This window comes from Sphingomonas echinoides (assembly GCF_029623395.1).
GTDB lineage: Bacteria > Pseudomonadota > Alphaproteobacteria > Sphingomonadales > Sphingomonadaceae > Sphingomonas > Sphingomonas echinoides_A.
Genome location: NZ_JAPYKK010000022.1, coordinates 1 through 57671, shown reverse-complemented (window position 1 = coordinate 57671; position 57671 = coordinate 1). Strand labels below are relative to the sequence as shown.

Sequence of the window (57671 nt, the reverse complement as noted above, 5' to 3'; positions counted from 1 at the left end):
CCGGTCAGCGCGAGATACTGCCCGATCCGCCCGGGCAGCCGCGACAGATACCAGCCGCCGCCAACATCGGGGAACAGACCGATCCCGGTCTCGGGCATCGCGAACTTGGTGTTCTCGGTCGCCACGCGGAAATCGCACGGGCAGGCGATGCCCACGCCGCCGCCCATCGTGATCCCGTCCATGAACGCGACGGTCGGCTTGGCGTAGGTAAACAGCCGGTGGTTAAGGCGATATTCGGTATGGAAGAACGCGCGCGCCGCAACGCCATCCGCCGCACCGCTTTCCGCGAGCATCCGGATGTCGCCACCCGCGCAGAAGCCCCGGCCCTCGGCGTGGTCGAGCAGCACCGCCTCGATCGCGGGGTCGGCACGCCACGCGTCGAGCGCATCGAGCATCGCAGTGCACATGTCGGTGGTCAGCGCATGAAGCGCCTTCGGGCGGTTGAGCCGGATCCGGCCGACAGGCCCTTCAATCGAGGTCAGGACGTCGCTGGTCATGCACGGTCTCTCATCACTGTCTTCGTGTCTTTGTGGCTTCGTGCGCGAAGACTCTTTCTCGCACAAAGCCACAAAGCCACGAAGAGGAAGGGGGCTTCGCTTCGCGGGATCTACTGGCGCGTCAATTCGCGCCCGATGATCATCCGCATCACCTGATTGGTCCCTTCGAGGATCGAATGCACGCGAAGGTCGCGCCAGAAGCGTTCGATCGGGTAATCCATCAGATAGCCGTAGCCGCCATGCAATTGCAGCGCGCGATCCGCCACCAGCGAGCCGATGTCGGTCGACAGCCGCTTCGCCATCGCCGCGAACTTGGTCTTGTCTGGCGCGTTCGCCGTCACCTTCGCTGCCGCCATGTAGAGCAATGCGCGCGCCGCCTCGAGGTCGGTCGCCATGTCCGCGAGCATGAACTGGGTGTTCTGGAAATCCCCGATCGCCTTGCCGAACTGCTTGCGATCCTTGGTGTACCCGATCGATTCATCGAGGCACCGCTGCGCCCCGCCGAGCGAACACGCCCCGATGTTCAAGCGCCCGCCATCGAGCCCCATCATCGCGATGCGGAACCCCTCGCCCTCGCCGCCCACAAGGTTATCCACAGGGACATGCACATCCTCGAACACCACTTGCGCGGTCGGTTGCGAGTGCCAGCCCAGCTTGCGCTCGTTCGCGCCGAAGCTGACGCCGGGCATGTCTTTCTCGATCACCAGGCACGAAATGCCCTTGGGGCCTTCCTCACCCGTGCGGACCATCGTGACATAGACTTCGTTCTCGCCGCCGCCCGAGATGAACTGCTTGGTGCCGTTGACGACATAATGATTGCCATCCCGGACCGCGCGGGTCTTGAGCGCGGCGGCGTCCGAGCCCGAGCCCGGCTCGGTCAGACAGTAACTGGCAATCCGGTCCATCGTGACGAGCGACGGGAGGTACTTGTTCTTCACCCCCTGCCCGCCGAACCGGTCGATCATCCAGCTCGCCATATTGTGGATCGAGATGAACGCCGAGGTCGACGGGCAGCCATAGGCCATCGCCTCCATGATCAACGCCGCTTCGAGCCGCCCGAGATTGATCCCGCCCGATTCCTCGGAAACGTAGATCGCCGCGAAGCCCAGCTCCGCCGCCGCCTTGATCGTGTCGCGCGGGAAGATGTGCTTCTCGTCCCACTCCGCCGCGAACGGGCTGATCCGGTCGGCGGTAAAGCGGCGCGCGAGCTCCTGGATCTCGCGCTGATCGTCGGTGAGGTCGAACTGGTCGGTCATGAGAGGCTTTCTTATGCTGTCATCAGGGAGGCGAAGCGCCTCAGCCCATCGTCGGAATCACGAACGCATTGGCGCCGTCGCCCACCCCGCCGTCGGGCCAGCGCTGCGTCACGGTCTTGACCTTGGTCCAGAACTTGACGCCTTCCATGCCGTGCTGGTTGGTATCGCCGAATGCGCTGCGCTTCCACCCGCCGAACGTGTGATAGGCGACCGGCACCGGGATCGGCACGTTGATCCCGACCATCCCGACATTGACCCGCGCCGCAAATTCGCGCGCCGCATGGCCGTTGCGCGTGAAGATCGCCACGCCGTTGCCATACTGATGCTCGCTCGGAAGCCGGACGGCATGATCGAAATCGTCCGCGCGGACGATCTGGAGGACCGGCCCGAAGATTTCCTCCTTGTACGATTCCATCGACGGGGTGACATGGTCGAACAGCGACGGGCCGATGAAGAACCCCTTCTCATGCCCCTGAAGCGCGAACCCGCGCCCATCGACGACCAGCTCCGCGCCCTCGTCGACGCCGGTCTGGATCCACTGCTCGATGCGCGCGCGGTGCGCGGCATTCACGACCGGGCCGTAATGCGCGTCCTTGTCGGTCGAGACCCCGACCCGCAGCGCGGCAATCGCCGGGATCAGCTTTTCGCGCAGCGCGATCGCGGTCTTCTCGCCGACCGGCACCACGACCGGCAACGCCATGCACCGCTCGCCCGCCGAGCCGAACGCCGCGCCCGACAGATCCGCGACGACCTGATCGAGATCCGCATCGGGCATGACGATCCCATGGTTCTTCGCCCCGCCCATCGCCTGGACGCGTTTCCCCGCCGCGACGCCGCGCTTGTAGACGTAATGCGCGATGTCCGACGAACCGACGAAGCTCACCGCGCTGATCGCGGGATGATCGAGAATCGCGTCGACCATTTCCTTGTCGCCGTGGACGACCTGGAGGATGCCCTCGGGCAACCCCGCCTCGCGGAACAGCTCGGCGAGCCGGACCGGGACCGAAGGGTCACGCTCGGAGGGCTTGAGGATGAACGCGTTGCCCGTCGCGATCGCGACGCCCGACATCCACAGCGGGATCATCGCGGGGAAGTTGAACGGGGTGATCCCCGCACCGATCCCGAGCGGCTGGCGCATCGAATAGACGTCGATCCCCGGCCCCGCACCCTGGGTGTACTCGCCCTTGAGCACATGCGGGATACCGCAGCAGAATTCGATCACCTCGAGCCCGCGCTGGATATCGCCCTTCGAATCCGCGATCACCTTGCCGTGCTCGGACGACAGCAGCTCAGCAAGCTCGTCCATGTGCAGCTCGACCAGCCGCTTGAACTCGAACATCACGCGCGCGCGGCGTTGCGGATTGGTCGCGGCCCAGCCCGGCTGCGCCTTTTGCGCGGCGGCAATCGCCGTATCGAGGTCGGCCTGCGTGCCAAGCCTCACCGTCGCCTGGACCTGCCCGGTGTTGGGGTCGAACACGTCACCGGTCCGGGTCGCGCCACCAGCTGCCCCGCCATTCGCGAGCCCGGCGATATGATGATCGATAATCCGCATGGCATCCTCTTCGCTTGTTTCGCTGGCCTGTCGCCGATTCCGTAACGCACGCCAAGGCCCAATGACGTCAGGAATGGTTGCAGAAGAAACTTTTTGCGGCGGATTGCCGCCGGAGACCGCTGGCCCGTTCGTACGTCCGCTGTCCATCGTGGCTGGCCATCAACCAGCCAGAACGTTGCCGTCCCGATTTGAGCCACACGCCGGGCAAGATAGGATTAACGAAGCGTTAACGCCCGTTGCGAATCTTGCGTCGGTCCATACACTCTTGAACATCGGATGGGCGATCCCCGCGATCCCCCGCCAAGAGCGTAATAGTCGCGGCTCATATCTCCCGTCGGACACCGGCGGAGAGAAAACGCTTGCCGGACGAGTAGGAGATGATCGCTTGGATATGCTGAAACGCGCCGTGGGTACGCTTGAACCAGTCGCGGTGGTGCTGGTCGTTATCCTGCTCTTCCTGGTCGCGTTTGCGGGCTATTGGATCGACAATTCCGAAGCGAACGCCTGAGCGGATCGGCGCATACTAGTCTGGCCCAGCCTCTCCGAATCCGTCTCCAGGTGACGGAAGGAATGTCGCGGAAACGTCGGCGGGATATTGACCGCCAGTGCGCGATCATGCGAATGGCCATCCCATCGACGGACGGTAGGCCACTCATGGTAGCCTGCGCCGCCGACATGACGGTGTGACGCCAACGCGTTGCGGGTATAGTACAATGGTAGTACAGCAGCCTTCCAAGCTGAATACACGGGTTCGATTCCCGTTACCCGCTCCACCGCCGACCCCGATAATCCGGCAGCTGCGTTCCCGGTCCGGCTTCAGCTTTTCGAGATCGCCACGTTCGCCTGCACTGCGTGTATCGACGGCGCTGCTCCCCGCACCGCTTCGCCAGATACTGGCCATTCCGCATGGGACGCCAACCGCGCCATGACACGGGCGTAGAGCACGTCGCCCGTCACCAGCTCATGGTAGAACGGGTTGTTCTTGTCCCCCGCGACGCCGTCGCCGGGGAAATACCCGATCCGATCGGTCACCACATTGGCCCCTTCGCCACGATAAAAGGCGACGAGCTGTTCGATTATCAGCTTTGCGCGGCCGTAAGCGGTATCGGTCCCGATATGCATCGACGACGGAATGAAGATCCCGCCCAGACGTCGCCAATCCTCGAGGTGTTTCGCCGCGCGCTGGACGTGCCCGACCGGATCCTCATGCTGGTAAGCGCAGTCGAACAGATAGGCGCGTGCGTCGATCATCGGCCACTCGATCCGCGAGATCGCCTCCCCGGTGATCACCTCGAACCCGTCCCGCGCAAGACGCGACGCGAACGCGCTTCCGACGCGGCCCTGATGGCCGTGAACTATGGCGACGCGGCGCATGGCGAATCCTTGACGGTTGGTCGATCGACCGGGAAGGGTAAGGCCCTGGCACGACGCCATTGCCCTGCAGGAAAGGGTATTCGAAGACTGCGCGACGATGTGCGCCAGCCGCGGTTCTGTAAAGATCCCGCCGAGCCACAAACCTGGCAGTCACGCCGGATCGGTTCGTACGCGGCACCAGGCGCACATGACGCCCGCGCACCGATCGATCATGTCCCCCCAAGGGGCGACATCGACCTGCTCTCTGACGCTGAAATCTTCCGGAACCGCCGGAAGAAGATGGTGGACAGGGCTGGATTCGAACCAGCGTACGCTTGCACGGGCAGATTTACAGTCTGCTGCCTTTAACCACTCGGCCACCTGTCCCCAGGCTCGCATCCCCGGGGGGATGGTCGCTCCGAAAAGCGAGGGCGTCCAATGCCGACCGGTTGGCGTGCTGTCAACGCCCCAGCAGCGGGAATTTGTACAATCGGGTCGGGCTTGCACCGGTCGCGCTGCCCGCATACCGGTCAGACCGTCGCCGGTCGGGCGGCGTTCAACGACCGGGGGGTTATCATGCGTCGATTCCTGCTTCTTGCCAGCACCGTCGCGCTCGTCGCCACGATGCCCGCGTTTGCGCAGAGCGGCGATCGCGCGCAACTCGCCCGGATCCTCGACGAAGGCACCGCGCACAGCGACGTCATGCCGATCGCCGCGCATCTGTCCGACGTGATCGGCCCACGCATGACCAACTCCCCCGCGATGCGGCAGGCCGAAGCCTGGACGCAGGCGAAATTCACCGAATGGGGCCTGCGCAACGTCCACAAGGAGGGGTTCGATTTCGGCCGCGGCTGGTCGATCGTCAGCTCCAGCGTGCGGATGTTGACCCCGCGCCCGATCCCGCTGACCGCGATCCCGATCGCTTGGACGCCCGCGACCAACGGCCCACTGCGCGCGCCGATCATCGTCGCCCCGATGAAGCACGAGCGCGACTTCGCCAAATGGCACGGTCAGCTTTCCGGCAAGATCGTCCTCGTCACCCTCCCCGACACCGGATCGGAGCCGAAGGAAGCCGCGTTCGAGCGCTACAGCGCGGAGGAATTGCGCAAGCTCGATCAGTACCAGCAGCCGAACTACGACCCCGACGCGGTCGACCGCCGCGTCAAGCGGCTCGACTATGCCAAGAAACTCGATGCGTTCCTCAAGGCGGAAGGCGCGGTCGCGATGGCGACCATGGCGTATCGCGACGGGAAGCTCGTCAGCGGCGAAGGCTATACGTTCGGGGTCGGGGACACGCCGTCGCTCCCCGCAGTGCAGATCGCGGCGGAAGATTACCGCCGCCTCGCGCGCCTTGCCAAGGTCGGCCCCGCCCCAACGCTCGAGATCACCAGCGACGTGCGGTTCGATGACAGCGATACGCAAGCGTACAACGTCCTCGCCGAAATTCCCGGAACCGACCCCAAGGCTGGTTATGTCATGGCGGGTGCGCATCTCGATTCGTGGGTCGCGGCCGATGGCGCCGCCGACAATGGCGCCGGCTCCGCGATGGTGATGGAGGCCGCGCGGATCATCGCCAAGACCGGCATCCGCCCCAAGCGGACGATCCGCTTCGCTTTGTGGGCGGGCGAGGAACAGGGGCTGCTCGGCTCGCTCGCCTATGTCGAGAAGCATCTCGCCACGCGCGGCACCCCCGGCGACCCGAAGCTGACTGGGCTGAAACTCTACACCGGCTGGGCCAACCGCTGGCCGATCACGCCACGCCCGGGCTGGGGCGATCTTGCGGCCTATTTCAACCTCGACAATGGCTCGGGCAAGATCCGCGGCATCTATGTCGAGAACAATCCGGCGGTGGTGCCGATCTTCCGCGACTGGCTCGCGCCGTTCGCACCGATGGGCGCGACCGACGTGGTGATCCGCAAGACCGGCGGGACCGATCACGTCTTCCTGCAGTCGGTCGGCGTGCCGGGATTCCAGTTCATCCAGGATCCGCTCGACTATGACAGCCGGGTGCACCATTCGAGCATCGACACGTTCGATCACCTGAAGGGCGACGACATGCGGCAGGGCGCGACGATCCTCGCATCGTTCCTGGTCAATGCAGCAAATGCGGACAAGGCCTTGCCTCGCCCGCCATTGCCGACCAAGCCGGTCGCGACCGACCCCTTCGCTTATTCCGACGAGGAAGAATAATCGTGACTAACTTGCGTTTCGTAAAGCTGGAGCAGCGTTGATGGCAGCACGTCGTGGACATCGTCCGTCCCAGGCCCCGGCGGGCCGCCCGCGGTTCTGGGGGCGGCACGCCGTCGCCGCTGCGTTCGAGAACCCCGAACGCGTCGTCCGCAAGATCTGGGCGACGCGCGAAGCGAGCGCGGCGCTCGACATCCCCGCGGATGTGCCGATCGTATTTGCCGAAGTGACCGACCTCGCGCGGCTTGTGCCGGGCGACGCGCCGCACCAGGGCATCGTGATCGAAGTCGATCCGCTTGAGGACATGTGGCTCGCCGACCTGTTGCAGCAGGGGCAGGACGACAAGCGTCCGCTGATCGTGCTCGACCAGGTCACGGACCCGCACAATGTCGGCGCGATCATGCGTTCGGCGGCGGCGTTCGATGCGCTTGGCATCGTCACGCCAGACCGGCACGCTCCTCCCGAATCGGGGACGATCGCACGCGCGGCGTCTGGCGCGCTCGAGATCGTGCCGTGGGTTCGCGTAGTCAATTTGGCGCGCGCGCTCGACGAGATCGCGGAAGCGGGGTTCTGGCGGGTCGGGCTGACCGGCGAGGCGACGCAGACGCTCACCCAGGCAATGGGCACCCAGCGGGTCGCGCTGGTGCTGGGGGCCGAGGGCGAAGGCATGCGGCAGAACACTGCATCGCATTGCGACGAGCTCGCGCGGTTGCCGATTTCGCCGAAGATGGAGAGCCTCAACGTCTCCAACGCCGCTGCAATCGCGCTCTACGCGGCAGCGAGCCGGTAGCATTTTTTTCCTAAGCCTCTCCCCGGCAATGGCCGGGAAGAGGCTTAAGGGGATACCGTTCAATCCTCGGCGGCGATCGTCACCTTGAGGCCATCGAGCGCGTCGGTGAAGGCGACCTGGCACGACAGACGCGACGTTTCGTTACGATCGGCGGAGGAATCGAGCAAATCGTCTTCGTCCGCGCTCATCTTGGGAAGTTTGGCGACAAAGTCCGGGTCGACATGGACATGGCACGTCGCGCAAGAGCAGCAACCACCACACAGAGCGAGCAGCTCGTCGATCCCGGCGTCGCGAATGACTTCCATCACCGAAAGGCCGGCCTCTCCCATGATCTCGCGTTCTTCCCCTTCACGAGTCACGACGATAAGCTTGGGCATAGGTGAATCCTTGTATCACTGCGTCGCGCTTGCCATGCCCAGCCGAGCGCCGCGACGCAAGCGGCAAGCACGGGGTTCGACATGGGCTTGACCACAGAACAGTTGACCGAAGCAATGGACGCGCTCGCCGCGCGCGAACCCGCGTTCGCGGTGGCGCTGGAGCGGATCGGCTATCCCCCGCCGCGGATCAGCGAGCGCGGCTTCGGCACGCTGTTGCGCACGATCATTGGGCAGCAGGTCAGCGTGACCTCGGCGCAGGCAACGTACCGGAAGCTTGAGGGGATCGTCGGCAGCCTCGATGATCCCGCGAACATCATCGCCGCGACCGACGAACAACTCCGCGCCGCGGGCCTGTCGCGCCAAAAGGCGAGCTATGCGCGGAGCCTTTCCACGCTCGTCACCAGCGGAGAACTCGATCTCGCCAATCTGCCCGAGGACGATGAGGAAGCGATAGCCAAGCTGGTCGCAGTCAAGGGCATTGGGCGCTGGTCAGCTGAAATCTATTTGCTGTTCGCGGAAGGCCGCACCGACATATGGCCCGCGGGCGATCTGGCGGTGCAGATCGAGATCGGGCGCCTGCTCGGCCATGAAGCGCGCCCGAGCGAGAAGCTGGTGCGCGAACTGGCCGAAGCGTGGCGACCGCATCGCGGCGCGGCCGCGATCTTCGCCTGGTATCACTATCAAAGCGATATGAAGGTCATCTGATGGCACGCGCCGACCGCCTCGCCCGGATCGATGCCGACCGGATCGAGCATGAAACCGACTACCGCACCGCGCTGATCGCGGCGTTGCAAACCACCGCCAAGGGGCGCTGGGGCCTGTTCGGGCATCAGGGCAAGAAGGGCGAGACTCCGGCGTCGGTCGCGACCGTCACAGCGTTGATCGAATTGGGCGAGACGATCGACGAGCTGCGCGACACGTTGGGGATGGAGCCGTTTGCGCTCCACGCGGACTTCGTCGCGGCGCGCGGACCGGTGCGATCGGACGCGGTCGGGGAACCCAAGCAAGCGCAAGCATGGCTCGCGCGTCTGGAACAGGAATTGGGAACGGCATGAGCGCAACTTGGAAAATCGGGATCATCGGCGGTTCCGGGCTGTACGCGATCGATCAGCTGGAAAATCCGGAATGGCGGCGGATCGATACGCAGTGGGGTGCGCCCTCGGATGAGTTGCTGTTCGGCAATATCGGTGCGGTCGAGCTGGTGTTCCTGCCACGCCACGGACGCGGGCATCGCATCAGCCCGTCCGAATTGAACGCACGCGCCAATATCGATGCGCTGAAGCGCGCCGGCTGCACCGATATCCTCGCGATTTCCTCGATCGGATCGCTCCGTGAGGAGCTCGAACCCGGCCGGTTCGTCGTCGTCGACCAGTTCATCGACCGCACCACCCAGCGGCCCCCCAGCTTCTTTGGCACCGGCATGGTCGCGCATGTCTCGATGGCAGAGCCGGTCTGCCCCCGCCTGTCCGCCTTCGCCGCGGAAGCCGTCGCCAGCGCGGGCGGAAACGTCACCAAGGGCGCGACCTACCTCGCGATGGAAGGCCCGCAATTCTCGACGCGGGCGGAAAGCCTGATGTATCGCCAATGGGGCGCCGACGTCATCGGCATGACCGCGATGCCAGAGGCCAAGCTCGCGCGCGAAGCGGAGCTGCCGTACGCGCTGATCGGCATGGTGACCGACTATGATTGCTGGCGGGAGGAAGCGGCGTTCGTGGAGGTGAGCGAAGTCATCAAGCAAATGGGCGCGAACGGCGCGATTGCGCGTCAAACGGTTGCGGCTTTAGTCGCCGCACTTCCGCCCGAACGGACGCCCTCCCCGCTCGATACGGTGCTCGACCACGCGCTGATCACGTCACCCGATGCGCGCGACCCGGCGGTGCTGGCGAAGCTGGATGCGGTGGCAGGACGCGTGCTGCGCTAAGAGCGGCGCCGCAGGCTGTCACTCCTGCCCTCTACCTTTGTGGCTTTGTGTCTTCGTGCGAGAAAAAGACTTTCTCACGCAAAGGCGCGAAGATTGAAGAGCAAGAAGATGCCCCGCGAGAAACAGGAATCCTTCTCTCTTCGCGGCTTTGCGCCTTTGCGTGATCAAATTTTCTCGCACAAAGACACAAAGCCACAAAGGTAGAAGAAGGACTGCTGGCTTCGCCGGTTTGGGTTAGGCGCTAGCCACGATTTGCTCGGCTTGCGCCAGATGCAACCGCTCGATCATCTCGCCGTTCACGCGGATAGCGCCCAGCCGCACATTCTCCGGCAAGGCGAACGCCGCGATCACCGCCTCTGCCCAGCGCACCTGCTCCGCCGATGGCGCGAAAGCGCGGTTGGCCGGGGCGATCTGTGCCGGGTGAACCAGCGTCTTTCCGTCGAACCCGAACGCCGCACCCTGCGCACATTCCGCCGCCAGCTCTGGCGTATCCGCCAGCACGTTGGAAACACCGTCCAAAGCCATCAACCCATGCGCGCGCGCAGCCGTGACGATTCCCACCAGATGTGGCAGCAACGGCATCCGGTCAGCCCCCGGCGTGCAGCGCATCTCCTTCGCCAGATCATTGGTCCCCGCGATCAGGCACCCAAGCCCCGGCGCCGCTGCAATCGCGGGCAAGGCAAGCATCGCCGCGCTCGTCTCGATCATCGCCCACACACGCACATCGCCCAGCGTCGCGCGTGCCAGCGCGAGATCGTCGGGATGCGACACCTTCGGCAGCAGCACCGCATCGAACCCGGCTCCACGCGCCGCCTCCAGATCCGCCTCGCCCCAGTCAGTGTCCAGCGCGTTGACGCGCAGCACCAGCAACCGTTCGCCAAACCCGCCGGCGCGCGCCGCCGCCAGCGCCTGCGCGCGCGCCGCGTGCTTGCTGTCGGGCGCGACCGCGTCCTCCAGATCGAGGATCACCGCGTCGCAGTCGAGCTCGCGCGCCTTCTCGATCGCGCGTGCGTTTGACGCGGGCATGAACAACGCGCTGCGGATCCGCTTCACGGCTGGACGACCGGCTCGCGGCGGACCGCCGCGGGGGCGTCTTCCCACCCGCCGCCAAGCGCCTTGAACAGGCTGATCTGCGCATCCGCCACCGCCGCATCCGACTGCGCGAGCGCGGCGCGCGCGTCGGCACGGTCGCGTTCGGCCTGGATCAGCAGCAGGAAACTGTCCGCGCCGTAATCGAAGCGCAGTTGCGACAGTTTCGCCGCCGCGCTGCTCGATGCTTCGGCACGGCGCAACGCGGCGTTGCGATCGAGCGCCCCAGAATAGCGGGCGAGCGCCTGCTCGACTTCCTGCAACGCGGTCAGCACGCGCCCGTCGAAGGTCGCAAGGCTAGCATCCGCGCCGGCCCGCGCCTGGCGGATCCGCGCACGCGCGATCGTCTGGTTGGGAAAACTCCACGAGATCAGCGGGCCGGCCGAATAGGTCACGGCGCTGCTCTTGAACAGCTGGCTCCCGCGCTGCGCATTGAGCCCGATCGAGCCGAGCAGCGAGATTTTCGGGTACAGTTCGGCGGTCGCGATCCCGATCCGCGCGGTGTCCGCCGCAAGCGTCCGCTCCGCCGCGCGCACGTCGGGGCGACGGCGGATCAGCGCGACACCATCGCCGATGGGCACGATATCGCGCACTCTTGGCGGGGCCTTGCAGGCATTGGCGGCCGCGTCGATCTGTTCGGGCGGCAGGCCGGTCAGCACCGCCAGCGCATACAGCGACGCCCGCCGCTCCGCCTCGAAGCCGGGAATCGTCGCCTGCGTCTGCGCGAGCAGCACGTCCGCACGATCGACGTCGCGCCGCGTGCCGCGCCCGGCGGTGAACAGCGTGTTGGTCAGGCCCAGCGTGCGCTGCTGCAACGCGACCGTCTCTGTGGCCACCGCCCGCTGCTGCGCGTTGCTGCACGCGCTGGCGTAGGCGCGCGCGGTTTCCGCGGCGACCGATACGCGCGAGGCGTCGAGTTGCGCCTGCGCCGCCTGCACGTCGCCGCGCGCCGCCTCGATCGCGCGAGTGATGCCGCCGAATAGGTCGACCTCATAAGAGGCGTCGAAGCCGAGCTTGAAACTGTTGAACACGAACGACTGCGGCGTCACGGCACCGCCGGTTCCGGTTCCGGTTCCGGTTCCGGTTCCCGTTCCCGTCCCGGTTCCGGTCCCAGTTCCTGTGCCAGTCCCGACACCCGTCCCCGCGCCCCCAAAACCAAGGCTCGCGGTATTGATCTGCGCGCGCGTGAAGCTCGCGGTCGGGCTGGTGGTCGGCAACCGCGCGCCACGCTGTTCGGACAGGACGGCACGCGCGCGTTCGAGATTCCCCGCCGCAACGCGGATGTCGGTGTTGTGCGCCAGCGCGTCCGCCACCAGCCGGTCGACGACGGGATCGTTGTACAGCCGCCACCAATGGTCGGGCAGCGGCGTGGGGGTAACTCCCTTGCCGATCCCGGCCTCGGCAAACGCGCCACCCTTTGGCGGCACCGGGGTCGTCGGGGTCTTGTAGTTCGGCCCGACGACGCACGCCGACAGCGCAAACGCAGGAAGGACGCTCAGGATACGCTTCATGCCGGTTTTCCTTCCGGAGCGGGCAGCGCGGGCGGATGGTCCTCCGTCGCGGCGCCACGCTTCCGGCGCATTTTCGAGGCGACCCAATCGCCCCCCTTGCGGCTGATGACATAGAAGCTCGGCGTGAACAGCAGGCCGAACGTCGTCACGCCGATCATCCCGAAGAACACCGCCACACCCAACGCCTTGCGCATTTCGGCGCCTGGACCCGACCCGAGCACCAGCGGCAACACGCCGAGGATGAACGCGATCGACGTCATCAGGATCGGGCGGAGACGCTGTTCGGCGGCATGTTCGGCGGCGGCATGGAGCTCCATCCCGACATCCTCATTGGCGCGCGCGAACTCGACGATCAGGATCGCGTTCTTCGCGGCAAGCCCGATCAGCACGACCAGCCCGATCTGGGTCAGGATGTTGTTGTCCATCCCCATCAGGTTCACGCCGACGATCGCCGCCAGCAAACACATCGGCACGATCAGGATGACCGCGAACGGCAGCACCAGGCTTTCGTAATTCGCCGCGAGCAGCAGGAACACGAACAGCACCGCGAGGCCGAACACCAGCGAGCCGGTATTGCCCGCCTGCTGCTGCTCGAACGCGATCTCGGTCCATTCGTAGCTCATGCCCTTGGGCAACGTCTCGCTCGCGATCTTCGCCATCGCCTGCAGGCTCTGCCCGGAGGAATAGCCGCGCGACGTGTCGCCCTGCAATTCCGCCGACGGATACAGGTTGTACCGCACCACGCGATACGGGCCAGTATCGTTGCGCAGCGTCATCACTGCATCCAGCGGCACCATGTTGCCCGCCGCCGACCGAGTCCGCAGATGTCCGACGTCGGACACCTGATCGCGATACGGCGCATCCGCCTGCGCGGTGACGCGGTAGGTCCGCCCCAGATAGTTGAAGTCATTGATGTACGACGACCCCAGATAGCTGCCGAGCGTCGAGAACACACTCGACACGGGCACGCCCAACTGCTCGGCGCGCTCGCGGTCGATGTCCGCGAACAGGCGTGGCGTGCGGTTGTTGAAGCTGGTGAACGCGGCGGTGATCCCCGGTGTCTGGTTCGCCTTCATCATCATCCCGAACGCTGCACCCTCAAGTGCCTTGAACCCGAGATTGCCGCGATCCTCGATCAGCATCTTCCAGCCGCCGCCGGTCCCGATCCCGCGCACCGGCGGTGGCGGAATGACGAGCAGCAACCCGGCACTGAGCGGCGCGAACGCCTTGCGCATCTCGTTGGCGATCGCATCCGCTGCGCCACGATCAGCGTGCGACTTGAGCGTGATGAACATCGCGCCGCCGTTGGACGCGGTCGAGAAGGTCGCGCCGTCGAGCCCCGCGAACGCGACCGTATCCTGCGTCGCCGGGTTCTTGTGCGCGATCTCGGCCGCGCGCTTGATCAGCTCGTTGGTCCGCTGGAGCGAAGCCCCCGGCGGCAACTGCGCCGCGACGATCAGATAGCCCTGATCCTGCGCCGGGATGAACCCGGTCGGGGTCGCGGCAAAGCGCCATCCGGCAAGCCCGATCAGGATGACATAGGCGATCCCGATGATCGCAAGACTGCGGATCGCGCGCGCGGTGAATTTGCCGAAGCGGTTGCCAAGCCAGTCGAACCCACGGTTGAACCCGCGGGCAAACCGCGTGCCGACTCCACGGATACCGGGCTTGGGCTCGGCATCATGCTTGGGCTTGAGGATCAAAGCGGCGAGCGCGGGCGACAAAGTCAGCGACACAAAGGCGGAAATCGCGGTTGCGGAGACGATTGTGAGCGCAAACTGCTGGTAAAACTGCCCCGAAATGCCCGGAATGAAGCTCGTCGGGATGAACACGCCGCACAGGACGAGCGCAATCGCGATCAACGCACCCGACACTTCGTCCATCGTCTTGTGCGCTGCATCGCGCGGGGAAAGCCCCTCCTCTTCCATCAGGCGTTCGATGTTCTCGACCACGACGATCGCATCGTCGACCACGATCCCGATCGCGAGCACCATGCCGAACAGTGACAGGTTGTTCAGCGAGAAACCGAACCCCGCGAGCACCGCGAGGCTGCCGAGCAGCGACACCGGGATCGCGATGATCGGGATGATCGCCGCACGCCAGCTCTGCAGGAACAGCAGCACGACCAGCGCAACGAGGACCAGCGCCTCGACCAGCGTATGCTCGACCGCTTCGATCGACGCCTGGATGTACTCGGTCGGGTTGTACGGGATCGAATAGGTCAGGCCGGGCGGGAAGCTCTTGGCGACGTTGGCGACTTCCGCCTTCACCGCATCCGCCGTGCTGAGCGCGTTCGAGCCCGGCAACTGCGTGATACCGATCGCAGTCATCGACTTGTTGTTGAGCATCGCGTTGATCGTGTAATCCTGCGCGCCGAGCTCGATCCGCGCGACGTCGCGCAGACGCGTCAGCCGCCCCTGGTCGTCCCGCTTGACGATGATCGCGCCGAATTCCTCGGGCTTGGTCAACCGTCCGGTCGCCTGGATCCCGAGCTGGAACGCGGTCCCGCCCTCGTTGAACGGCGGCTGCCCGACCGAACCCGCGGCGACCTGTGCGTTCTGCGCGCGGACCGCGGCGACGATCTCGTCGACGGTCAGGTTGCGCGACGCCGCACGATCGGGATCGACCCAGACGCGCATGTTATAGTCGCGCCCACCGAACACGCGCACGCCACCCACGCCGGGGATACGCGACAAGCGATCGATCAGCTGCGTCGTGGCGTAATTGGAAACATAGGACGAACTGAGCGAGCCATCCGGCGACGTCAGCGCGACAACCATCAGAATGTCGGGGGAATTCTTGCGGACCGTCACGCCGATCTGGCGGACTTCCTCGGGCAGACGCGGCTCGGCGGTCGAGACGCGGTTCTGCACCAGCACCTGCGCCTGATCGACATTGGTGCCCTGCTTGAACGTGACGGTGATCGCGAGCGCGCCGTCACCGGTCGCGGACGAGGACATGTAGATCATGTTCTCGACGCCGTTGATCGATTCCTCGAGCGGCGCGGCGACGGTGGCGGCGAGCGTCTCGGCGTTCGCCCCCGGGAAGGTCGCGTTGACGACCACGGTCGGCGGCGCGATCTCGGGATATTGCGCGACTGGCAACCCCGGATACGCCACGACCCCGAACACGATGATCAGGATCGACAGGACCGCCGCGAAGATCGGGCGATCGATGAAGAAATGGGGAAATCTCACTGGCTGCGCCTCAGTTCGCGGTCGCGTCGGAGGCGGGTGGCGCGCTTTCCTGGGTCGATTGCGGCGCGGTGTCCGCCGCCTTGGGCTTCATCTTGACCAGGTTTTCCTTGACCGTCGCGCCGGGTTGCAGCGTCGTGATCCCGTCGATGACGACATGCTCGGTCGGCGCGAGCCCCGACTTGACGACACGCAGCCCCTCCACTTGCGGACCGGTCTCGACCGGGCGCGCGATGACCTTGCCTTCCTTCCCGACGACATAGACGAGCTTGCGCGTCTGGTCGGTGATGACCGCTTCGTCCGGCACCAGCATCGCGCGGTAATGGCCGGAGCCCAGCAACCGTGCGCGACCGAACAGGCCCGGCGTCAGGAAGCCATCGGGATTGGCGATGACGGCGTGCGCGCGGATCGTCCCCGAATTGGGATCGATCGCATTGTCGACGAATTCCATCTTCCCGTGCCAACGAAAGCCCTTCTCGTCGGCGAGCTGGACTTCGACCGGATTGGCGGTGTTGCGCGACGAGCCGCGCTCACCCGACTTCGCCTGGCGCAAATATTTGAGATAGAAGCTCTCGGCCCCTTCGAACGAGAACCAGATCGGATCGGTCGAGACGACTCGCGTCAGGACGGTGGTGGCCTCGGTCGCATAATTGCCCATGCTGACGCGCCGGTCGGACACGATCCCTGTGATCGGCGACCGGACGGTCGTGAAGCCCAGGTTGAGTTGCGCGGTCGTCACATTGGCACGCGCGGCGCCCAGGTCTGCCTGCGCGGTGCGGACCGCGGCAAGCTTGGTCTCATATTCCTCGCGCGCAATCGCTTCGGCCTTGAGCAACACGTTGGCGCGCGTGAGTTCGGATTGCGCGTTGGTCACCGACGCCTGCGCCTTGGCGACTTGCGCACGCGCTTGCGCCAGCGCGGCCTGATAGGGGCGCGGATCGATCGTGAAGAGAGCTTCGCCCTTCTTCACGCGCTGGCCGTTGTTGAAGAAGATTCGCTCGATCGTTCCCGAAACGCGCGGACGCAGTTCGACGTCCTGGATCGCCTCGAACCGGCCTACGTATTCATCCCAATCGGTGACGTCGCGCTGCAACGGTATAGCGACACTGACTTGCGGCACCGGCGGCGGCGGCGGTGCCTTTTGCGCACAGGCAGCAAGCAGCCCCAACGCGGTCGCGCCGAATACCGGGCGCAAGATGCCCACATATGAAGTCGTCACTCTATGATCCCCATGTCGCGCATCGCTTTGGCTGGCCGGCCAGCGCGGCCTTGCTCTTTCGGCATGCCGCCGCAATGCGGACACAAAGGTGTCGCCGCGAATGCTGCATTGCAAGAAGAATATACCGTCCGATCGGTACATATTTATTAACATGCTGTTTTCACAGCAGAATTATAACTCTCTTCAACAGCATGAATCGGCGGTCAGCGCGGTACGACGACTCCGCCTTTCATCACCCAGTCGACCCGGCGGACCGCGTCGAGCGCGTGCAACGGGTCCCCGCGGACCGCGATCAGGTCGGCCAGCAGACCCGGCTTGATGCTGCCGCGATCGGTCAGGTGGAAGGCGCGGGCGTTCCCGGAGGTCGCCGCGATCAGCACGTCGGCGATCGGCATTCCGGCCTCCGCCAGCAACACCATTTCGCGCGCATTCTCGCCATGCGCGAACACGCCGACGTCGCCCCCCATGCAGATCGGTACCCCGACCGATCGCGCCAGCGCAAGCGCAGTACGGTTCTCCGCCACCGCCTGCGGTACCGGGTCCGCGCCGGTCCATCCCCGATAGCGCGACACCGCATCGGACGCCGCGAGCGTCGGGCACAAGGCGATCTTGCGCACCGCCATCGCCCGGAAAATCTCGGCCGTCCCCCCATAGCCATGCTCAATCGTATCCGCTCCCGCAGCAATCGCGCGGCGCATGCCTTCGGGCGTCGACGTATGAACCGCGACGGTCCGGCCCGCATCATGCGCAGCGGCGACCGCGGCGGTCATCTCGGCCTGCGAGAAGGTCGCGCGGCTCGGCTCGCCCGGACCCCAGCGATAGTCGCCGTACAGTTTCACCACGTCCGCCCCGGCCGCGATCTGGCTGCGGACGACGCGCACCACGTCATCGACGCCGCTCGCTTCCTCAGCCCCTTGGGGAACGTCGACGCCCGGTTCGTACCCCTTGGGGCCATACGCCCCCTTTGCGACGATCGCGCGTGTCGCGACGAGCATCCGCGGCCCCGGCACGATCCCCTGCGCGATCGCCTGCTTGAGCCCGACGTCGGCATAGCCCGCCCCCTCGGTCCCAAGATCGCGTTCGGTCGTGAAGCCCGCGAGCAACGTCGCCCGCGCGCTCACCGTGGCGCGCGCGGTGCGCAGCGCGAGCGGTTCGTGGAGCACCTGTTCGTCCCACGACGTCTCGTTATACGGGTGGAGGAACAGATGCCCGTGCCCCTCGATCATCCCGGGCATCAGCGTTTCGCCCGGCAAGTCGATCGTCTCCGCGCCCGCCGGCACTGCGAGCGCAGGGCCGACCGCAACGATCCGTTCGCCCGTCACCAACACCTGCCATCCGGTATGTACGACCGGATCGACCCCGTCGAACACTGCAGCAGGCCGCAGCAGGATCGTACGCGTCGGTGCAGGTGCTGCGCCCATCGCCAGCACGGCCATCCCGATCAGCCACGTCTTTGCGATCCGCCGCATCATCCACCCCAAGAGTTGTCGCGAGGCACGATGCCCGATAGCGTCCTGCGCCATGGATACCCCCGCCCCCGCCATGCGCAAGCGCGCTGCTCTCCTTCTGGCGGCGACGCTGCTGTCGACGGCGGCCGCGCCCGCCCCGTCAGAACGCGCCCGCTGGAAGGCGGAGGCCGCCCGCGTCACGATTACGCGCGACACCTGGGGGATCGCGCATGTCCGCGGGACGACCGACGCGGACGCGGTGTTCGGCGCGATCTACGCACAGGCGGAGGATGATTTCGCACGGATCGAGGCCAATTACCTGACCGCACTCGGCCGCACTGCCGAAGCCGAGGGCGAGACCGCCTTGTGGGCGGACCTCCGCCAACGCCTGTTCGCCGACCCGACCGATCTGCAGGCGCGCTACGCCGAGAGCCCCGCCTATCTGCAGGCGCTGATGCGCGCATGGGCGGACGGGCTCAACTATTACCTCGCGACGCATCCCGGGACTCGCCCCAAGGTGATCACGCGGTTCGAACCGTGGATGGCGCTGTCGTTCACCGAAGGCAGCATCGGCGGCGATATCGAACGCATTTCGCTGACCGATCTCGCCGCCTTCTACGGAGGCCAACGCATCGCGGTGGCAGAGGAAGACGCCGGCCCCGTCCCCCGCGAACCCCGCGGATCGAACGGCATCGCGATCGCGCCGCGCAACACGGTCGACGGGCACGCGCTATTGCTGATCAACCCGCACACCAGCTTCTACTTCCGCGCCGAATTGCAAATGACCAGTCGCGAGGGGCTCAACGCCTACGGCGCGTCGACCTGGGGGCAGTTCTTCATCTACCAGGGCTTCAACGAGAAAGCCGGGTGGATGCACACCTCCTCGGGCGTCGACAATGTCGATTCATTCGCGGAGCACATCACGCGCGCCGGCAACGCGATCACCTACCGCTACGGCAGCGACCAGCGGCCTGTCACCACCCGAGCCATCACCCTTGCCTACCGCAAGGCCGACGGCACGCTCGCACGTCGCAGCTTCACCACCTATGCCACACACCACGGCCCGATCGTCGCGGCGCAGGGTGGCAAGTGGATCGCGCAAGGGTTGATGTGGAAGCCCGTCCCCGCACTCGAGCAGAGTTGGCTCAGGACCAAGGCGCAAGATCTCGCCAGCTATATGAAGGTCGCCGAGCGCCAGGCCAATTCGTCGAACGACACGCTGTTCGCCGACGCCAAGGGGGCGATCGCCTATCTCCACCCGCAGTTCGTGCCCGTTCGCAACGACGGTTTCGATTATGGCAAGCCGGTCGACGGCGCGGACCCGGCGACCGACTGGAAGGGCCTGCACACCGTCGCCTCGCTGCCCAATGCGATCGACCCCGGCGTCGGCTGGGTACGCAACACCAACGACTGGCCGTGGAGCGCCGCCGGACCCGACAGTCCCAAGGCCAAGGATTACCCCCGCTATATGGACACATTCGGCGAGAACCCGCGCGGGGTCCATGCCGATCTGCTGCTGACGGGCAAGCACGACTTCACGCCCGAACGGCTGATGGCCGCCGCCTATGACAGCTACCTTCCCGCCTTCGTGCGGCTGATCCCGCCGCTGGTGAAGGCGTATGACGCGCTGCCCGACAAGGACGCGCGCCGCGCGAAACTAGCGGGGCCGATCGGCGTGCTGCGCGGCTGGAACTATCGCTGGGGGGCGGACTCGGTTGCGACCACGCTCGGGGTGGTGTGGGGCGGCAAGATGTGGCGCGAAGCGGGTACCTTCATTCAGGCCGAGCAGATCAACGTTCCCGACCATATCGCCACGCGTGTGTCCGACAACCGCAAGCTGGACGCGCTGGGCGAAGCCGCCGACCAGCTCACCCGCGACTTTGGGACGTGGCAAGTCGGCTGGGGCCAGATCAATCGTTTCCAGCGTCTCGACGATTCGATCCAGCCGCATTTCGACGACGCGCAGCCGAGCAGCCCGGTACCGTTCACCTCGGCGCAATGGGGTAGCCTCGCCTCGTTCGGTGCACGCCCCTATCCCAACACCAAGAAGCTGTACGGATCGAGCGGTAACAGCTTCGTCGCGGTGGTCGAGTTCGGGCCGAAGGTCCACGCCTGGGCGGTCACCGCGGGCGGCGAAAGCGGCGATCCGGCCTCCCCGCATTTCCGCGATCAGGCAGAGCGCTATGCCGGCGGCAAACTTCGCCCCGTGTGGTTCTACCCGGCCGACGTCGCTGCGCATGCGACACGCCAATATCACCCCGGACGTGCCGTACTAAAACGCTGAACAGCATCATCAGATACTGGAACTGCACCTGAAGTGTGTGGTGTCGCTGCGCAACACACGTTCAATTCCTGTAGCCACGCTGCATGCTTACCTTGCAGCGCGCTTCGAAAAGCGGCATGTAACGCACGATAATTACCCCTCTTGAGGTTGGTGGTTTATTCCTATAACACAGTGTTGCAGGCACGGTTGCCGTTCATGGACGGCACGGGCGGGGGTAGGGTCGCAAGACCCTGAGGATCTGGATTGGCTCAGATGAATTACGAGACGCGTGCGATCGGCAATGAGGAGATACTCGGGCTCCCCGGTCCGGACGCACCGCGCCGCGGGCGGACCGGGCTGATCGTCGGAATCATCACCGTCATCCTGATCGTGGCGGCGATCGCCTATTTCACGTTGGGCCGCGCGAAGCCGGTCGCCAAGGCGGTCGAGCAATTGCCGCTGGTGTCGGTGGTGGTACCGGGTCGGTCGAGCGTCGCGCGCGTCGTTTCGGCGACCGGCTCGCTCGCTGCGCGCCGCGAGATGCCGGTCGGTGTCGCCGGAGACGGCGGGATGGTCACGCGCGTCCTGGTCGAGCCCGGCCAGTGGGTCGCCAAGGGACAAGTTCTCGCACTGGTCGATCGCTCGGTTCAGACGCAGACCGCGGCATCGCTCAACGCACAGATCGCGGTCGCGAAATCGGATGCCGCGATCGCGCAATCCGAACTCGACCGTGCGCAGACGCTGGTGACGCGCGGCTTCCTGTCCAAGGCAGACCTCGAACGCAAGGCAGCAACCCGCGATGCGGCACTAGCGCGCGTACGGGTGGCGCAGGCGACGCTTGGCGAGGCCAATGCGCGCACCAATCGTCTCGACATTCGGGCGCCCGCGGCGGGCCTAGTGCTGACTCGCGCGGTCGAGCCGGGCCAGATCGTCGGGCCCGGCACAGGAACGCTGTTCCGCCTCGCGGAAGGCGGCCAGATGGAAATGCGCGCCCAGATCAGCGAAAGCGACCTGCGCGGGTTGCGGATCGGGGCACGCGCAAACGTAACGCCGGTCGGCGGCAGCGACAGCTTCACGGGTGAAGTGTGGCAGGTCTCCCCCGTAATCGATCCGACGAGCCGACAGGGCATTGCGCGCATTGCGCTCGCGTACAATCCGGCGCTGCGCCCGGGCGGATTTGCCTCCGCCTCGGTCGTCTCGGGCATGACGGATGTACCGCAACTGCCCAATTCTGCGATCCAGAGCGACGAGAAGGGCAATTTCGTGTATGTGATGGGGCCCGGCGACAAGATCGTCCGGCGTTCGATCAAGGTCGGCGAAGTCTCGGATCGGGGCGTTTCGATCGTCGAGGGGCTTAACGGCACCGAACGGGTCGTCCTGTCGGCAGGAGCGTTCCTGACGCCGGACCAGAAGGTCAGACCGACGCGGGTTGCGGCGGCGACGGCAAAGCAGGGATAGCACGATGAGCTTCCGGAACATCTCGGCCTGGTCGATCCGCAACCCGGTCCCGTCGCTGGTCCTGTTCTTCATGCTGACGATGGCTGGCATCGTCAGCTTCACCCGGCTCGACGTCAACAACCAGCCTGACATCGATTTTCCGGTCGTCATCGTCGAAATCAGCCAGCCAGGCGCCGCCCCGACCGAGCTCGAGACGCAAGTCACCCAGCGCGTCGAAGCCGCACTCCGCAGCCTCCAGGGAATCGACGAGATCGATTCGACCGTGACCGAAGGCCAGTCGGAAACCGTCGTCCAGCTCGCGATCGGCACGCCGATCGACCGCGCGGTCGAGGACGTCCGCTCGGCGGTCGCGCAGATCCGCAGCAACTTGCCCGACGGCATCCTCGAGCCGCAGATCATGCGCGCCAACACCACCGGCAACGATCTCGCGAGCTATGCCGCGATCAGCACCGACATGACGGTCGAGCAACTCAGCTGGTACATCGACAACAATGTCGCCAAAGAATTGCTGTCGGTGCCGGGGCTTGCGGGCGTGCAGCGCAACGGCGGCGTCGATCGCGAGATCCGCGTCATCCTCGATCCCGCCAAGCTTTCCGCACACGGTCTGACCGCGTCGCAGGTCAACCAGCAGCTGCGCCAGGTCAATCTCAACGCCGCGGGCGGCCGCGCGCAGCTGGCAGGATCCGAACAGTCGGTCCGCGTGCTCGGCAACGCACAGAGCGCGTACCAGCTTGGCCAGACGCAGATCGCCACCGGGCTCGGGCAGACGCTCAAGCTTGCCGACCTTGGCCGTGTGCAGGATTTGTACGCCGAGCAACGCTCGTCGTCCGCGCTCAACGGGCAGCAAGTGCTGTCGTTCGATTTCCAGCGCGCCAAGGGCGCGTCGGACGTCACCGTGTTCGAGGAAGCCGAGAAGAAGCTCGCCGCGCTCGAGGCACGCAACCCCAAGGTGCATTTCAAGCGCATCTCGGACTCGGTCAAATACACCAAGCAGCAATATGATTCGGCGATGGAAGCGATGGTCGAGGGCGCGTTGCTCGCGGTCGTCATCGTGTTCGTCTTCCTGCGCGACTGGCGCTCGACGATCATCTCAGCGCTCGCGATCCCGCTGTCGGCGATCCCGACCTTCTGGGTCATGGACCTGCTCGGCTTCACGCTCAACAACATGACCTTGATGGCGCTCAGCCTCGTCGCGGGCGTGCTGGTGGATGACGCGATCGTCGAGATCGAGAACATCGTCCGCCACATGCGCATGGGCAAATCCGCCTATCAGGCGTCGATCGACGCCGCCGACGAGATCGGGCTGGCGGTGCTCGCGACGACCATGGCGATCGTCGCGGTGTTCCTGCCGGTCGGCCTGATGCCGGGGATTTCGGGTCAGTTCTTCAAGAACTTCGGCCTGACCGTCGTGGCATCGGTGCTGATGAGCCTCGCGGTCGCGCGTCTCATCACGCCGATGCTCGCCGCCTATTTCCTCAAGGCGCATGGCGAGGCCTCGCATGGCGAGGGCTGGATCATGGATCGCTACATGGCGATCCTGCGCTGGACGCTGCTGCATCGCTGGTCGGCGATCCTTGCGGGTGCGGTCGCGTTCGGCGCGACGATCTATCTGTTCATGTCGATCCCGGCGACGTTCCAGCCGCTGCGTGACAGCGATTCGAGCACTGCGACGATCGAAATGGTGCCGGGCACGACGCTTGCCGAGACCAAGGCGGTCGTCGCGCAAGTCGCTGACATCCTGCAAAAGCAACCGAGCATCGAGTCGGTCTATTCCCGCGCCTTCGTCGGCAACGGTCGCGTCACCGCGATCTTCAAGCCGAAGGAAGAGCGCACGATGAAGAGCTACGATTTCGAACGTGCGCTCGCGCCGACGCTCCAGACTATCCCCGACGCGCGGGTCTCGTTCCGTTCGTCGAGCGGCTGGGGCAGCGCTGGCCGTGCGCTGACGATCACGCTCGGCAGCGACGATCCCAAGATCCTCGCCGAAACCGGTGCCAAGCTGGTCGAGGAGATGAGCAAGCTGCCCGATCTGGTCGCACCGCGCATCAGCGGCGACCTGAAGCGGCCCGAGATCGTCATCACGCCGCACATGGATCTCGCCGCAAGCATGGGGGTGACGACCGCCGCCATGTCCAGTGCGATCCGGATCGCGACGCTGGGCGACATCGACCAGAACAGCGCGAAATTCTCCTTGTCCGACCGTCAGATACCGATCCGCGTCGCGCTCGACCAGGACTCGCGCCAACGGCTGTCGACGATCCAGAACCTGCCGGTGCAGACCGCGAGCGGCGGATCGGTGCCGTTGAGCGTCGTCGCCGACATTGGCTTCGGGGCCGGGCCGACCAAGATCGAACGCGTCGCACAGCAGCGCCAGTTGACGATCGGTGCCGATCTCGCGCCCGGCGTCGTCAGCGGCACTGCGCAGAAGGAGATCCACAACCTTCCGCTGTTCAAGACGATGCCGATCGGGGTGAAGGAGCTCGTGCTGGGCGAGTCCAAGTGGCAGGAAGAGCTGATTCAGAACTTCATTATCGCGCTGGTTGCCGGCATTTTCCTGCTCTTTGCCGTCCTTGTGCTGCTGTATCGTCGCCTTTTGCCGCCGTTCATCAACATTATGTCGCTGCTTGTGGCGCCCCTCGGCGGATTGATCGGGCTTGCCGTCACCGGAACGCCGATTTCGATGCCGGTCTATATCGGGCTGATCATGCTGCTCGGGATCGTCGCCAAGAACTCGATCCTGCTGGTCGACTTTGCGCTCGAGGAAATGAACAAGGGCGTCGACGTCGTCACCGCAATCATCGATGCCGGGCACAAGCGCGCGCAGCCGATCGTGATGACCACGGTCGCGATGGTGATGGGGATGATGCCGACTGCGCTCGCGCTGACCGGCGACGGATCGTCGCGCGTGCCGATGGGGATCACCGTGATCGGCGGGCTGATCCTGTCGACCGTGCTGACGCTGCTGATCGTGCCCGCAAGCTTCAGCCTCGCGGTCGGGATCGAAAGCCGGGTCGGGCCGGTATTGCGGCGGCGCCTGCTCACCTATCGTCCCGGCGACGATGGCGGCCCGCTGATCGAACATCGTCCGCCGACCCCGCCGCAGCTGGGGCCGGGCGACCCCGGGCGGATTCCGTACCACCCCGGTGACGACAAGCCGCAGCCGGCCGAATAGGCGCCGTAGCCCCCCATTCCGCGGAAAAAACGTTGCTTGGGCGTATCGACGCTTGAACAATCCGCGGCTTGGGGGATTGGTCCCGTGATGCGACGTGCCCCCCCTCCCCGTGCGTTCGAGGCACCTCCGGCGGGGTTGGTGCGAATGCGCTGGATTGCCGGCGGACTGCTCGTGGCGATGGCGATCACCTTTTTCGTGGCGCGCACGCTCTACGACCCGCGAACCCAGTTTGGCACGACAATGGGCTTCGTCCGTGCCTTTGCCGAGGCGGCAATGGTCGGCGGGCTAGCCGACTGGTTCGCGGTTACCGCGCTGTTCCGCCATCCGTTCGGCCTCCCCATCCCGCACACCGCGATCATCCCGCGCAACAAGGATCGCATCGGCACCACGCTCGCTGCCTTCCTGCGCGACAACTTCCTGATCCCGCGCGTCGTCGCGCGGCGGATGAACGGGCTGGACATCGCGGGCGCGGCGGGGCGCTGGCTCGCCAACCCGCCCGGCGGCGACGGGCGGCTGCGACGGGGTGCGTCGCGATTGGCGGCACATATGCTCGAGGCGTTCGATCAGCAGCGGCTCGGCGGGATGGTCAAGGCCGGGATCGGCCAACGCCTGCGCGCGCTCGATGCGGCGCCGCTGCTTGGCCAGGCGCTGACCGCGGCGATCGCGGAAGACCGTCATCTCCCGTTGTTGGACGGCATCGTGCGCTGGGCGGCGCGGGTGCTGGAGGCGAACGAGCATCTGGTGCGCGCGATGGTCAGCGAGCGGTCAGGCTCCGTCATGCGCTGGACCGGGCTCGACGAAACGCTGGCGAACAAGATCATCGCCGGACTGAACGGCCTGCTCACCGGGATCGCCGAAGATCCGGACCACCCATTGCGCGAAAAGGCCGAGGAAGGGCTCGCCACACTCGCGCAGGATCTGATGCACGATCCGCGGATGCGCGAACGCGTCGCGTCGGTGAAGGGCGAGATCATCGACAATCCCGCGATGCAGCGCTGGCTCGACGGGCTGTGGGAACAGGCGCGCACCGGCATGCTCAAGCTCGCGCGCGATCCGGACCGGGTGCTGGCAGGACCGGTCGGGGATGCGCTGCGCCAATTGGGCGGGACGCTCCAGACCGATCCACGGCTACGCCTGACGATCAACCGATTCGTGCGGCGCGCGGTGGTCGGCCTTGCGGCGGACTATGGTGACGGGATCGTTCGCCTGGTGTCGGAAACGGTTCAGGGCTGGGACGCGCAGACGATCACGCGGCGGCTGGAGAATGCGGTCGGCAAGGACTTGCAATATATCCGCGTCAACGGAACGATCGTCGGCGGTCTGGTCGGTCTCGCGATCCACGCGATCGACACAGCCCTGTGACGCCCAACACCCCAGCGCTGTGTTACCGCTTCCAGTCTTCGACCGCCCAACCGCGCAGCGCGGCCATCGCGCGCAGCGGCGGATGCGGGTTCACCGCGATCCCGACGTCCGCCCATTCGAGCGCGGGCGCATCGGAAGCATGATCGGAATAGAACCGAATCACCGCGTCGTCGCGCGCGATCCCCTGCCCCGCCATCCATGCCTCGATCATGCGCAACTTGGCCGGCCCGTAACAATTCTCGCCGTCGATCCGTGCGCGGACTCGGCCATTCTCCCGCACCACGCCGGTGGCGATCACCGCGTCGAACCCGAGTTGCTCCGCGATCGCCTCGGCGTAAAACCCATACGACGCGGTCGCCATGACGATCCGGTAGCCCGCCGCGCGGTCCGCTGCGATCTGATCACGCGCGCCGGCATAAACCCCCGATTCGGCGACGGTTGCAGCGAAGCGATTCGCGGCACGCGTCGCGTCGGCTTCGGTCATGTTGCCACCGAGCAGCAAGCGCTGCGCAATTTCCTTCAACCGCGCACGGCCCATCAGGCGCAGCGTGTAGCCGAGCCCCGCCACTGCCACGATCGGGAACAGAGCAAGCCGCCACGGCGCATTTGCGCGCGCGGTGGCGACCAGGAATGGGGTCCAGGTCGGGGCGTAAGTAAGGGTCTTGTCCATGTCATAGACGGCAAGTTGGTGCATAGCGGCGTTCAAACCACACCAACGCTTGCCGATCCACCCCGATTGCAGCAAGGAAGGCGCGCATGACCGACACGGCCGCCTTCTCCCAAGACAGCGACACGGTACGCTTCACCGGCAGCCTCGTGCTCGCCCGGATCGGCGACCTGCCCGAACGCCTCCGCGATTCCACCGAAAAGGTCGCGCATGTCGACCTGAGTGGCGTCGACCGGATCGACACGGTCGGTGCCTGGGTCGTCCATCGATTCGCCGCGCAGCATCAGGCCGACATCATCGGGCTCGATGCGGACGGCGAACATCTGCTCGAACAGGTCGCCAAAGCCGACCAACCCGTCGCGATGCGGCCCGCCCCGGTCGGCAGCTTCCAGCGCGTGGTCGGCGAATTGGGCGATGCGGTGGTTCAGTCAGGTCAGACCCTGTACGGCCTGCTCGGCTTTTTCGGCGCGACGCTGATCGCCTTCTGGAATGTCGCGACTCACCCCCAACGCTTTCGCTTCAACGCGATCGTGCAGCGGTTCGAAGTCGTCGGCGTGACCGCGCTTGGCATCATCGGCCTGATGAGCTTCCTGATCGGGATCGTGATCGCACAACAGGGCTCGGTCCAGTTACAGCAATTCGGGTTCGAAGTGTTCACGATCAATCTGGTCGGGCGACTCACTTTGCGCGAACTCGGCGTGCTGATGACCGCGATCATGGTCGCTGGCCGGTCGGGCTCGGCGTTCGCCGCGCAATTGGGCACGATGAAGCTGACCGAGGAAATCGATGCGATGCGCACGATCGGCGTCTCGCCGATGGAGGCACTGGTGCTGCCGCGCGTGATCGCATCGGTCGTGATGATGCCGCTGCTCGGCATGTACGCGTCGATCATCGCGATCGTCGGAGGCGGGCTGCTGTGCTGGATCTCGCTCGACATTCCCCCCGTGACCTTCGTCCAGCGCATCCGCGAAGTCGTGCCGGTCACCGATCTGTACGTCGGGTTGATCAAGGCGCCGTTCTTCGGGCTGATCATCGCGATGGCCGGATGTTTCCAGGGGATGCTGGTGGAGGGCGATGCCGAGCAAGTCGGCACGCGCACGACCGCCGCGGTGGTTCAGGCGATTTTCCTCGTGATCGTGCTCGACGCGTTCTTTGCGGTGTTCTTCACCTCGATCGGGTGGGTGTGATGGAAACCGGCAACGCAAAAGGCAAAGAGAACGACGACGTCATCGTGGTGCGCGATCTCGTCAACGGGTTCGGCGAACAGCTGGTCCACGACGGCGTCAACCTGTCGGTCCGGCGTGGCGAGATCATCGGCGTCGTCGGCGGGTCGGGTACGGGCAAGTCGGTGCTGATGCGGTCGATCATCGGGCTGCAGACGCCGAAATCGGGATCGATCGAGGTGTTCGGCGAATCCACGCTCAATCGCGAGACGACCGAGCTGGCCGACCTGACGAAGCGCTGGGGCGTGCTGTTTCAGGGCGGTGCCCTGTTCTCGACGCTGACCGTGGCGGAGAACGTTCAGGTCCCGCTGCGCGAATTCTATCCGGGGCTCGACCCTGCGCTGCTCGACGAGATCGCCGCTTACAAGGTGGTGATGACTGGCCTTCCCGCTGATGCCGGTCCTAAATATCCGTCCGAACTGTCGGGCGGGATGCGCAAACGCGCAGGGCTCGCGCGCGCGCTGGCGATGGACCCCGAACTGCTGTTCCTCGACGAACCGACCGCCGGGCTCGACCCGATCGGGGCGGCGGCGTTCGACGAACTCACCCGGTCGCTTCAGAAGACGCTGGGCCTGACGGTCTTCCTCATCACGCACGATCTGGATACGCTCTATGCGATCTGTGATCGGATCGCGGTGCTGGCGGACAAGAAGGTGATCGCGGTCGGGACGATCGACGAACTCCTCGCGCTGGACCATCCGTGGATCCAGGAATATTTCAAGGGCCCGCGCGGCCGGGCCGCAGTGGCGACACTGGAGCGCAACGAACATGCTGACGCTGCAGCGGAAGGGCAATAGCTGATGGAAACCCGCTCGAACCATGTGCTGGTCGGATCGGTCGTGCTCATCCTGCTGACGGTGATGCTGCTGTTCCTGGTCTGGATTCTCCGCTGGGGCACCGCCACCGACAAGGAATATGACATCTTCTTCAAGCAGTCGGTCGACGGCTTGGCGAAGGGGTCCGGCGTCGCCTTCTCGGGCGTCGTGTCCGGGCAGGTCAAGGAAATCGCGCTGTGGAAGCCCGATCCCTCGCTCGTCCGCGTCCGCATCAGCGTCAACCCCGACACGCCGATCCTGATCGGCACGACGGCCTCGTTGCAGGGCAGCTTCACCGGCACCAGCACGGTCCAGCTCGACGGCGCGGTCAAGGGTGCGCCGCCGATCACTTGCCCGGCCGAGAACCCGCTTGCGGATTGCCCCAATGGCGTGCCCACGATCCCGACCAAGCCGGGTGGCCTCGGCGCGTTGCTGAGTTCGGCACCGCAATTGCTCGAGCGCATCTCGACGCTGACCGAGCGGCTGTCGGACATGCTTTCGGACAAGAACCAGCAGTCGATCCAGGGCATCCTCGCCAACACCAACCGCCTGAGCGCGGCGCTGGCAGACCGGGGTCCTGAAATCGCGGCGACGCTGGCAGAGACGCGGCTTGCGATCCAGAAGGCGGGCGTTGCCGCCCAGCAGATCGGGCAGTTGGCGGATACGACCAACGGCGTGCTCAAGGACGACGTCAAGCCGGTGATGGCCAACCTCAACAAGACGATCGCCTCGGCGCAGCATAGTGCCGAGACGCTCGATGCGGCGATCGGCGATGCGCGCCCGGGGCTCCAGGCCTTCTCGAAGCAGACGATCCCCGAGGTCGGCCAGCTCGTTCACGACCTGCGGCAGATGTCGATGGCGCTCACCTCGGTCGCCGAGAAGGTCGATCGCGGTGGCGCGGGGGCGCTGGTCGGCCAATCGAAGCTGCCTGATTACAAGCCCGGAAAGGGACAGTGACCATGATCCGTTCGACCTCGAAATCGCTGCTCGCCGTGGCCGCGCTGGCCTCGCTGTCCGGCTGCATCAGCTTTGGCGCCAAGCCGCCGCCCTTCCTGATGACGCTGACCTCCGCGAACACGCTGCCGGTCAACCAGACGCAGTCGTCGAGCACGTCGCCGACGATCACGATCCAGGTCCCCGCCGTCGCGCAGTCGATCTCGGGCGTGCGCGTACCGGTGCAATCCAGCACGACGACGATCGCCTATGTCGCCAACGCGCAATGGGTCGAGCCGCCGTCGCGGATGTTCGCACGACTGTTGTCGGATACGCTTCCGCCACGCACCGGGCGAATTGTTTTGAGCAGCGCGCAATCCTTCTCGGATCCAGGCGCGGTGTTGTCGGGGGAATTGCGGTCGTTCGGCGTGGATGCGGGCACCAACATGGCGATTGTCTCCTTTGACGGGTCCCTAATCCGCAGCACCGGCAAGGTCGTCGAGAAGCGCCGTTTCGAAGCGCGCGTCCCGGTCAGCAAGATCGAGGCGGGTCCGGTTGGCGCTGCGCTCAACACCGCGGCCAATCAGGTTGCGGTCGAAGTGGCGGACTGGGTCGGGCGCTAACGAAGCGCCGTCCCCTCACTCGGTCGGCGCCATTTTCCGCACCGGCCCCATCAGATTGCACAGGTCCGCCGTCCCCGCCGGGACGGTAAAGAACGGCAGCCCGCGATTGGCGCGCGCCTCCAGCGTGGCGGTGAAGGCGGGCGTCCCGGGGCGCAGATACTGATAGGCGACCTGCTCGGCGGGCGGCAGATCCGCCGCGATCGCGATCCGCTTGATCGGCACGCGCATCTTCGCATCTTCGTACAGCCCAAGCCCCCCGCCGGTCCCGCGCGGCAACGCCGATAGCGCCCCCATCCCGTCGATCACCCGTCCGACCACCGCAATGTTGCGATCGAGATGCCGCGGCGCATGGCCGATCACGGTGTACAGGTCCCCGCCCGTCCCCGTATCCGGCGCGAGATCGCGCGCGACGCCGACCATGCCGTAGCAATGCGGCAGCCACTGGCGCTTGCCGTCCCCCGCCAGCGGCCAGCCGCTCGCGCTGAAGCCGGTGCGCGACGCATAGGCATCGCGGAACGGATTGGCCACGAGCGGACCATGCGCGCCCCACGCCCACTCATATTCCGCCGGGGGTCGCCGCGTGATCCCGGCCGCGGGCGGCTTCTTCTCGGTCGCGTCGCCCCATTGGGTGACGTAATTATCCTGCACGCGGTACACCGTCGCATCCCCCCACCAGCCGCTGCGCGCGATGATGCGGATGTTCGCGACATGCACCGGCGCATATTCAGGCGCGAGCCAGATCACGCTGCGCTGCCCGTCGGCGAAATCGATCAACAGCAGATCCTCGGGCTTGATCGCGCCCCATGCCGCAGCGGGCGCCGCCGCGGCGATCTGCGTCGCGGTCGGTTTCAACGGTGCGGGCGCGGCCTGGGCCGCGGCGGAGATCGACAGGAGAAGGGGAAACAGGATCATTTCGGCATGGTGACATGCGCGTCCGCCGCAGCGCAATCCCCGCTGTTTTGCACGACGTCGATCGGCGCGCTTGCACAACCGCCGCCGACCCTCTACGGCCACGCATCTGTCCAGGACATGCGGAGCGGTGGCCGAGTGGTCGAAGGCGCTCGCCTGGAAAGTGAGTATACGTCAAAAGCGTATCGAGGGTTCGAATCCCTCCCGCTCCGCCAATCAACCCCTAAAAGGGGTCGCTTCCTGCCAATTTGACGGTTGGCGGCAGTGATCGATCACCAATTCTATCACCAGTCCGGTGCTGGTTAGCGAACGCCTGTGAAGTCGTGCGAGGAACGCGTCGACTTGCCTGCGGAGTGACGTACGACTGGTGTTCCCGGTTTGGCTGTGTCATCGGAGTCCGAAATGGCAGCGCGGCACGCTGTGTGGTGGCTATGCCAACTCCCATAGCGTCGCGCTAATGTACCAGTGGACAAACGATGGCGAAAATCAGTGAAACCGAAACCGTCATCAAAAAGATCATTCCTTACCTGATACGTCGAGGATACGACGTCGATACGGATTTCACGTTCGAGTACCCTACGAAGGGGACGGCGCGCGCCACTCTAGGGTTCGTCGACATTCTCGTTCGCACCGGAGCGAAAATCTCGTTTCTCGTCGAAGCGAAGCGGATTGCGAAAACCCTCTCGCAAAAAGATCGCGATCAAGCCGTCGCATATGGCGTCGACTGCAAAGCCCCATTCGTCGTGTTGACGAATGGGAACCAGTTCGAATGCCTTAATACGTCCACGGGGAAGCGCATCCGCTGGAACGGCAAGTTAACCGATAAAATTCCAAGCCGCACCGAATTGAGCAAGGCTTTGGTCGCCCTACGCAAGGAGCCATCTCTTTCCGAGGTTCCTTTGTCCGGGGACAGTTCGCTTCCATTTCGGCCCGGGCTGCCATTGAAGCAGCTAAATGCGCTATTCGCGCGATGCCATAACACCATACGCAAGATCGAACGAAACGAAGATCACGCGTTCGCAGACTTCGCGAAACTACTGTTCTTGAAGCTGCTAGAGGAAAAGGCGGATGCGGAAGAAATCAGCCTGCCTTACAGCTACCGTTTTCACGAACTCGCTCAAAAGACAGAAGTAGAGGCGGATCAGGTAAAAACTGCAATACTTTCGATGATCGAAAGTGTTAAGGCTAAGACTCCGTATGGAGACGTCATTCACGAAAAGATTCACCTTAACAATCCTAAGACGTTTCGAAAGATAATATCTGAACTTGCCAGCGTATCGTTCAGCGATAGCCGGACGGACTCGAAAGGGGCGGCATTCGAGTACTTCGTTCGGGCTACCCTAAAAGGTAAAAAGCTGGGGCAGTATTTCACGCCTAGGCCACTTGTCGAGTTGATGCACGCTATTATCGGTACTGATAAGGTGCTGAATACGCTCGCCTTCAGCGGTGATATGCGTGTAGTTGATCCTGCATGCGGTACTGGCGGGTTTCTTGTTTATCTGATGCAGTCGGCTGTTGAGCAAGCCCAACAATGGCATAAGCAAGGAAAGTTCAACGCCAACCGGCGCAATGAGCTGATTGCAAAGATCAAGCAAAAGGTATTTTTCGGAGCTGACGCCCACGAAGGTGTGGCGTCGTCTGCTAAGATGAATATGATTATCGCGGGCGACGGGCATTCAAACATTCAATGCGAAGACAGCCTTGCAGCATCTTCAACTATTTGGAACGTAAACGCGCCCGATATCGATCTTATCATCACCAATCCCCCCTTTGGAACATCCGAAACTGAGTCTATGCTTGAAGCGGATTTGGTTCAGTTCCCCAAGGGTGGCGCGAAGGGGCAGATCCTCTTCCTGCAAAAGATGGTGCAGTCCCTTAAGCCTGGTGGTGAAATTTGCACAGTCATCGACGAAGGGCTTCTTAACACCGAACAGGCCTCGGCGCTGAGGGAGTACATTCTTGAGCACATGATCGTACGTGGGGTCGTGCGCCTTCCCGACACGACTTTCAAACCTAACAAAATCAATGTGAAGTCTTCTGTCCTTCACCTCGTCAAGCGGCACGATACCAACGCGGACTTGGACGATGATTACCCCATATTCTTTCTGGACGTACGGTCGCTCGGTTACCACGGTTCCGGAGAGCCAGTGCGCGGATTCAACTTCCAAGCACTCATCTCGAGTATTGCAGCCGAGTACCACGGCACCGCGCGTGACATTACCGGCGCGAACGCATCGGGCGAAGGTTGGCGATGGTTTGCGCGATCAAGCATGGATATCGCGTCAGATGCCACGAAAAGGTTCGACTTTAAGTACTGGGACCCGTCGCTTACCGACAAGATCGACACGCTTAAGGCTGCCAGTACTGAAACAATCCGCGACCTAAATCTAGTTAAAACTAAACGTGGAAAGAGTCCAACAGCGTCGTTGTATGTTGACGAAGAGGACGGCTTTGCCCTGGTGGTGAAGGCCGGAAGTAACGTAACGCGCTACGGCACGATTGTGCACGACGGAGATTATGTTGAGAAGAACGTTTACGATGAAATGTCGTCCGTTCACATAATCGATGGGGATGTTTTGCTATCGTCTACAGGCGACGGAACTCTCGGCAAATGCGCGGTTTACCGGGGTGAAAACCCTGCGGTGTTCGATGGCCACGTTACCTTAATCCGTCTCGACCAAGAGACGGTATACCCCGAGTATGTCTGCGATTTTCTTCGGACGGGGTTCGGTTCGGACCAGATCGCGCGGCTATTTACGGGGTCAACTGGACTTATCGAGTTGCCGCCAGAACAGGTGGATGAAATTCTCGTTCCATTGCCCGATCTCGATACGCAAATGTCTCTATCCGCCAGTTTGCGGGAGGCTGAGACAAGATTCGCGGCTTCGATCGATGACGCCGGAGTGCGCCTCAAGGCTGCGAGTGCCGCATTTAGGGGGCAGACCACGACCGGCTAACGGCACTTGACGGGGTGAGATACGACCCCGTTCTAGTTGTAACGCGCTAGCGTTCCGCCGATGGGGGCTGATGGATCGATGCAACTAATTTAGAGACGCGAACGATTTGCCTTTACCTGTAGCGGGCAGCGGCGGCGAGCTGCTCTAATAGGCGGATCAATCCTCCGTCGATCAGGTAGGTTAACCCATTGTGATCGTTGTCGTCGCGGTAGCGCGTGGTTGATCTGCTAACCGATCCGATCACCGTAACGTAGGGTAACCGCAGCGCGAGGCGGACGGCGTCGTGCGGACCTTCGCCTTGCCGCTGTAGTCTACCGCAGCGCGCAGGATCTGCACTGCCATATTTTGAGAACGTGTTTAGCCCCGAATGGCTCTCACGGTTTGGAGCAGCGCAACCGTCAGTCGTTCGCGCAGATCTTCAACCGTTTTGAAAACTAATATGCGCCGGCTTTGTAGATCGAATGGAATATCTGAAAGAGTGTCAGAAAGGAGGAGTGTTGGCTTTCCCATTGCCATCGCCAACCCAAGCTCAAAAAAGACGTTAGGGTTCCTTGACGAGATGTTTGCAATCACGATTTGCGATGAGACAATTCCTTCTATGATCTGAGGCAGTATGTCTCCGTCAGCACGTCGCTCGTCACCTCTAATCACCATGAAACCTGCTTCCGAACAAGCAGTCTTGATAGTATCATACACGCCGCGTTCATCAGATGAAAAAGGCGTGAGAACGAAAATCTTATCTGGTTCAACCTTGATCTGTTTAGAATCCAAGCCATACGGCTTCAAAAAGCTATCGACATCAACTGCACGGTTTGATGGCGTGAGCGACTGTTTGCTTTGACCAGTTATAAGGAGATGATTGGCGTCCTCCCAACGGTCGCGAGTCGCAACCATCTCACGACTTAAGTCAGCTATACGATGCTCATACGAGGCTCGCACTTCCGATAGTACTGCCTCTCGCTTAGCATCATCATATCGGCTGCGTTGCTGACCCTCAATAAACTCTCTCATAAGGCGACGAATCAGCCAGTATACAATTGTTACAATTGGGACTGTGGTGATAAGTGTTTGCAGCATTGTGCTGGACAAGAATAGCTTGAGGTCATTCATCAGAATAAACCTCCTATCGAAATTGATAACGTTGTGATCGAAAGGGCGAGAGTATATCCCAAGGTTGCAAGCCACCCAGCCTGCCGGGTTCTCGCTAATACCAATGCCCGCTCCGACTTTTTCGATACAATAATAACAGGTATGAGAAGAAATACTGCTAGAAAAGCAATTGTTAAGACTGCCTTAACGGGTACCTGTCCAGTAAGGTTTCCTTGAGAAGCGTAAAGGATCGCCGTTCCGTAGGAGAGAGACAGAAACGCGATATCGACCGGGAAAACAAGAATTGCTTTTAGCGTGTCGGCTCCGTTAGTTTCCTGATCGGTCCCGAGCCGCAGCATTAGCTTCAGAAGAATGATGCTGCCGGGCAGCGCGTAATCCCAAATTATCAACGCTGCCTCCGTGGTTGGTGTATTGGGTAGCCGAAGGCGTGGTGCTCGACAACGTTCAATCCCGCCGCCAGGCGATGCTCTGGTTCGCGGCGACCTCCTACCGTTCCGGGGGGTGGGCTTGCCTCGCGCATATCTGTCATGGTTGCGAGCCGGTGTGAAAGACCCGCTTTTGACTGAAATTACCCCTGGCAGCCACCAAGTGGATAGACCGCGAATTACGCAAAGCGGCCAGGCCGCTCTCCACCAAACCCGGTCGCTCCTGAGAACCTACGCATGGGTACTAAGCGTGTGATATGCGCTACTAGGTCGATTGTAGTTATAGTCTCGGATCGATTAGCCCCTGCCTGTCGAGCTCGCCCGCAACGGCCAGTGCCATCATCTCGCGCGGGTGCCGGTGCCATTCATCATTGATGAAGGTGGCTTCCTCGCCCGGCGCATTGCTCCACGTACCTGCGAAAACGCGCATAGCCGGCTTGATCGCATCGGTTGGGCTTTGTGTGAACAGCCGATTGAAAGCATTGCGCAGCGTTTTCCCGTTCCATTTCAGTCGTTGCTCGATTGTCCAGTTCAGCAGTCGCAAGCAAGCCAAGCCATCAGCAAAATACCGGTGATCGGCAATTCGCGATGGTCCGTAGGTTTCTGGCACGATCCCGCCAAGTCGGATCACACATGGCGGCGGTCGGTACGTGCGGCTGACCGGCATTATGTCGATAATATCAAAACTGTTAGATAGCGCGAGAACGACTCTCGCATCGACAATGTGGGCAAGATGCATGGCTCAATCTCCAAACGCGTAACGGCGGTATATTTCCGCCGCATCAGCGGCGGTGGCATCGATCGGGATGGTAGGTGCGCTGCCAAACAGAGCGTCTTGCACATCGCGACGAAGCTGTGGGCCGACGTCGCCATTGAGAATGCGCCGATACGCATTGAGGTGCGGTTCACTTTCACGCCACCGTTCTTGGCCAGCGACCCACGCGTCATAAGCGGCGCACTGTTCCGCCGTCAGGTTCGCTAATCGAGCGGCAAGGGATTTGGCAGGGCGCACAGTGGTCCACAGGTGGTCCAGTCGCCGTTTCTCACTTCGCATCGCGGATCGCCTGTTCTAACTCGTCCAAGCGGTCGCGGATGGTCGCGATATCCTCAATCTCGCTAATTTTGGCCAAGACAGTTGCCAGCCGGGCGGCTTCATCGCTTCCGACGTCACCGGCGCGGATCGCCTCGCGAATATCGTCTGGCTCGACGCCTTCCCATTCAATCGCGCGGTCGCGGGGCAACACATGCGATAAAACTGTCTCGATTGCCCACCGCTCGCCCGCCGTGAGCGCCTCCCATAGCTTCTGCACTGCATCCGGCCCCATTGCCTTAACCTGCTTCAGCAACGTTCGACTGTGCTTTGCTACGGCCCCCTTAGGACGGCCCAAGCCACCCGGCGCGAACCGACCGTGCGGATCACGTGGAGCCGATAATCTAGCGACATTATCGGTCATGCCCATTTCACCGTCGATCCAAACGCATTGAGGAAAGCCGCTAGGTCCGCCGTTCTCATGATGGATCGTGCGCCGCGATGTTCCGCCGCCGGAAAGGCGTAAAGCTGGCGGTATCGCGAGAGGGTTTGGCGGCTAGTGTTTAGTGCCGTGCGTACCTGCCCCGCCGTCATCGTCTGGTCAGCGGGGAGGATCACAACGGGCGGCAATTGCGGCCCGGTTGTCATTGGGGCACCTTGCCGGTCGTCAGCATATCGAATGCGGCATGGATATCCGTGTCGCACGTGAGGGCGACGACCTCGGTAACACCTTGGACTGCCTGTTCGACAGTTGCGATCATGTCGCTACGCCGGTGATGCTGTTGCAACAATTCGTTAGCCGCCCCTTCCGCAGCCCTCATGTCAACGCCGACGGCTAGCGGTTCCTCAAGCGTGGATTTGCGAGCGTGATCGGCGGCGGTTCCAGCGGTGCGGATGAAATGCAGGACCGCGTACCGACTTTCAGTGCGATCCCATATTTCGGACGGCACTTCTGGAAAGCGTTCACGTCCTGCCTCTATGATCGCTGCGAGCTGCTCGACCCCGGCACGTTCGATCCACGCCGCCTTTTCGCCCGTCGATCCAGAGGCGAACGCGGCTAAGTCCCACTGACGAAGCATGGCCGTAGCAACGTCTGCGACTGGCACTGTCATTGTTCGCGCCCACGCTGCTTTGATAGCGGCGGCTTCCGCGCGTCCATCCCGGATGAGGTTTTGAATCGAAGGCGCGACCACGGTCGCCGCCAGGTGAAGTAACTTTTCTTTCCACGCGATCCGCTGGAAGACGGTGACGATCTTGGATGCTTCAGTCGCGAACGTTTCCGCTGCCTCACGGAGCGCAACTGTTTGGTTTTGGAAAGGGCTACCTGGCGCTTCGAGTTCAGTTGGAATGGAACCGTAAGCGCGCCGGTCGTCAGTGGTAGTTGCGGTGATGAGCGCGGCGCGTGACGTGGTCGAGAATAGAATGTGCATGATTTTTTCCCTAAATCCGCCCTGTGGGACGGTATGACGCTATTTAGTGTCATCCGGTTAGTAGTCGTCAAGTAAAATTAATTGACGACATTTAAATAATTTCACATGAACGACCACTGCGAGGACCATCGCAAACATCATTACAAATAAATTCGAGACTATTGCCGCATACTATCCTCATCGAGACATTACCAAAAACTTATTTTACTGAAATAAAGACTCAAAGTCGGTAGATTTAGCTGACGGCACCGCAATGCTAAAAGTCATTGAAATGCCACTGAGGCTAATTCATAAAAAGCGACTAGGATCAATTATGCGACCACAATGGCTTATTGACGCGATCAAACGCTAGGATCAGCGCGACGATAACGACGAAATTGGTAAGCCGCTTGGTGAGTAAGCGCTCGGTCAAAGCGATAACCGTTTGAATGAAAGGAACCTTTTCAGCACGAAAGCGGAGGCGGTATCCGCTCAGCCCGTCAGGCCGCTCACGCTAGCGCCGGTTCTCGAAGTTCTCGAAGTTCTCGATATCTCACACACCCAAAACTTATTTTTCATAATTATGGAGTGACGAGGGACTTTATGGAGTTCTGGATTATCCGGAACTTCGAGAACTTCGGGAACCGCCTACCCCTCTGTGGCCCTAAACCGCCCCTGCGCTACGGTAATGCGGTTAAGGATCGCTGATTTAGCTACGGTCACGATATCATCGCGGGTCAGCGCGCCTTTGACGATCAGCACGGTTTCGGATCGGCCCATAATTTTAATTTTACCTGCCGTCTGCATCCCGGCCCGTTCGATCTCATGGTGGAGCGCCCGCCCGGTAGGCGCATCATCGCCTAAGAAAGCGCGGAGGTCACCCACCGTGGCCAACTCACCAGGCCACTGGTCTGCAAAGTCACGGATCGCCCGCGTTGCGTCCGTTTCGAGCGCGCCCAACGCTTTCCGCTTGGCGTCGTTAATGGGTGCAGGTTCGTGCGGGTTGAAGCCTGCCAGGTCGTGCGTCACGAAATAATGTTGCACCGATGCGATAAACGCTGGATCAGTCATTTTGCCGTGCAAATAGCCGTACCATTCCGGCTTGGCGCGCCACGTCTGGTTTTCGATCACGATAACGCGACGATCGCTGTTATCGATAGGCAGGGCGTCGAGATGATTGGAAAACATCAACCACCGGCAACAGTTCTTTTCCACTGATTGCGCGCCGTATTTCGGATTGAGTGATCGCGTTTCCTCCGTGATTTTCGACTTGAGCGCTTCCGCCTTAGCGTAACGGTTGATCGAATTGCCTTCCCGAACCTCATCGACCGTTGCCAATAGTTTCTGTGATATTCGCCCATTGAAGCCGCCAAAGAGCGCATCAACGTTCATATTGGCTGCGACGTATCCGCGTAGCGCCCGCGTAAGGATACTCGCAAGCGTGCCGCGTCCGATGCCGGTCTGCGTTGCAATCATCAAATAGCAGGTGTGCGGCAGTTCTCCGGGACGTTGGAATATATGCGCGATCCAGCAAAGGAACCGATCCCGTTCCGCTTCAATTGGTACAAGATAGGCAACGTGCTGTAAAAACGGCAATACCAACTCTTGCCAGTTTACCGGCTGCGGCATCATGCGCGGCGGTGTCCACAGGTTATATGCGCGGTCGCCAGCTTGAAGCCGCTCCGGTGCGTGGCAAAACTCTGGCTCGCCCGGTGCCCATGTGATTGTATCGACGCTCAATCGTGTCGGGCCTTCCAACCATATTTTCATTACCGATGCCGATTTGAGGATCGGTCGCCCTGCATCATCGAACTTGCCGGTATCGATAAAATGTTTCGAAGCGGCATGTTCGTGAACAGCGTCATTATATTTGCGGACACGCTTGGTGGTGCGACTAACAACCTGTGAACCGTCGCCCACAAAAATCAGATCGTTCAACGCTTCTTCAAGCGTCATGATATCGGGCAGCGCTTCGGTTTGAAGGTCATCGCCAATATGCTCATCGTCGCGCTGGCGTTGCGCGCGACTGAAATATGATCGGGCAGGATCAGCGATGGCTTTGCTAATGGCTAGCCGTGCCTTTCGAGTATCGCCGCGCGACAGTGCGGAGCGGTTAAAGAGGCGTTCCATCCGCGCCGGGTTGCATCCGGTCCACCATGCCAAAAGGTTGGCTAACGCTAAATCCGCGCTGCTGTGATCGAAGGGGCGAACCTGCCCGCCATCATCGGGGAAAAACTGCCCAAGCTGCATGCCGTCGGCGTTCCAAAGCGACGCGGGCGACGGTGCCTTACCCAGCGTTGTCAGGGGCGGACGGCTGGCCAATAATCGTGTGATCAACTCATCATCATCGATCGGACCGTCATAGTCCGGTCGCGGTTGGTCGATCCAAGCGACGGAAGCCGGTTCGTTCGTCTGCTCGTCATTAGGGAGCCGAGCCGCTAGCCCCTCGGTCCAGTCAGCATCAACGGTGCCGCTCCATCCGAGGCCACCGAACGCAACGAACCGACCGAACCAATAGCATTCATAGCGGTTGCGGCCGTCGCTCCATTTTCGTCGCTTCCCGGCCAGCCTGCTCTTGTCGCCCACATGACCGATGCCATGCAGGCCCTTGCCCGATTGAGACACTTCCCATGCGCCCGGAAAAGCGGTGAACATCTCCTGCGCGTGCGGCTTCCAACCGCCATTTGCATCTCCGCAATCGTCCAGGTCGATAAAGCCGAACGGATCGTCGGTGGTGAACACAAAGCCGATGCCGTCATATCGGCCCGTTTTGAACGTGACGCACGCTGTTGCGTAATCGCTCCACGTTGCTGGATCGTTCACCGCCGCCAACCCCCCTGTGGTCGGGCTAAATGGCACCTTGTCGAGCTTCGGCTTCCCCGGTTTCTGCTCAAGCCGCCACAGCACGAATTGCCGATAAGGCATCATGGCTTCGGGCGCGGCGATGCCGTTGCGGCCCGCAGCCGCTTCCATTACATCACTCATGTTGAATCCCTTGGCCCGGTGCGCTCGCGCTACCGGGCTGTTTTTCAGGTGCGACGGATATAATTTCCGCCATTCTGCCTGAAAACATTACGTATTTTTGCGCTTCTAACCAAACCGCTAGCCAACCTGGCTGCTGGGGTTGGTCTATGACGCGAATGCGGCTTCACGCTGGCGTGAAAGATAAGCTTCGATATCCCGGCGTAGATAGCCAACCCGCCTGGCGGACAGGCGGACCTTTTTGGGAAACGAAGGATCGGCTTTCGCGTACCGACGCATGGTCGGCTCGCTCAGGGAGAGTTCCTTGCACGCCTGATCGACGGTCAAAACTGTGATATCGCTCATAGGATAGCCTCGCGGTGCTAATGTTGGGATCGCGGGCATCCGCCAGCAAAGCACCGGTCCTTCCGGCTCGGGCTATCCGGCCCTGTTCTCGCTCGTCATCCAACGGTAGCGACAACGCCAACAAGGTGCGCTATGCGTCATAGATAGTCAACAGGAGATATGGCTGTGACGGAAGTAATCCATCTACTAAAGGGCGAGGTCGCACCGAAAGCGCCACACACTATTGTAATTTATGCAGGACTGGGCCGCAATCAATCAGGAGCAGAAGATAATCAAGACGGACAGAAGGTATTTCGAGTAGGAAACTCTGATGTAATGTCGCTTATTGCAACATGCTCGGCGTCTCGCTCGATAACTCATATCTACGTAGTAGGTTACGAAGAACAAAAAGATCACGCAATGAATCGCGACCAACTTCGTGAGTATGTCTCGGCGTTTATCAAAAGATAATCAGCCCACTGCTGCATTAAATCCTTTCGCCTCTCAAACGCGTCGCCGCGTCGGTATGCCCGCTCAACCTTGTTGTCGATTGCGTGCGCAAGCGCTTGTTCGGCAACTGCATCAGGGTGCAATGTCGTCTCGGTAATCCAATCACGGAATGCCGATCGAAAACCGTGGACCGTCAGGCATTCGCCCTTTCGCATTCCGCGTAGCATTTCCAGCATCGCCATATTCGACAACGGTCGTTCACGCTTTGCGGCGGGAAAGACGTAGGGATTACCTTCTATCCGCAGGGTTGTCCGCAAGAGGTCCACAGCGGTGGTGGATAGTGGAATACGATGTTCTTTGCCAATTTTCATCCGGTTGGCAGGGATGGTCCACGTGGCACTGTCGAGGTCAAATTCCGTCCATGTGGCGTTGAGCGTTTCGCTTGATCGCGTCGCGCACAGGATGGTCAGTATGAGCGCCCTAGCGGAATAGTCTGACTTCGATCGCAGTTCAGCCATAAAAGCCGGAACCTGCTTCCAGTCCATTGCCTTGAAGTTCGACTTAGCCTGTTTGCCGTTTAGCCCGGCGTAGCGAAGGCTGGCAGTGTCAGCTGGATTGTGGTGGTTCCGCCAAAGCGTTTGCCGTTCCGCATTGCTGTTGTCGGCCATTGCCTTCGCCTTGGCCGCGCTGATCACAATCTCAAGGCGGCTGCGCACACGTGACGCCGTTTCACGCGCACCAGTCCACAGGGTCGCTTGAATGCCGTTGCGTTGATGAGGCTGTTGAAGAATGCGCTTTACGTCATCCATCGTTACCTCGTGCGTCAGCCTGTCGCCAATGAGCGGATAGACATAGGTCGTAAGAGTGTTCTCCCATTGCTGGCGATGCTTCGGGTTTTTCCAGCCCCCTTTATTCTCTGCAATGTATTCCAGCGCTGATTCCTTGAACGTCGCCGCAACCGGAGTGATCGTCTCGGTGATTGCCAGCGAAGCCGCCTCACGGTCGGCCAAAGGGTCGATGCCCGCCTTGATCGCCTTCCGGTGTTCCGCCGCCTCGGCCTCCAACGCCGCGAGTGTTGATTCATCTATTGGATCATAGTCAGCCAGCTTCATCAGGCGTCGCTTGCCGTCGCTGGTTGAATAGCGCAGCCCCCATGTGGTCGAACCGCTCACTGAGATGATAAGGTTTAGCCCGTTGCGAGCGGCCCACATGCCTGGCCGTTGAGCCTTCACAAGTGTTCGGATGGTGCGGGTATTGAGGGGCATGGCGGGTGTCCTGGATTGGCTAGATACACGGTCTGACACTCACCAATTCTACTCGCCAAGTACTTTCAACCCTGCCTACCCCTGACGCCTACTGACGGCATAATACCGAGGATAATCAAACGGTTGGTGTGCTTCTGACGGGTTGTGACGGCTTGTGCTGAGTCGTGTTTACGGACTCCCGCTCCGCCACTTGCCTTCTGCATCCAAGGCACTTTTTCAAGATTTATCCCGCGTCGTCATTCGCTTGCCCACTCGAGGCATGGTTCGCGGGGAGATGCGCGCCCGTGCGGGGGGGCATGAAGGCAACAGACCTGTACCGGCAGCACGGGATCAGCGACGCGACGGGCAGTATCGATCGCGACGCGAAAATACGAAGAATATGGGCGTTCAGCTTCCGCTAGATCAGCGAATCCTATATTAAACTGGTATGACGACGAATGTACCGCCCGTAAGCCGACACGCTCCCTCGCATTCCGGACTACGAGGGCCCCGCAACACAGCCGGTCCAACCATGGTAGAGCATGCGTATCAGCACTTGCTGGCGATGTTGATGAGCCTCGAGATTGCCCCCGGCGAGCGGATCGCGATCGATGCCGTGGCGCGGCAACTGGGCATTTCGCAAACGCCGATCCGCGAGGCGTTGAGCCAACTCGAGGCGGAGAAGCTCGTCACCAAATTGCCGAACGTGGGCTACCGCGCGAGTGCGCAAATGTCGCGGGAGGACGTTCGCGACCTCTATACGCTGCGCCAGCTCATCGAACCCTATGCGGCAGCGCGCGCGGCGGAAGCAATGACCGACGAGTCGATCGCGATCCTTGAGGCAGTCGGTCGCGACATGTCGAGCATCGCCGACGGGGATGCGCATGCCTATTCGCGGTTTGCCGAGGCGGATGCGACGCTCCACCGGCTGATCGCGACCGGCAGCGGCAACCGGTTGATCGCGGAGACGATCGAACGGCTGCACGCGCATCTCCATATTTTCCGTGCCCTCTATCACACCAACGCGCCACAAGAGGCTGCGGCTGAGCATCGTTTGATCATCGATGCGCTGGTTGCACACGATCCCGGTGCGGCTGAGCAGGCGGTGCGACGGCATCTGGAATGTTCGCAGCAACGCATGGATCGGGTACTCGCCGCGACCGACGAATAGCGTCGAGAACCGGTCCCGGTAAGCAGCTTACGACGCTTGACACCACCGAACCGACCACCTACTCAAATCCTATAGGATATGAATGGGAGAGGCGATCGATGCTGCAACGGCGGCGAGATCCATCGAAGCGAAGAGCACCGGGCGTTGGTCTGGCCATGGCCGCTCTGCTACTGGCCGGTAGCGCGCACGCGCAAACCGTGGTGCTCGAGCATTTCACGCTGATCGACGGGACCGGGCGCGCACCGGTCACGGATCAGTCGCTGGTCCTGGTCGACGGCCGGATCAGTTGGGTCGGCCCGGCGGCCAAAGCGCCCGCCCCCAAGTCTGCGACGACCGAAGATCTTCGTGGCAAATATCTGATGCCCGGGATCATCGACAGCCACGTCCACCTTGGGCTGGTCGATGGCGTCGACCAGAATTATGCGAAATATTATAATCGCGCGAATATCGAACGGCAGCTCCACCTGTACGCCGCTTATGGCGTCACGTCGGTCTATACGCTCGGCACCGACGGCGATGCGATCCACGACGTCATCGCCGACCAGCGGCGCATCGGGCGGATCGACATGGCGCGCGCCTATACCGCGGGCCGCGGAGTGGTGTTCAAGGGGAGCTATGGCGGCGTGCCCGGGCTCGACCAGATGGTCGCGACCCCTGCTGAAGCGAGCGCGATGGTGACGCGCGAAATCGCAAAGGGCGACGATTTCATCAAGCTGTGGATGGACGACGAATTCTCGACGATCGCCGAGCGCATGCCCTACGCGATGAGCAAGGCGGTGATCGAGACCGCGCACAAGGCTGGCAAGAAGACCGCCGGGCACATCTTCTATTATGACAATGCCGCCGAACTGACGCGCGAGGGCATCGACGTCTTCATGCACCAGGTCCGCGACCGCGCCGCCGGGCCCGAACTGTCGCGCACGATGAAGGCGCGGGGGACGTGGCAGCTTGCCTCCACGCTCAGCCGCGAGGCGTCGTTCACCTATACGCTCCTCCCGTTCGTCGACGATCCGTTCTTCGCGCGCGGGGTCGCGCCGACGACGATCGCCGCGCTCAAGGCGCCCGCGCGGCAGCAGAAGCTGGGCAGCTCGCCGCTCTTCCCCAAATATCCGGCAGCGTTCAGCAATGCGATGGCGAACTTCGCCACGCAGGCGAAGAACGGCGTCGCCTACGGCATGGGCACGGACAGTGGGCCGTCCGCGCGTTTCCCCGGCTATTTCGCGCATTGGGAACTCGAGCTGATGGTCAAGGCGGGCGTCACCCCGCTCCAGGCGCTGACCGCGGCGACCGGCACCAATGCCAAGTTCCTCGGCACGACGCAGACCGGCACGATCGAAAAGGGCAAATGGGCCGACCTACTGGTGCTCGATCGTGATCCGATCGCGGATATCCGCAACACCCGCGCGATCAACGCGGTCTATATCGCGGGCCGCAAGGTTCCGACGATCTGGCAGACTTGCACCGGGCGCGCAGCGGATGCCTGCGGGCCAGCGGTTCAATGACCGGCGCCCGGGCCGCGATCCTCGGCTCCGTCGGCACGCGTCTCAAGGCCAGCCGCACGCGGTATCTCGTGCTGGCGTGCGTCGTCGCGGCGTATTTCATCACGTATCTCGATCGGGTGCTGCTGTCCGTGGCGACCCCCTTCATCGAGAAGGAGTTTTCCTTCGACACGATCACGATGGGCTGGGTGCTGTTCAGCTACAGCATCGCCTACGCACTGTTCCAGATCCCCGGCGGCTGGTTTGGCGATAGAGTGGGGCCGCGCACCGCGCTGACCTGCGTGGTGGTCTGGTGGTCGGCGCTGACCGCGCTGACGACCCTGTCCTGGTCGGCGGCATCGATGGCCGTCTTCCTGTTCCTGATCGGCATGGGCGAGGCCGGATCCTTCCCGATCGCCAACCGCGCGCTGTCGCGCTGGATGCTGCCGTCGGAGCGCGCGATCGCGCAGGGTACGACGCACGCCGGCTCGCGTTCGGCAGCGGCGATCACGCCGGTAGTGGTGGTGGCGCTGATCGGCATGTCGTCGCTCGGTTGGCGGCTGCCGTTCCTGCTCTTCGCCGCAGTCGGCATCCTTTGGGCGATCGGCTGGTATGCTTTCTATCGCAACACGCCCGGCGAACACGCGCGGGTCAACGAAGCCGAGCTGGCCCGGATCACCGATGCGCTCGGCCCGTTCAAGACCGGCAAGCGCAAGGTGCCGTGGAAGCAGATCCTGTCGAACCGGCAGATGTGGCTGCTGGCCGCGATGTACTTCTGCTATGCGTATGACATCGGCACCTTCCTCAGCTGGTTTCCGAAATATCTCAATGCCGCGCGCGGGATCGAGCTCGCCAAGCTCGGCCTTTTCGCGAGCCTGCCGTTCGTCGCTGGCCTGATCGGCGACATTTCGGGCGGCGTGCTGTCGGATACATTGCTCAAGCGGACCGGCGACGTGAAGTTCGCGCGGCGCGCCGTCCTCGCCGGAGGCTTTTTCGTCTCTTCGATCGCGGTGCTGTTTGCGGCTTACACCGAAGCGCCCGAGGTGAGCATCGCCTGGTTTGCGCTCGCGCTGTTCGCGCTCGAACTGACGGTGGGCGTATCGTGGGCGGTGACGCTCGACGTCGGCGGCGAATTTGCCGGCTCGGTCTCGGCGGTGATGAATACCACCGGCAACATCGGCGCGGCGATCGCGGTCGCGCTGACCGCGTGGCTCGCGACCCACTACGGCTGGGCCTCGGCCTTCGCGGTGATTGCCGGGCTCGCGCTCGTCGCCTGCCTGCTGTCGTTCACGATCGACGCGTCCAAGCCAATGTATCGGCTTGCGGAGGAACCTGCATGATGCCGCGTCCGTACCGACGTATGTTATCAGCACCCTTCGGTCTCGCGCTCGCCGCGCTGGCAGGCGCGATGCTGGTGTCGCCGGGCGGTGCCGCCCCTGCGGCGGGCGATGCGGTAAAGGGCAAGGCTGTGTTCGCGCGCTGTGCCGCTTGCCACCGGGTCGACCCGACAGCGACTGGCGGGATCGGACCGAATCTCGCGGGCGTCCACGGCCGCCGCGCAGGGACGCTTCCGGGCTACACCTATTCGCCCGCGATGAAGGCGTCGGGGCTCAAATGGGACGACGCCACGCTTTCGCGATACCTGTCGGGGCCGACCAAAGTCGTGCCCGGCACCAAGATGATGGCCCCCCCGGTCGGCGATCCGCAGGATCGCGCCAACGTCATCGCATACCTCAAAACATTAGGCGGCCCGAAAAAGTGAACGACACCCCCCCCATGTTCGGCGCGCTGCGGCTTCCGCGGAGCATTTTGTTCGGGCGCGGCCAGCGTGCCGCGCTCGGCTCGACGACCGCCCGGGTCGGTCGGCGCGCGTTGCTGTGCACCGACGAACGCCAGGCGGCGCAACCCGAGTTCGCCGCGATGCTCGCCGATCTTGCGGCGCATGGCGTGGAAACCCACGTCTTCGACGGCACGATCCCCGATCTGCCGTTGCAGTCGATCGACACCTGTATCGAGCAGGTCCACACTTTCGCGCCCGATGTCGTCATCGGCGTTGGCGGCGGCAGTTCGATCGATCTGGCCAAGGTCGTTGCGGTGCTGCTGACGCACGGTGGCAGCGTCCGCGATTATTATGGCGAGTTCGCGGTGCCCGGCCCGGTCATCCCGCTGATCGCGATCCCCACGACATCGGGCACTGGATCCGAAGTGACGCCGGTCGCGGTCGTCGCCGACGAGGAGCGCGGCGCGAAGGTCGGGATCGCAAGCCCACATCTGATCCCGCAGGTCGCGATCTGCGACCCCGAGCTGACGGTCACCTGCCCCCCCGCGCTGACCGCCTTCTCGGGATCGGACGCGCTCACGCACGCGGTCGAGGCGTTCACCACACTCGCCCGCCCGATCGACCCGCTGCTGACCGAGGAGCATGTGTTCGTCGGCAAGAACGTGCTGTCCGACCATATGGCGAAACTCGCGGTCACCAACGTCTTCACCTATCTCGAACGCGCGTATCGCGACGGCAGCGATATCGAGGCGCGCGAGGGGATCATGCTCGCCTCGCTTGCGGCGGGGTGCGCATTCGGCACGGCGGGGACTGCGGCGGCCCATGCGCTGCAATATCCGGTCGGCAATCTGACGCATACCGCGCATGGGCTTGGCGTCGCGACGTTGCTGCCGTTCGTCATGCAGTTCAACCGCCCGGCGTGTGCGCCCGCGTTTGCCGAGCTTGCCGAGCTGATCGGGCTGACGGGCGAAGACGAAGCCGCCCGGTCGCAAGCGTTCATCGACGCGGTCGCCGACCTGTTCGCGCGGATCGACATTCCACTTTCGCTCGAGGCGCTCGGACTGCGCGCGGACCAGCAGGATTTCGTCGCCGAGCATTCGCTCGATGCGGCGCGGCTCATCAAGAACAACCCGCGCCCGCTCGACCTGCCCGCGATGACCACCATTACCCGCGCGGCGTTCGCGGGCGACCGTGCGTCGCTCGTCGCCGCTTGAGATCAGGATTTCCGCATGACCTCGCTTAGCTATACGCCCCCCGCCGCCGGCGACCGCCCGGCGCCGTTCGCGATCCCGACCGGACTGCTGATCGGTGACGCCTGGGTCGATTCCGCCACGGCCGCGCGGATCGACATCATCAATCCCTCGACCGGCGAGACGCTGACCGCGGTCGCCGATGGCGGCGTTGCGGAAGGAATCGCGGCAGTCGATGCGGCGTCCGCCGCCGCCGCGGGATGGGCGGCGACACCGCCGCGCAAACGCGCCGACATCCTGCTCGCTTGTTTCTATGCGATGATGGCCGAGCAGGAATGGCTTGCGCAGTTGATCTCGCTGGAAAACGGCAAGGCGCTGACCGATGCGCGCGGCGAAGTCGCTTATGCCGCCGAATTCTTTCGCTGGTATGCCGAGGAAGCGGTGCGCATCAATGGCGAGATGGGGATCGCCCCCGGCGGCGCGAACCGGATCCTCGTGCAGTACCAGCCGATCGGCATCGCGCTGCTGATCACGCCGTGGAATTTCCCCGCCGCGATGGCGACCCGCAAGATCGCCCCTGCGCTCGCCGCCGGGTGCACGTGCATCCTCAAGCCCGCCGAGGAAACCCCGCTGACCGCGCTTGCGGTGGCGGAAATCATGCGCCGCGCGGGCGTTCCGGCGGGCGTCATCAACGTCCTCAACGCGAGCGACCCCGGCCCGATGTGCAGCGCGATCCTCAACGATCCACGCGTGCGCAAACTCTCGTTCACCGGATCGACCGAAGTCGGGCGGATCCTGTTGCGCGAAGCGGCGAATACCGTGGTCAGCGCCTCGATGGAGCTTGGCGGCAACGCGCCCTTCCTCGTGTTCGACGACGCCGATCTCGACGCTGCGATCGAGGGCGCGATGGTCGCCAAGATGCGCAACGCGGGCGAAGCCTGCACCGCCGCCAACCGCTTCTACGTCCAGCGCGAGATCCATGACCGGTTCGTCGAGAAGCTCGTCGCGCGGATGGGCGCGATGACGGTCGGCGCGGGGTGCGACGCCGCGACGCAGTGTGGCGCGATGATCAACCAGGCGTCGATCGACAAGATCGAGCGGCTGGTCGCGGATGCGGTCGCCAAGGGCGCGGACGTCCGGCTCGGCGGCAAGACGCTGGAGCGCGAAGGGTTCTTCTATCCGCCATCGGTGATCGCCAACGTTCAGCCCGGTTCCGACATCCTCGAGGACGAAGTGTTCGGTCCGGTCGCCGCGATCATCCCGTTCGACGATCCCGAAGACGCGATCCGGTTGGCGAATGCCACGGAATACGGTCTGGCGGCGTATGTCTATTCGGAAGACCTGAAAAAGGCGCTGCAGATCGCCGAGCGGATCGAATGCGGGATGGTCGCGGTCAATCGCGGGCTGGTCTCGGATGCGGCGGCGCCGTTCGGGGGCATGAAACAAAGCGGTCTTGGACGCGAGGGATCGCATCACGGACTGATCGAATATTGCGAGATCAAGTACATCGCCGTCAGCTGGTAAGAGCCGGATACAGGCTCATCGCTGAATTGGGATGATTGGAGAGGAAACACGCGCGATGTGGGATATATCTCGACGCAGACTCTTGGGCGGCACTGCCGCGACCGTCGTCGCGGCAGGCTTCGGCACCCCCACGCTCGCCTTTGCGCCGTTGCAGGCCCCGCAGCCCGCCCAGGACGACGGCAAGGACACCGAATGGCGGCATTACGCCGCCGACCAGGCCAACACGCGCTATTCGCCGCTCGCGCAGATCACCGCGGAGAACTTCTCGGACCTCGAAGTCGCGTGGAGTTTCAAGACCGACGTGCTCGGTGCACGCAAGGAGTTCCAGTTCGAGCCGACGCCGTTGCTGATCAAGGGACGGCTGTACCTGCCCGCAGGATCGCGCCGCGACTGTATCGCGATCGATGCCGCGACGGGCGAATTGCTGTGGATGCACCGGCTCGACGAAGGCCAGCGCGCGCTCAACTCACCGCGGCAATTGTCGGGGCACGGCGTGTCCTACTGGACCGACGGGACGCTCGAGCGGATCTTGTATGTCACGACCGGCTATCAGCTCGTGTCGCTCGATGCCGCCACGGGAACCCCCGACCCCGCGTTCGGGACCAACGGGATCGTCGACCTCAAGCGCGATTTCGACCAGGAACTCGATGTCGAGACCGCGGATGTCGGATTGCACGCCACCCCGCTGATCGCGCGCAACACGGTCGTCGTCGGTGCGGCACACAGCGCAGGCGACGTGCCGACGGTGCGCAAGAACGTCAAAGGCTATGTCCGCGGGTTCGACGTGCGCACCGGCAAGCGCAAGTGGATCTTCCACACGATCCCGCGGAAGGGCGAGTTCGGCTACGACAGCTGGATCAACGGCGACGCGGACGAAGCGGGCAATGCCGGCGTATGGGCGGAAATGTCCGCCGACGAGGGGCTCGGGCTGGTCTATGTGCCTGTAGAATTGCCGACCGGGGACGAGATGGGGATGTTCCGCCGCGGCAATGCGCTGTTCGGGGAGTCGCTCGTCGCGCTCGACCTGGAGACGGGGGTGCGCAAATGGCATTACCAGTTCGTCCATCACGGCCTGTGGGACCGCGACATCCCGTGTGCCCCGATCCTGTGCGACATTCCGGTCAGGGGCCGCATGGTCAAGGCGCTCGCGCAGCCGACCAAGCAGGCGTTCCTCTATGTGCTCGACCGCGAGACGGGAAAGCCGATCTGGCCGATCTCGGAGCGCAAAGTCGAGGCGGGGGACGTTCCCGGCGAATGGTACGCGCCGACGCAACCGTTCCCGTCCAAGCCGCCTGCGTATGACGTGCAGGGCGTCACGATCGACGATCTGATCGACTTCACGCCAGAGCTGCGCGCCGAGGCAGTGGAATTCGTCAAGAATTACAAGATCGGGCCGCTCTATACGCCGCCTGTCGTGAGCAAGCCGGGCCGCTGGGGAACGATTACCAACCCCGGCATCCAGGGCGGGACCAATTGGCCGGGCGGATGCTACGATCCTGAAACGCACATCGTCTACGTCTATTCCAAGAACCAGCCGAGCGTGATCGGGATCGTCCCCAACGCCAACGACAAAGTTTCGCAGTTTCCGCAAATCCACGGCATTGCGGGTGCCACACCGCGACCGCAGACGAACATGGGCGCAGCGGGTGGCGGCGGCTATGGCGGGATGCTCGGCCCCGACGGCCCGCCTCCCGGCGTACCGCGTCCCGGCGGACAACCCGGCGGCGGACCCGGCGGTCGCCCCAGCGGAAGCCTTCCTCCCGGGTTCCTTGCGATCAAGGGATTGCCGCTGCTCAAGCCGCCGTACGGCCGGATCACCGCAATCGACCTCACCAAGGGCGATCTCAAATGGCAGGTCGCGCACGGCGAGACCCCCGACAACATCCGCAACCACCCCGCGCTCAAGGGGCTCAAGATCCCGCGCACCGGTCGGGCAGGCAATCTCGGGCCGCTACTGACCAAGACATTGGTGATTTGTGGCGAGGCCGGGTTCTACACGAATGAATATGGCATCCGCGGCGCGATGCTGCGCGCGTATGACAAGGCGACTGGCGAGGAAAAGGGGGCCGTCTACATGCCCGCCCCGCAAAGCGGCTCGCCAATGACCTATCGCCTTGAAGGAAAACAATTTATTGTCGTAGCAACCGGCGGTGGTAACACCAGCGCCGAGCTGATCGCGTACCGTCTTCCAGGAAAAGCATGATGGCCCAGTTCAAGATGACCACGACCGGGATGATCGCTCTCGCCAGCATGATTGCGTTTGGCGGCGCGGTCGCGACGCGCGCGCAAACGGCGGAGAAGACCGTCTGGACAGGTGCCTATACGGCGGAGCAGGCGACTCGCGGCAAGGCGGCCTATGCTGCGAGTTGCGCGGCCTGCCACGGCGAAAGTCTTGCCGGGATCGACGTTGCGCCCGCGCTGACCGGCGCCGGCTTTCTCAACAACTGGAACAATACCTCGGCGGGCGATCTGTTTACCCGGATCAAGACGACGATGCCACTCAGTGCGCCGGGCAGCCTGAGCGGGCGCACGGTGTCGGATATCGAGGCTTATGTTTTACAGTCGAACGGCTTTCCCGCCGGCGAGGTCGCGTTGCCACCCGCTGCGCCGATGATGTCCAACGTCAAGATCATCGCGCAGAAGCCCGCCTGATCGGACCCCGACGGACCGGTGACGCTCAGTCGCCGGTCCAGTCGGGGACGCGCTTGGTCCGTGCGAGAAAATCGCCGACGCCCCTCCGGAAATCCGCGCTGCCATAGACCTGGTCGATCAGATCCTCGATCGCGGGCAGATCCGCGTGGGTCATGCGACGGATCGTTTCCTTGGTGACGCGCGTCGTCAGCGGCGCATTCTCGATCGCGCGGGCGCACAGCGTGGCGACTTCAGCGTCGATCGCATCGCGCTCTACGATCTGGAGCAGGAAGCCGCTGTCGAGCAATTGCTCCGCGGTCAGGAACTGGCCGAGCAGCACCATCCGCTTCGCGAACTGCACCCCGACTGCGCTACCGATCCGGGCGACGCTCGCCGCCGACAGGCAATTGCCGATCGTCCGCCCGATCGGCGACCCGAACCGCGCGTCGCTGGTCGCGATGCGGAAGTCGCAGGCGGACGAAATGTTGAGCCCCCCGCCGACCGCCCAGCCCTCGACGATCGCGATCGTCGTGCACGGGATCGCATCCACCGCGGCCATGCATTCGTCGATCTCGCGTTCATAGGCGACGCCTTGCGCGCCCGTAGTGAAGTCCGCGAACTTGCTGATGTCGGTGCCCGAGATGAACGCCTTCCCGCCGACTCCGCGGAACGTCGCGACGCGGATTGCCGGATCCGCCGCAATCGCGCGTGCGGCATCACGCAGCGCGATCCACATTTCGCCGGTCAGCGCATTGTGCGCGGACGGATTGTCAAACCGGATATGCGCGGCATGACCGTCGCGCTCGAACAGAAGCTGTGCCGCGCTCATTCCGCCGTCTTCGGCTCGGCGGCAAGCAACCCGCGCTCGACCAGTTCGCGCCGGATCTCCGCGCTATGTTCGTTGATCAGCGGTGGCGGCAGGCGAACTTCCTGCGGCGTGCCGCGCATCTTGACCGGAAAGCCGAGCGCCTTGAATTCACCTTCGACCGGATGCGGGATCATCTGGACCATGTCGCGCGCGATCGCCTGTTCGCTCTCGACCGCCTCGCCGTAATCGAGGATCGGCGCGGCGGGCACGCCCGCTTCGAGCAATGCGTCGATCCATTCCTGCTTGGTGCGCGTCAGGAAGGTCGGCGCGAGATCCTCGATCAGCACCAGCCGGTTGGCGACGCGGTTGGCGTTATTGGCGTAGCGCGGATCATCTTGCAGCTCGGCGCGACCGATCACTGCGATGAACTTGAGCCACAATCCTTGATTGGCCGCGCCGATCACGAACCAGCCGTCCGACGCGAGCACCGCCTGATACGGCGCGGACATCCGATTGGCCGAACCGATCGGAGTCGGCGACTTGCCCGTGCCCCACAATTCGGTCGTTTCCCAGATCGACAGGCCCATCGCGGCCTCGAGCAGCGACGCATCGATATATTGCCCCTGCCCCGAGGTCTGCCGCCCGATCACCGCGCTGAGGATGCCGTACACCGAAAACAGCCCCGCCCCGAGATCGGCGACCGCGATCGAATTCTTGGCAGGCTCCATGCCCGGGAAGCCGTTGGAGCTGAGCACGCCCGACATCGCCTGCGCGATCAGGTCGAACCCCGGGCGCTGCGCCCATGGTCCGGTCTGGCCGAACCCCGAGATGCTCGCGTAGATCAGTCGCGGGTTGATCGCCGCGAGCGTATCGTAATCGATGCCAAGCCGCTTCGACACGCCGGGACGTGCATTCTCGACCACGATGTCGGCGGTCTTGACCAGCGCATAGAGCACCTCTCGGTCAGCCGCGTCCTTGAGATCGAGCGTGATGCTGCGCTTGTTGCGGTTGAGCGCCAGGAAACCCGGGCTGTCCTCGCCCTTCAGGCGGAACCCCATGGAATGCCGCGTCGAATCGCCGACGCGCGGCGGTTCGATCTTGATCACGTCCGCGCCCATGTCGCCGAGCAGCATGCAGCAGAACGGTCCGGCCATGACCTGCGATATGTCGAGTACGCGCAGACCCGCGAGCGGCAAGTTTGGCATCCGGTTTTCTCCCCTTGAAACTCGCCTTTAGCCGACGAACGCTCCGGATCATATTGTATATGATCCGACAGGTTGCTAGCATCCTCCCATAATCGAAACAATGCGCGCTGCCAAAATTGCTGGTGGACGCGCATGATAGGAGAGATCGCCTTGAACCACCGGACCGTGCGACGATCATCCCGTGTCGGCATTGCCGCGACACTGCTGGCGTTGCCAATCGCTGCAGCTATCGGGCAAAGCGGGGGCGGCAAGAGCGCAACCGACTGGGCAAGCTACGGACGCGACGAGGGGCATGCGCGCAATTCCCCGCTGACCGAGATCACCCCGGCGAACGTCGCGCAGCTGCAACCCGCGTGGACGTATCACATGCGCCCCGCAGGAACGACGGGCGAAACGATCCCGATGCCCGACAGCGTACCGCAGAAGTTTCGCACCGGCTTCTCCGCCTCCGAAGCGACTCCGGTGGTGGTCGACGGCGTGATGTATCTCGCGACCCCGTACCGTCGCGTCGTCGCGCTGGATGCAGCGACGGGCAAGGAACTGTGGGTGTTCCCACTTCCGGCCAACGACCAGCCGTCGACTCGTGGCGTCGCCTATTGGCCGGGGAGCAAGGGCATCGCGCCGCGCGTCGTGTTCGGCGGGCGCGCGGGCAAACTGTACGCGCTCGACGCCAAGACCGGGAAACCCGCCGCGGGCTTCGGCACCGACGGCGCGATCACGATGAAAACCCCCGAGGTGATGAACGGTACGCGCGCGCCGCTCGGCATGAGCGGGCCACCCGCAATCTATCGCAACCTCATCATCACCGGATCGCGCGTCCAGGAGATGCCGACCAAGGGCGCAGCGGGCGACGTGCGCGCCTGGGATGCCGCCACCGGAAAGCTCGTCTGGACCTTCCATTCGATCCCGCAGCCGGGCGAAGCCAATTTCGGGACGTGGGACGGCGAAAGCTGGAAGGGGCGTTCGGGCGTCAACGCCTGGACCTTCGTCGTCGTCGACGACAAGCGCGGCATCGCCTATCTCCCGCTCGGCGCGCCGACGTTCGATCGCTGGGGCGGGGACCGCAAGGGCAAGAACCTTTACGGCAATTCGATCGTCGCGGTGGATGCCAAGACGGGCAAGTATCTCTGGCATTTCCAGACGGTGCATCACGACATCTGGGACGTCGACGTGCCCGTGGCGACGCTGGTCGACCTCAAGCGTGGCGGGCGGACGATCCCCGCGATCGTCGTGATGAACAAGATGTCGATCATGTTCATCCTCGACCGCGTCACCGGCAAACCGGTGTTCGACGTGCGCGAAGTCCCGGTGCCGACCGATACCGACGTTCCCGGCGAACAGCCGTGGCCGACGCAGCCGATGCCCGCCAAGCCCGCGCCGCTGACGCGGCTGAGCTGGAACGCGGACGAGATCGTCGACGGACCGCCTGCACTGCGCGCGGCGTGCGAGAAGATGGTCAAGGATCTGACGATCGTCCCCAGCAAGATGTTCCAGCCGCTGCGCGCGGACTCGTCGGTCAACTTCTTCCCCGGAAGCCTCGGCGGGAGTGATTGGGGCGGCGGGTCGTTCGATCCTTCAACCGGGCTGTACGTCATCAACCTCAACCAGCTCGCAAGCCCGCAACAGCTCGCGCAGCAACCCGACGGCAGTTGGGGAATGAAGCGCGGCTATGCCTATTTCAGCGATCCCGAGAGCGGAATCCCGTGCCACAAGGGCAAGGCGGGCGAGCTCGTCGCGGTGTCGGTCGCGACCGGCGAGGTCGCGTGGCGGACGACGCTCGGCAGCAATGCCGATCCCGCGCTCAAGGATGTCGGCGTGCTCAGCGCGGGCGGGCCGATCACGACGGCGAGCGGCGTAACCTTCATCGGCGGGACGCGCGACGCGATGTTCCGCGCGTTCGAGACGCGCACCGGCAAGCCGCTGTGGACGACGACGCTGCCCGCCTCGAGCTACAGCACGCCGATGACCTACCGCCCGCGCGGCGGCAAGCAAATGGTCGCGGTCGTCGCGACCGGCGGGTTCGCATTCCAACCGGCGACGAGCGACGCGGTCGTCGCTTATTCGCTTCCATGAGGTGTACGATGGCGTTCGGCAAAGTGCTTCTTTCGGGGGCGGTCGTCGCCTTCTTAGCGGC

At 63.4% G+C, this 57671-nt stretch carries 47 protein-coding genes and 3 tRNA genes (1 of these 50 running past the window's edge); 26 read left to right on the top strand and 24 right to left on the bottom strand.

Annotated elements, in window-relative coordinates:
* The 3 genes from QBJ92_RS13405 to QBJ92_RS13395 form a co-directional block, all read right to left on the bottom strand.
* Positions 1–497, bottom strand: partial view of an enoyl-CoA hydratase/isomerase family protein gene (locus QBJ92_RS13405; protein ID WP_277970205.1) — the start only. 547 nt of this gene lie to the left of the window's left edge; 497 of the gene's 1044 nt are visible here — the first part of the coding sequence; its start codon is at positions 495–497; its stop codon lies beyond the left edge, outside the window.
* 110 nt (positions 498–607) lie between these two features.
* Positions 608–1753, bottom strand: a complete 1146-nt coding sequence (locus QBJ92_RS13400; RefSeq protein ID WP_277970204.1) for an acyl-CoA dehydrogenase family protein — start codon at positions 1751–1753, stop codon at positions 608–610.
* 40 nt (positions 1754–1793) lie between these two features.
* Positions 1794–3305 carry a CoA-acylating methylmalonate-semialdehyde dehydrogenase gene (locus QBJ92_RS13395; RefSeq protein ID WP_277970203.1) on the bottom strand — a complete coding sequence of 504 codons (1512 nt, stop codon included), beginning with the start codon at positions 3303–3305 and terminating at the stop codon, positions 1794–1796.
* 385 nt (positions 3306–3690) lie between these two features.
* On the opposite strand from QBJ92_RS13395, the gene QBJ92_RS13390 reads away from it, so the two are divergent.
* Positions 3691–3813, top strand: coding sequence for a hypothetical protein (locus QBJ92_RS13390; RefSeq protein WP_277970202.1), 123 nt, complete (start codon positions 3691–3693; stop codon positions 3811–3813).
* Positions 3814–4004: 191 nt separating this feature from the next.
* Positions 4005–4078 (top strand) — tRNA-Gly (locus tag QBJ92_RS13385).
* A 43-nt stretch (positions 4079–4121) separates the two neighbouring features.
* Here QBJ92_RS13385 and QBJ92_RS13380 read toward each other — a convergent pair.
* Together QBJ92_RS13380 and QBJ92_RS13375 are read right to left on the bottom strand one after the other, a co-directional pair.
* A complete protein-coding gene (locus QBJ92_RS13380; RefSeq protein ID WP_277970201.1) occupies positions 4122–4679 on the bottom strand; it encodes a hypothetical protein in 558 nt (185 codons plus the stop codon).
* A gap of 280 nt (positions 4680–4959) precedes the next feature.
* Positions 4960–5045 (bottom strand) — tRNA-Tyr (locus tag QBJ92_RS13375).
* A 189-nt stretch (positions 5046–5234) separates the two neighbouring features.
* On the opposite strand from QBJ92_RS13375, the gene QBJ92_RS13370 reads away from it, so the two are divergent.
* Positions 5235–6848: a M20/M25/M40 family metallo-hydrolase gene (locus QBJ92_RS13370; protein WP_277970200.1), complete on the top strand. Its 1614-nt coding sequence runs from the start codon at positions 5235–5237 to the stop codon at positions 6846–6848.
* 40 nt (positions 6849–6888) lie between these two features.
* On the top strand, positions 6889–7635 hold the full coding sequence (rlmB, locus tag QBJ92_RS13365; protein ID WP_277970199.1) for a 23S rRNA (guanosine(2251)-2'-O)-methyltransferase RlmB: 747 nt from the start codon (positions 6889–6891) through the stop codon (positions 7633–7635).
* A gap of 59 nt (positions 7636–7694) precedes the next feature.
* Here the strand turns inward: rlmB and QBJ92_RS13360 are convergent, their stop codons facing one another.
* Entirely contained in the window at positions 7695–8012 is a 318-nt protein-coding gene (locus QBJ92_RS13360) for a 2Fe-2S iron-sulfur cluster-binding protein (RefSeq protein ID WP_277970198.1), read from the bottom strand.
* A gap of 81 nt (positions 8013–8093) precedes the next feature.
* Between QBJ92_RS13360 and QBJ92_RS13355 the strand changes: the two genes are divergently transcribed.
* From QBJ92_RS13355 to mtnP, 3 genes are read left to right on the top strand one after another with little or no spacing between them, the layout of a single operon-like run.
* The gene (locus tag QBJ92_RS13355) at positions 8094–8717 is read left to right on the top strand and encodes a DNA-3-methyladenine glycosylase family protein (RefSeq protein ID WP_277970197.1); all 624 of its coding nucleotides are present in this window, start codon (positions 8094–8096) and stop codon (positions 8715–8717) included.
* Positions 8717–9067, top strand: a complete 351-nt coding sequence (locus QBJ92_RS13350; RefSeq protein ID WP_277970196.1) for a hypothetical protein — start codon at positions 8717–8719, stop codon at positions 9065–9067. Before QBJ92_RS13355 ends, QBJ92_RS13350 begins: the two co-directional genes overlap by 1 nt.
* A complete protein-coding gene (mtnP, locus tag QBJ92_RS13345) occupies positions 9064–9933 on the top strand; it encodes an S-methyl-5'-thioadenosine phosphorylase (protein ID WP_277970195.1) in 870 nt (289 codons plus the stop codon). The genes QBJ92_RS13350 and mtnP overlap by 4 nt, the downstream gene beginning before the upstream one ends.
* A gap of 234 nt (positions 9934–10167) precedes the next feature.
* Here the strand turns inward: mtnP and QBJ92_RS13340 are convergent, their stop codons facing one another.
* The 5 genes from QBJ92_RS13340 to QBJ92_RS13320 all read right to left on the bottom strand — a co-directional run bounded on the left by QBJ92_RS13340 (position 10168) and on the right by QBJ92_RS13320 (position 18418).
* Entirely contained in the window at positions 10168–10986 is an 819-nt protein-coding gene (locus tag QBJ92_RS13340; RefSeq protein WP_277970194.1) for an HpcH/HpaI aldolase/citrate lyase family protein, read from the bottom strand.
* Positions 10983–12533, bottom strand: a complete 1551-nt coding sequence (locus tag QBJ92_RS13335; RefSeq protein ID WP_277970193.1) for an efflux transporter outer membrane subunit — start codon at positions 12531–12533, stop codon at positions 10983–10985. The genes QBJ92_RS13340 and QBJ92_RS13335 overlap by 4 nt, the downstream gene beginning before the upstream one ends.
* Entirely contained in the window at positions 12530–15730 is a 3201-nt protein-coding gene (locus QBJ92_RS13330) for an efflux RND transporter permease subunit (protein WP_277970192.1), read from the bottom strand. Before QBJ92_RS13330 ends, QBJ92_RS13335 begins: the two co-directional genes overlap by 4 nt.
* Positions 15731–15740: 10 nt before the next feature.
* Positions 15741–16931: an efflux RND transporter periplasmic adaptor subunit gene (locus tag QBJ92_RS13325; RefSeq protein WP_431358402.1), complete on the bottom strand. Its 1191-nt coding sequence runs from the start codon at positions 16929–16931 to the stop codon at positions 15741–15743.
* 218 nt (positions 16932–17149) lie between these two features.
* Complete coding sequence (locus QBJ92_RS13320; RefSeq protein WP_277970214.1) at positions 17150–18418, bottom strand: metal-dependent hydrolase family protein; 1269 nt, start codon at positions 18416–18418, stop codon at positions 17150–17152.
* A 49-nt stretch (positions 18419–18467) separates the two neighbouring features.
* Between QBJ92_RS13320 and QBJ92_RS13315 the strand changes: the two genes are divergently transcribed.
* The 4 genes from QBJ92_RS13315 to QBJ92_RS13300 all read left to right on the top strand — a co-directional run bounded on the left by QBJ92_RS13315 (position 18468) and on the right by QBJ92_RS13300 (position 26649).
* Positions 18468–20678, top strand: coding sequence for a penicillin acylase family protein (locus QBJ92_RS13315; protein WP_277970190.1), 2211 nt, complete (start codon positions 18468–18470; stop codon positions 20676–20678).
* Between the two features lie 252 nt (positions 20679–20930).
* A complete protein-coding gene (locus tag QBJ92_RS13310; RefSeq protein WP_277970189.1) occupies positions 20931–22115 on the top strand; it encodes an efflux RND transporter periplasmic adaptor subunit in 1185 nt (394 codons plus the stop codon).
* Positions 22116–22119: 4 nt separating this feature from the next.
* Positions 22120–25287 (top strand): efflux RND transporter permease subunit, encoded by a 3168-nt coding sequence (locus tag QBJ92_RS13305; protein WP_277970188.1) that lies wholly within the window; start codon positions 22120–22122, stop codon positions 25285–25287.
* An 87-nt stretch (positions 25288–25374) separates the two neighbouring features.
* Positions 25375–26649 carry a DUF445 domain-containing protein gene (locus tag QBJ92_RS13300; protein WP_277970213.1) on the top strand — a complete coding sequence of 425 codons (1275 nt, stop codon included), beginning with the start codon at positions 25375–25377 and terminating at the stop codon, positions 26647–26649.
* Between the two features lie 22 nt (positions 26650–26671).
* On the opposite strand, the gene QBJ92_RS13295 is transcribed toward QBJ92_RS13300, so the two are convergent.
* Positions 26672–27343 (bottom strand): HAD family hydrolase, encoded by a 672-nt coding sequence (locus QBJ92_RS13295; protein ID WP_277970187.1) that lies wholly within the window; start codon positions 27341–27343, stop codon positions 26672–26674.
* A 62-nt stretch (positions 27344–27405) separates the two neighbouring features.
* Here QBJ92_RS13295 and QBJ92_RS13290 point away from each other — a divergent pair, with 62 nt between their 5' ends.
* The 4 genes from QBJ92_RS13290 to QBJ92_RS13275 are packed head-to-tail and all read left to right on the top strand — an operon-like array spanning position 27406 to position 30910.
* A complete protein-coding gene (locus QBJ92_RS13290; RefSeq protein WP_277970186.1) occupies positions 27406–28503 on the top strand; it encodes an ABC transporter permease in 1098 nt (365 codons plus the stop codon).
* A complete protein-coding gene (locus QBJ92_RS13285) occupies positions 28503–29336 on the top strand; it encodes an ABC transporter ATP-binding protein (protein ID WP_277970185.1) in 834 nt (277 codons plus the stop codon). The genes QBJ92_RS13290 and QBJ92_RS13285 overlap by 1 nt, the downstream gene beginning before the upstream one ends.
* 3 nt (positions 29337–29339) lie before the next feature.
* A complete protein-coding gene (locus tag QBJ92_RS13280; protein WP_277970184.1) occupies positions 29340–30311 on the top strand; it encodes an MlaD family protein in 972 nt (323 codons plus the stop codon).
* Complete coding sequence (locus tag QBJ92_RS13275) at positions 30308–30910, top strand: ABC-type transport auxiliary lipoprotein family protein (protein WP_277970183.1); 603 nt, start codon at positions 30308–30310, stop codon at positions 30908–30910. The genes QBJ92_RS13280 and QBJ92_RS13275 overlap by 4 nt, the downstream gene beginning before the upstream one ends.
* Positions 30911–30925: 15 nt before the next feature.
* Here the strand turns inward: QBJ92_RS13275 and QBJ92_RS13270 are convergent, their stop codons facing one another.
* On the bottom strand, positions 30926–31822 hold the full coding sequence (locus tag QBJ92_RS13270) for a peptidylprolyl isomerase (RefSeq protein ID WP_277970182.1): 897 nt from the start codon (positions 31820–31822) through the stop codon (positions 30926–30928).
* A gap of 121 nt (positions 31823–31943) precedes the next feature.
* Between QBJ92_RS13270 and QBJ92_RS13265 the strand changes: the two genes are divergently transcribed.
* A tRNA-Ser gene (locus tag QBJ92_RS13265) sits at positions 31944–32034 on the top strand.
* 261 nt (positions 32035–32295) lie between these two features.
* Complete coding sequence (locus QBJ92_RS13260; RefSeq protein WP_277970181.1) at positions 32296–34776, top strand: N-6 DNA methylase; 2481 nt, start codon at positions 32296–32298, stop codon at positions 34774–34776.
* 357 nt (positions 34777–35133) lie between these two features.
* Here QBJ92_RS13260 and QBJ92_RS13255 read toward each other — a convergent pair whose 3' ends face one another.
* The 9 genes from QBJ92_RS13255 to QBJ92_RS13215 form a co-directional block, all read right to left on the bottom strand.
* The gene (locus tag QBJ92_RS13255) at positions 35134–35886 is read right to left on the bottom strand and encodes a hypothetical protein (protein WP_277970180.1); all 753 of its coding nucleotides are present in this window, start codon (positions 35884–35886) and stop codon (positions 35134–35136) included.
* Entirely contained in the window at positions 35886–36275 is a 390-nt protein-coding gene (locus QBJ92_RS13250; protein ID WP_277970179.1) for a hypothetical protein, read from the bottom strand. Before QBJ92_RS13250 ends, QBJ92_RS13255 begins: the two co-directional genes overlap by 1 nt.
* 316 nt (positions 36276–36591) lie before the next feature.
* Positions 36592–37050 carry a hypothetical protein gene (locus QBJ92_RS13245; RefSeq protein ID WP_277970178.1) on the bottom strand — a complete coding sequence of 153 codons (459 nt, stop codon included), beginning with the start codon at positions 37048–37050 and terminating at the stop codon, positions 36592–36594.
* Between the two features lie 3 nt (positions 37051–37053).
* Positions 37054–37365 (bottom strand): hypothetical protein, encoded by a 312-nt coding sequence (locus tag QBJ92_RS13240; protein ID WP_277970177.1) that lies wholly within the window; start codon positions 37363–37365, stop codon positions 37054–37056.
* Entirely contained in the window at positions 37355–37657 is a 303-nt protein-coding gene (locus QBJ92_RS13235; RefSeq protein ID WP_277970176.1) for a hypothetical protein, read from the bottom strand. The genes QBJ92_RS13240 and QBJ92_RS13235 overlap by 11 nt, the downstream gene beginning before the upstream one ends.
* A 328-nt stretch (positions 37658–37985) precedes the next feature.
* Positions 37986–38771 carry a hypothetical protein gene (locus tag QBJ92_RS13230; protein WP_277970175.1) on the bottom strand — a complete coding sequence of 262 codons (786 nt, stop codon included), beginning with the start codon at positions 38769–38771 and terminating at the stop codon, positions 37986–37988.
* A 627-nt stretch (positions 38772–39398) separates the two neighbouring features.
* Positions 39399–41735, bottom strand: coding sequence for a DUF5906 domain-containing protein (locus QBJ92_RS13225; protein ID WP_277970174.1), 2337 nt, complete (start codon positions 41733–41735; stop codon positions 39399–39401).
* Between the two features lie 144 nt (positions 41736–41879).
* Complete coding sequence (locus tag QBJ92_RS13220) at positions 41880–42077, bottom strand: helix-turn-helix transcriptional regulator (protein WP_277970173.1); 198 nt, start codon at positions 42075–42077, stop codon at positions 41880–41882.
* A gap of 392 nt (positions 42078–42469) precedes the next feature.
* The gene (locus QBJ92_RS13215) at positions 42470–43771 is read right to left on the bottom strand and encodes a tyrosine-type recombinase/integrase (RefSeq protein ID WP_277970172.1); all 1302 of its coding nucleotides are present in this window, start codon (positions 43769–43771) and stop codon (positions 42470–42472) included.
* Positions 43772–44198: 427 nt separating this feature from the next.
* Here QBJ92_RS13215 and QBJ92_RS13210 point away from each other — a divergent pair, with 427 nt between their 5' ends.
* The 8 genes from QBJ92_RS13210 (at position 44199) to QBJ92_RS13175 (ending at position 53545) form a co-directional block, all read left to right on the top strand.
* Positions 44199–44921 (top strand): GntR family transcriptional regulator, encoded by a 723-nt coding sequence (locus tag QBJ92_RS13210; protein ID WP_347342795.1) that lies wholly within the window; start codon positions 44199–44201, stop codon positions 44919–44921.
* A 155-nt stretch (positions 44922–45076) separates the two neighbouring features.
* Positions 45077–46423, top strand: coding sequence for an amidohydrolase family protein (locus QBJ92_RS13205; protein WP_277970170.1), 1347 nt, complete (start codon positions 45077–45079; stop codon positions 46421–46423).
* Positions 46420–47739 (top strand): MFS transporter, encoded by a 1320-nt coding sequence (locus QBJ92_RS13200; protein WP_277970169.1) that lies wholly within the window; start codon positions 46420–46422, stop codon positions 47737–47739. The genes QBJ92_RS13205 and QBJ92_RS13200 overlap by 4 nt, the downstream gene beginning before the upstream one ends.
* Positions 47736–48161, top strand: a complete 426-nt coding sequence (locus QBJ92_RS13195) for a c-type cytochrome (RefSeq protein ID WP_277970168.1) — start codon at positions 47736–47738, stop codon at positions 48159–48161. Before QBJ92_RS13200 ends, QBJ92_RS13195 begins: the two co-directional genes overlap by 4 nt.
* Positions 48158–49393, top strand: coding sequence for an iron-containing alcohol dehydrogenase (locus QBJ92_RS13190; protein ID WP_277970167.1), 1236 nt, complete (start codon positions 48158–48160; stop codon positions 49391–49393). Before QBJ92_RS13195 ends, QBJ92_RS13190 begins: the two co-directional genes overlap by 4 nt.
* 15 nt (positions 49394–49408) lie before the next feature.
* Positions 49409–50893: an NAD-dependent succinate-semialdehyde dehydrogenase gene (locus tag QBJ92_RS13185; protein WP_277970166.1), complete on the top strand. Its 1485-nt coding sequence runs from the start codon at positions 49409–49411 to the stop codon at positions 50891–50893.
* Between the two features lie 55 nt (positions 50894–50948).
* A complete protein-coding gene (locus tag QBJ92_RS13180) occupies positions 50949–53096 on the top strand; it encodes a PQQ-binding-like beta-propeller repeat protein (protein WP_277970165.1) in 2148 nt (715 codons plus the stop codon).
* Positions 53096–53545, top strand: a complete 450-nt coding sequence (locus QBJ92_RS13175; RefSeq protein WP_277970164.1) for a c-type cytochrome — start codon at positions 53096–53098, stop codon at positions 53543–53545. Before QBJ92_RS13180 ends, QBJ92_RS13175 begins: the two co-directional genes overlap by 1 nt.
* A gap of 25 nt (positions 53546–53570) precedes the next feature.
* Here QBJ92_RS13175 and QBJ92_RS13170 read toward each other — a convergent pair whose 3' ends face one another.
* Together QBJ92_RS13170 and QBJ92_RS13165 are read right to left on the bottom strand one after the other, a co-directional pair.
* Positions 53571–54353, bottom strand: coding sequence for an enoyl-CoA hydratase (locus tag QBJ92_RS13170; RefSeq protein WP_277970163.1), 783 nt, complete (start codon positions 54351–54353; stop codon positions 53571–53573).
* Positions 54350–55537, bottom strand: coding sequence for a CaiB/BaiF CoA transferase family protein (locus QBJ92_RS13165; RefSeq protein ID WP_277970162.1), 1188 nt, complete (start codon positions 55535–55537; stop codon positions 54350–54352). Before QBJ92_RS13165 ends, QBJ92_RS13170 begins: the two co-directional genes overlap by 4 nt.
* A 150-nt stretch (positions 55538–55687) precedes the next feature.
* On the opposite strand from QBJ92_RS13165, the gene QBJ92_RS13160 reads away from it, so the two are divergent.
* Positions 55688–57610: a PQQ-binding-like beta-propeller repeat protein gene (locus tag QBJ92_RS13160; protein ID WP_277970161.1), complete on the top strand. Its 1923-nt coding sequence runs from the start codon at positions 55688–55690 to the stop codon at positions 57608–57610.
* Positions 57611–57671 lie beyond the last annotated feature (61 nt).

Bases quoted from the DNA above. Each gene is read 5' to 3' on its own strand.
- QBJ92_RS13400 (WP_277970204.1), bottom strand. From the start codon at position 1,753: ATGACCGACCAGTTCGACCTCACCGACGATCAGCGCGAGATCCAGGAG.
- QBJ92_RS13395 (WP_277970203.1), bottom strand. From the start codon at position 3,305: ATGCGGATTATCGATCATCATATCGCCGGGCTCGCGAATGGCGGGGCA.
- QBJ92_RS13380 (WP_277970201.1), bottom strand. From the start codon at position 4,679: ATGCGCCGCGTCGCCATAGTTCACGGCCATCAGGGCCGCGTCGGAAGC.
- QBJ92_RS13370 (WP_277970200.1), top strand. From the start codon at position 5,235: ATGCGTCGATTCCTGCTTCTTGCCAGCACCGTCGCGCTCGTCGCCACG.
- rlmB (WP_277970199.1), top strand. From the start codon at position 6,889: ATGGCAGCACGTCGTGGACATCGTCCGTCCCAGGCCCCGGCGGGCCGC.
- QBJ92_RS13360 (WP_277970198.1), bottom strand. From the start codon at position 8,012: ATGCCCAAGCTTATCGTCGTGACTCGTGAAGGGGAAGAACGCGAGATC.
- QBJ92_RS13355 (WP_277970197.1), top strand. From the start codon at position 8,094: ATGGGCTTGACCACAGAACAGTTGACCGAAGCAATGGACGCGCTCGCC.
- QBJ92_RS13350 (WP_277970196.1), top strand. From the start codon at position 8,717: ATGGCACGCGCCGACCGCCTCGCCCGGATCGATGCCGACCGGATCGAG.
- mtnP (WP_277970195.1), top strand. From the start codon at position 9,064: ATGAGCGCAACTTGGAAAATCGGGATCATCGGCGGTTCCGGGCTGTAC.
- QBJ92_RS13335 (WP_277970193.1), bottom strand. From the start codon at position 12,533: ATGAAGCGTATCCTGAGCGTCCTTCCTGCGTTTGCGCTGTCGGCGTGC.
- QBJ92_RS13320 (WP_277970214.1), bottom strand. From the start codon at position 18,418: ATGATGCGGCGGATCGCAAAGACGTGGCTGATCGGGATGGCCGTGCTG.
- QBJ92_RS13315 (WP_277970190.1), top strand. From the start codon at position 18,468: ATGGATACCCCCGCCCCCGCCATGCGCAAGCGCGCTGCTCTCCTTCTG.
- QBJ92_RS13310 (WP_277970189.1), top strand. From the start codon at position 20,931: ATGAATTACGAGACGCGTGCGATCGGCAATGAGGAGATACTCGGGCTC.
- QBJ92_RS13305 (WP_277970188.1), top strand. From the start codon at position 22,120: ATGAGCTTCCGGAACATCTCGGCCTGGTCGATCCGCAACCCGGTCCCG.
- QBJ92_RS13300 (WP_277970213.1), top strand. From the start codon at position 25,375: ATGCGACGTGCCCCCCCTCCCCGTGCGTTCGAGGCACCTCCGGCGGGG.
- QBJ92_RS13295 (WP_277970187.1), bottom strand. From the start codon at position 27,343: ATGCACCAACTTGCCGTCTATGACATGGACAAGACCCTTACTTACGCC.
- QBJ92_RS13290 (WP_277970186.1), top strand. From the start codon at position 27,406: ATGACCGACACGGCCGCCTTCTCCCAAGACAGCGACACGGTACGCTTC.
- QBJ92_RS13285 (WP_277970185.1), top strand. From the start codon at position 28,503: ATGGAAACCGGCAACGCAAAAGGCAAAGAGAACGACGACGTCATCGTG.
- QBJ92_RS13280 (WP_277970184.1), top strand. From the start codon at position 29,340: ATGGAAACCCGCTCGAACCATGTGCTGGTCGGATCGGTCGTGCTCATC.
- QBJ92_RS13270 (WP_277970182.1), bottom strand. From the start codon at position 31,822: ATGATCCTGTTTCCCCTTCTCCTGTCGATCTCCGCCGCGGCCCAGGCC.
- QBJ92_RS13260 (WP_277970181.1), top strand. From the start codon at position 32,296: ATGGCGAAAATCAGTGAAACCGAAACCGTCATCAAAAAGATCATTCCT.
- QBJ92_RS13255 (WP_277970180.1), bottom strand. From the start codon at position 35,886: ATGAATGACCTCAAGCTATTCTTGTCCAGCACAATGCTGCAAACACTT.
- QBJ92_RS13245 (WP_277970178.1), bottom strand. From the start codon at position 37,050: ATGCATCTTGCCCACATTGTCGATGCGAGAGTCGTTCTCGCGCTATCT.
- QBJ92_RS13240 (WP_277970177.1), bottom strand. From the start codon at position 37,365: ATGCGAAGTGAGAAACGGCGACTGGACCACCTGTGGACCACTGTGCGC.
- QBJ92_RS13230 (WP_277970175.1), bottom strand. From the start codon at position 38,771: ATGCACATTCTATTCTCGACCACGTCACGCGCCGCGCTCATCACCGCA.
- QBJ92_RS13225 (WP_277970174.1), bottom strand. From the start codon at position 41,735: ATGAGTGATGTAATGGAAGCGGCTGCGGGCCGCAACGGCATCGCCGCG.
- QBJ92_RS13220 (WP_277970173.1), bottom strand. From the start codon at position 42,077: ATGAGCGATATCACAGTTTTGACCGTCGATCAGGCGTGCAAGGAACTC.
- QBJ92_RS13215 (WP_277970172.1), bottom strand. From the start codon at position 43,771: ATGCCCCTCAATACCCGCACCATCCGAACACTTGTGAAGGCTCAACGG.
- QBJ92_RS13210 (WP_347342795.1), top strand. From the start codon at position 44,199: ATGACGACGAATGTACCGCCCGTAAGCCGACACGCTCCCTCGCATTCC.
- QBJ92_RS13205 (WP_277970170.1), top strand. From the start codon at position 45,077: ATGGCCGCTCTGCTACTGGCCGGTAGCGCGCACGCGCAAACCGTGGTG.
- QBJ92_RS13200 (WP_277970169.1), top strand. From the start codon at position 46,420: ATGACCGGCGCCCGGGCCGCGATCCTCGGCTCCGTCGGCACGCGTCTC.
- QBJ92_RS13195 (WP_277970168.1), top strand. From the start codon at position 47,736: ATGATGCCGCGTCCGTACCGACGTATGTTATCAGCACCCTTCGGTCTC.
- QBJ92_RS13185 (WP_277970166.1), top strand. From the start codon at position 49,409: ATGACCTCGCTTAGCTATACGCCCCCCGCCGCCGGCGACCGCCCGGCG.
- QBJ92_RS13180 (WP_277970165.1), top strand. From the start codon at position 50,949: ATGTGGGATATATCTCGACGCAGACTCTTGGGCGGCACTGCCGCGACC.
- QBJ92_RS13175 (WP_277970164.1), top strand. From the start codon at position 53,096: ATGGCCCAGTTCAAGATGACCACGACCGGGATGATCGCTCTCGCCAGC.
- QBJ92_RS13170 (WP_277970163.1), bottom strand. From the start codon at position 54,353: ATGAGCGCGGCACAGCTTCTGTTCGAGCGCGACGGTCATGCCGCGCAT.
- QBJ92_RS13165 (WP_277970162.1), bottom strand. From the start codon at position 55,537: ATGCCAAACTTGCCGCTCGCGGGTCTGCGCGTACTCGACATATCGCAG.